Origin of the sequence: Colwellia sp. BRX10-3, assembly GCF_014077505.1 — a bacterium.
Lineage (GTDB): Bacteria > Pseudomonadota > Gammaproteobacteria > Enterobacterales > Alteromonadaceae > Cognaticolwellia.
In genome coordinates this window covers 1-57,671 of the sequence record NZ_JACGWA010000001.1, presented here as the reverse complement: position 1 = coordinate 57,671, position 57,671 = coordinate 1, and the positions used below count along the sequence as shown (strand labels likewise).

56 protein-coding genes and 5 tRNA genes (1 of these 61 running past the window's edge) are annotated in these 57,671 nt (G+C 38.2%); 25 read left to right on the top strand and 36 right to left on the bottom strand.

From position 1 onward, the window contains the following. Positions 1-2,074, top strand: partial view of an alpha-1,6-glucosidase domain-containing protein gene (locus H4J38_RS00300; protein ID WP_182130019.1) — the end only. Its footprint begins 2,201 nt before the window's first position; the window shows 2,074 of its 4,275 coding nt (coding positions 2,202-4,275); its start codon lies off the left edge, out of view; it ends in the stop codon at positions 2,072-2,074. 429 nt (positions 2,075-2,503) lie between these two features. Here the strand turns inward: H4J38_RS00300 and H4J38_RS00295 are convergent, their stop codons facing one another. The 4 genes from H4J38_RS00295 to H4J38_RS00280 all read right to left on the bottom strand — a co-directional run bounded on the left by H4J38_RS00295 (position 2,504) and on the right by H4J38_RS00280 (position 6,194). Further along, complete coding sequence (locus H4J38_RS00295; protein WP_182128385.1) at positions 2,504-4,333, bottom strand: SLC13 family permease; 1,830 nt, start codon at positions 4,331-4,333, stop codon at positions 2,504-2,506. 81 nt (positions 4,334-4,414) lie between these two features. Then, positions 4,415-4,675 carry a late competence development ComFB family protein gene (locus H4J38_RS00290; RefSeq protein ID WP_182128383.1) on the bottom strand — a complete coding sequence of 87 codons (261 nt, stop codon included), beginning with the start codon at positions 4,673-4,675 and terminating at the stop codon, positions 4,415-4,417. 121 nt (positions 4,676-4,796) lie between these two features. Beyond that, positions 4,797-5,399: a primosomal replication protein PriC gene (gene priC, locus H4J38_RS00285; protein ID WP_182128381.1), complete on the bottom strand. Its 603-nt coding sequence runs from the start codon at positions 5,397-5,399 to the stop codon at positions 4,797-4,799. A gap of 12 nt (positions 5,400-5,411) precedes the next feature. Beyond that, positions 5,412-6,194, bottom strand: coding sequence for a TSUP family transporter (locus tag H4J38_RS00280; protein WP_182128379.1), 783 nt, complete (start codon positions 6,192-6,194; stop codon positions 5,412-5,414). A 665-nt stretch (positions 6,195-6,859) separates the two neighbouring features. On the opposite strand from H4J38_RS00280, the gene H4J38_RS00275 reads away from it, so the two are divergent. The 3 genes from H4J38_RS00275 (at position 6,860) to H4J38_RS00265 (ending at position 11,885) form a co-directional block, all read left to right on the top strand. Beyond that, positions 6,860-9,688, top strand: coding sequence for a TonB-dependent receptor (locus H4J38_RS00275; RefSeq protein WP_182128377.1), 2,829 nt, complete (start codon positions 6,860-6,862; stop codon positions 9,686-9,688). A 210-nt stretch (positions 9,689-9,898) separates the two neighbouring features. Next, a complete protein-coding gene (locus H4J38_RS00270) occupies positions 9,899-10,177 on the top strand; it encodes a hypothetical protein (RefSeq protein ID WP_182128375.1) in 279 nt (92 codons plus the stop codon). A 427-nt stretch (positions 10,178-10,604) separates the two neighbouring features. Next, entirely contained in the window at positions 10,605-11,885 is a 1,281-nt protein-coding gene (locus H4J38_RS00265) for an aspartyl/asparaginyl beta-hydroxylase domain-containing protein (protein WP_182128373.1), read from the top strand. 70 nt (positions 11,886-11,955) lie between these two features. On the opposite strand, the gene H4J38_RS00260 is transcribed toward H4J38_RS00265, so the two are convergent. Beyond that, complete coding sequence (locus tag H4J38_RS00260) at positions 11,956-12,468, bottom strand: sel1 repeat family protein (RefSeq protein ID WP_182128371.1); 513 nt, start codon at positions 12,466-12,468, stop codon at positions 11,956-11,958. Positions 12,469-13,506: 1,038 nt separating this feature from the next. Here H4J38_RS00260 and H4J38_RS00255 point away from each other — a divergent pair. From H4J38_RS00255 to H4J38_RS00195, 14 genes are all read left to right on the top strand, one after another. After that, a complete protein-coding gene (locus H4J38_RS00255) occupies positions 13,507-14,286 on the top strand; it encodes a DUF3450 domain-containing protein (protein ID WP_182128369.1) in 780 nt (259 codons plus the stop codon). Continuing rightward, positions 14,286-15,629, top strand: a complete 1,344-nt coding sequence (locus H4J38_RS00250; protein WP_182128367.1) for a MotA/TolQ/ExbB proton channel family protein — start codon at positions 14,286-14,288, stop codon at positions 15,627-15,629. Before H4J38_RS00255 ends, H4J38_RS00250 begins: the two co-directional genes overlap by 1 nt. Continuing rightward, entirely contained in the window at positions 15,629-16,153 is a 525-nt protein-coding gene (locus tag H4J38_RS00245; protein WP_182128365.1) for a MotA/TolQ/ExbB proton channel family protein, read from the top strand. The genes H4J38_RS00250 and H4J38_RS00245 overlap by 1 nt, the downstream gene beginning before the upstream one ends. 12 nt (positions 16,154-16,165) lie before the next feature. Next, positions 16,166-16,567, top strand: a complete 402-nt coding sequence (locus H4J38_RS00240) for a biopolymer transporter ExbD (RefSeq protein WP_182128363.1) — start codon at positions 16,166-16,168, stop codon at positions 16,565-16,567. Between the two features lie 3 nt (positions 16,568-16,570). After that, positions 16,571-17,188, top strand: coding sequence for an energy transducer TonB (locus tag H4J38_RS00235; protein ID WP_182128361.1), 618 nt, complete (start codon positions 16,571-16,573; stop codon positions 17,186-17,188). A 2-nt stretch (positions 17,189-17,190) separates the two neighbouring features. Continuing rightward, positions 17,191-18,450, top strand: coding sequence for a lipopolysaccharide assembly protein LapB (locus H4J38_RS00230; RefSeq protein WP_182128359.1), 1,260 nt, complete (start codon positions 17,191-17,193; stop codon positions 18,448-18,450). Between the two features lie 259 nt (positions 18,451-18,709). Further along, the gene (locus tag H4J38_RS17080) at positions 18,710-18,832 is read left to right on the top strand and encodes a hypothetical protein (RefSeq protein WP_259365349.1); all 123 of its coding nucleotides are present in this window, start codon (positions 18,710-18,712) and stop codon (positions 18,830-18,832) included. Between the two features lie 21 nt (positions 18,833-18,853). Beyond that, a complete protein-coding gene (locus tag H4J38_RS00225; RefSeq protein ID WP_182128357.1) occupies positions 18,854-19,237 on the top strand; it encodes a response regulator in 384 nt (127 codons plus the stop codon). A 54-nt stretch (positions 19,238-19,291) separates the two neighbouring features. Beyond that, entirely contained in the window at positions 19,292-19,837 is a 546-nt protein-coding gene (gene apt / locus H4J38_RS00220) for an adenine phosphoribosyltransferase (RefSeq protein ID WP_182128355.1), read from the top strand. A gap of 9 nt (positions 19,838-19,846) precedes the next feature. Then, the gene (gene dnaX, locus H4J38_RS00215) at positions 19,847-22,132 is read left to right on the top strand and encodes a DNA polymerase III subunit gamma/tau (protein ID WP_182128353.1); all 2,286 of its coding nucleotides are present in this window, start codon (positions 19,847-19,849) and stop codon (positions 22,130-22,132) included. A gap of 64 nt (positions 22,133-22,196) precedes the next feature. Beyond that, a complete protein-coding gene (locus tag H4J38_RS00210; RefSeq protein ID WP_182130018.1) occupies positions 22,197-22,526 on the top strand; it encodes a YbaB/EbfC family nucleoid-associated protein in 330 nt (109 codons plus the stop codon). 210 nt (positions 22,527-22,736) lie between these two features. Continuing rightward, complete coding sequence (locus H4J38_RS00205) at positions 22,737-23,348, top strand: DsbA family protein (protein ID WP_182130016.1); 612 nt, start codon at positions 22,737-22,739, stop codon at positions 23,346-23,348. Between the two features lie 145 nt (positions 23,349-23,493). Continuing rightward, entirely contained in the window at positions 23,494-24,564 is a 1,071-nt protein-coding gene (locus H4J38_RS00200) for a ketoacyl-ACP synthase III (protein WP_182128352.1), read from the top strand. A 56-nt stretch (positions 24,565-24,620) separates the two neighbouring features. Continuing rightward, on the top strand, positions 24,621-25,010 hold the full coding sequence (locus H4J38_RS00195; RefSeq protein WP_182128350.1) for an acyl-CoA thioesterase: 390 nt from the start codon (positions 24,621-24,623) through the stop codon (positions 25,008-25,010). An 85-nt stretch (positions 25,011-25,095) separates the two neighbouring features. On the opposite strand, the gene H4J38_RS00190 is transcribed toward H4J38_RS00195, so the two are convergent. From H4J38_RS00190 to H4J38_RS00170, 5 genes are all read right to left on the bottom strand, one after another. After that, the gene (locus tag H4J38_RS00190; RefSeq protein WP_182128348.1) at positions 25,096-25,341 is read right to left on the bottom strand and encodes a hypothetical protein; all 246 of its coding nucleotides are present in this window, start codon (positions 25,339-25,341) and stop codon (positions 25,096-25,098) included. A 186-nt stretch (positions 25,342-25,527) separates the two neighbouring features. After that, on the bottom strand, positions 25,528-25,719 hold the full coding sequence (locus H4J38_RS00185) for a hypothetical protein (protein ID WP_259365347.1): 192 nt from the start codon (positions 25,717-25,719) through the stop codon (positions 25,528-25,530). Positions 25,720-25,816: 97 nt separating this feature from the next. After that, complete coding sequence (locus H4J38_RS00180) at positions 25,817-26,059, bottom strand: hypothetical protein (RefSeq protein WP_182128344.1); 243 nt, start codon at positions 26,057-26,059, stop codon at positions 25,817-25,819. 84 nt (positions 26,060-26,143) lie between these two features. After that, a complete protein-coding gene (locus tag H4J38_RS00175; RefSeq protein WP_182128342.1) occupies positions 26,144-27,121 on the bottom strand; it encodes a methylenetetrahydrofolate reductase in 978 nt (325 codons plus the stop codon). A gap of 148 nt (positions 27,122-27,269) precedes the next feature. Continuing rightward, on the bottom strand, positions 27,270-28,223 hold the full coding sequence (locus tag H4J38_RS00170; protein WP_182128340.1) for a tRNA-dihydrouridine synthase: 954 nt from the start codon (positions 28,221-28,223) through the stop codon (positions 27,270-27,272). A 152-nt stretch (positions 28,224-28,375) separates the two neighbouring features. On the opposite strand from H4J38_RS00170, the gene H4J38_RS00165 reads away from it, so the two are divergent. The 3 genes from H4J38_RS00165 (at position 28,376) to H4J38_RS00155 (ending at position 29,931) form a co-directional block, all read left to right on the top strand. Further along, positions 28,376-28,765: a hypothetical protein gene (locus H4J38_RS00165; RefSeq protein WP_182128338.1), complete on the top strand. Its 390-nt coding sequence runs from the start codon at positions 28,376-28,378 to the stop codon at positions 28,763-28,765. A 114-nt stretch (positions 28,766-28,879) separates the two neighbouring features. Then, on the top strand, positions 28,880-29,545 hold the full coding sequence (locus tag H4J38_RS00160) for an SDR family oxidoreductase (protein ID WP_182128336.1): 666 nt from the start codon (positions 28,880-28,882) through the stop codon (positions 29,543-29,545). Next, positions 29,539-29,931, top strand: a complete 393-nt coding sequence (locus H4J38_RS00155; RefSeq protein WP_220465383.1) for an MGMT family protein — start codon at positions 29,539-29,541, stop codon at positions 29,929-29,931. Before H4J38_RS00160 ends, H4J38_RS00155 begins: the two co-directional genes overlap by 7 nt. 63 nt (positions 29,932-29,994) lie before the next feature. Here the strand turns inward: H4J38_RS00155 and H4J38_RS00150 are convergent, their stop codons facing one another. The 9 genes from H4J38_RS00150 to H4J38_RS00110 form a co-directional block, all read right to left on the bottom strand. Further along, positions 29,995-30,933, bottom strand: a complete 939-nt coding sequence (locus H4J38_RS00150) for a tryptophan 2,3-dioxygenase (protein ID WP_182128334.1) — start codon at positions 30,931-30,933, stop codon at positions 29,995-29,997. Next, the gene (locus H4J38_RS00145; protein ID WP_182128332.1) at positions 30,933-32,333 is read right to left on the bottom strand and encodes an NAD(P)/FAD-dependent oxidoreductase; all 1,401 of its coding nucleotides are present in this window, start codon (positions 32,331-32,333) and stop codon (positions 30,933-30,935) included. Before H4J38_RS00145 ends, H4J38_RS00150 begins: the two co-directional genes overlap by 1 nt. Continuing rightward, a complete protein-coding gene (kynU, locus tag H4J38_RS00140; RefSeq protein ID WP_182128330.1) occupies positions 32,333-33,649 on the bottom strand; it encodes a kynureninase in 1,317 nt (438 codons plus the stop codon). Before kynU ends, H4J38_RS00145 begins: the two co-directional genes overlap by 1 nt. A gap of 92 nt (positions 33,650-33,741) precedes the next feature. Then, positions 33,742-34,587 carry a cyclase family protein gene (locus H4J38_RS00135; protein WP_182128328.1) on the bottom strand — a complete coding sequence of 282 codons (846 nt, stop codon included), beginning with the start codon at positions 34,585-34,587 and terminating at the stop codon, positions 33,742-33,744. 61 nt (positions 34,588-34,648) lie between these two features. Then, entirely contained in the window at positions 34,649-35,659 is a 1,011-nt protein-coding gene (locus H4J38_RS00130) for an amidohydrolase family protein (RefSeq protein WP_182128326.1), read from the bottom strand. A gap of 9 nt (positions 35,660-35,668) precedes the next feature. Then, positions 35,669-36,253, bottom strand: coding sequence for a cupin domain-containing protein (locus H4J38_RS00125; protein WP_182128324.1), 585 nt, complete (start codon positions 36,251-36,253; stop codon positions 35,669-35,671). 3 nt (positions 36,254-36,256) lie between these two features. Continuing rightward, positions 36,257-36,697: a RidA family protein gene (locus tag H4J38_RS00120; RefSeq protein ID WP_182128322.1), complete on the bottom strand. Its 441-nt coding sequence runs from the start codon at positions 36,695-36,697 to the stop codon at positions 36,257-36,259. Between the two features lie 234 nt (positions 36,698-36,931). After that, on the bottom strand, positions 36,932-38,374 hold the full coding sequence (locus H4J38_RS00115; protein ID WP_182128320.1) for an aldehyde dehydrogenase: 1,443 nt from the start codon (positions 38,372-38,374) through the stop codon (positions 36,932-36,934). Positions 38,375-38,384: 10 nt separating this feature from the next. Beyond that, positions 38,385-39,173 carry an SDR family oxidoreductase gene (locus H4J38_RS00110; RefSeq protein WP_182128318.1) on the bottom strand — a complete coding sequence of 263 codons (789 nt, stop codon included), beginning with the start codon at positions 39,171-39,173 and terminating at the stop codon, positions 38,385-38,387. Positions 39,174-39,728: 555 nt separating this feature from the next. Here H4J38_RS00110 and H4J38_RS00105 point away from each other — a divergent pair. Then, positions 39,729-41,066, top strand: a complete 1,338-nt coding sequence (locus tag H4J38_RS00105) for an amidohydrolase (protein WP_182128316.1) — start codon at positions 39,729-39,731, stop codon at positions 41,064-41,066. Positions 41,067-41,192: 126 nt separating this feature from the next. Here H4J38_RS00105 and H4J38_RS00100 read toward each other — a convergent pair whose 3' ends face one another. From H4J38_RS00100 to tpx, 3 genes are all read right to left on the bottom strand, one after another. After that, positions 41,193-41,969, bottom strand: a complete 777-nt coding sequence (locus H4J38_RS00100) for an ABC transporter substrate-binding protein (protein WP_182128313.1) — start codon at positions 41,967-41,969, stop codon at positions 41,193-41,195. Between the two features lie 243 nt (positions 41,970-42,212). Then, complete coding sequence (locus H4J38_RS00095; protein ID WP_182128311.1) at positions 42,213-42,680, bottom strand: Hsp20 family protein; 468 nt, start codon at positions 42,678-42,680, stop codon at positions 42,213-42,215. A gap of 343 nt (positions 42,681-43,023) precedes the next feature. Beyond that, complete coding sequence (tpx, locus tag H4J38_RS00090; RefSeq protein WP_182128309.1) at positions 43,024-43,668, bottom strand: thiol peroxidase; 645 nt, start codon at positions 43,666-43,668, stop codon at positions 43,024-43,026. A 221-nt stretch (positions 43,669-43,889) separates the two neighbouring features. On the opposite strand from tpx, the gene H4J38_RS00085 reads away from it, so the two are divergent. Continuing rightward, entirely contained in the window at positions 43,890-45,005 is a 1,116-nt protein-coding gene (locus H4J38_RS00085) for a response regulator (RefSeq protein ID WP_182128307.1), read from the top strand. A gap of 2 nt (positions 45,006-45,007) precedes the next feature. Beyond that, positions 45,008-45,967, top strand: coding sequence for a diguanylate cyclase (locus tag H4J38_RS00080; protein ID WP_182128305.1), 960 nt, complete (start codon positions 45,008-45,010; stop codon positions 45,965-45,967). Between the two features lie 137 nt (positions 45,968-46,104). Here H4J38_RS00080 and H4J38_RS00075 read toward each other — a convergent pair whose 3' ends face one another. The 8 genes from H4J38_RS00075 to miaB form a co-directional block, all read right to left on the bottom strand. Then, positions 46,105-46,467, bottom strand: coding sequence for a VanZ family protein (locus H4J38_RS00075; RefSeq protein WP_182128303.1), 363 nt, complete (start codon positions 46,465-46,467; stop codon positions 46,105-46,107). 5 nt (positions 46,468-46,472) lie between these two features. Then, positions 46,473-48,134: an amidohydrolase gene (locus tag H4J38_RS00070; RefSeq protein ID WP_182128301.1), complete on the bottom strand. Its 1,662-nt coding sequence runs from the start codon at positions 48,132-48,134 to the stop codon at positions 46,473-46,475. Positions 48,135-48,568: 434 nt separating this feature from the next. Beyond that, on the bottom strand, positions 48,569-48,712 hold the full coding sequence (locus tag H4J38_RS00065; RefSeq protein WP_182128299.1) for a hypothetical protein: 144 nt from the start codon (positions 48,710-48,712) through the stop codon (positions 48,569-48,571). A gap of 248 nt (positions 48,713-48,960) precedes the next feature. Further along, complete coding sequence (gene lnt / locus H4J38_RS00060) at positions 48,961-50,529, bottom strand: apolipoprotein N-acyltransferase (RefSeq protein WP_182128297.1); 1,569 nt, start codon at positions 50,527-50,529, stop codon at positions 48,961-48,963. Between the two features lie 5 nt (positions 50,530-50,534). Next, the gene (locus tag H4J38_RS00055; protein WP_182128295.1) at positions 50,535-51,413 is read right to left on the bottom strand and encodes an HlyC/CorC family transporter; all 879 of its coding nucleotides are present in this window, start codon (positions 51,411-51,413) and stop codon (positions 50,535-50,537) included. Positions 51,414-51,566: 153 nt separating this feature from the next. Beyond that, the gene (ybeY, locus tag H4J38_RS00050) at positions 51,567-52,049 is read right to left on the bottom strand and encodes an rRNA maturation RNase YbeY (RefSeq protein ID WP_182128287.1); all 483 of its coding nucleotides are present in this window, start codon (positions 52,047-52,049) and stop codon (positions 51,567-51,569) included. Next, positions 52,039-53,118, bottom strand: a complete 1,080-nt coding sequence (locus tag H4J38_RS00045; RefSeq protein WP_259365346.1) for a PhoH family protein — start codon at positions 53,116-53,118, stop codon at positions 52,039-52,041. Before H4J38_RS00045 ends, ybeY begins: the two co-directional genes overlap by 11 nt. A 96-nt stretch (positions 53,119-53,214) precedes the next feature. Continuing rightward, positions 53,215-54,657, bottom strand: a complete 1,443-nt coding sequence (gene miaB / locus H4J38_RS00040) for a tRNA (N6-isopentenyl adenosine(37)-C2)-methylthiotransferase MiaB (RefSeq protein ID WP_182128285.1) — start codon at positions 54,655-54,657, stop codon at positions 53,215-53,217. A gap of 283 nt (positions 54,658-54,940) precedes the next feature. Between miaB and H4J38_RS00035 the strand changes: the two genes are divergently transcribed. Further along, the gene (locus tag H4J38_RS00035) at positions 54,941-56,107 is read left to right on the top strand and encodes an FAD-dependent oxidoreductase (RefSeq protein ID WP_182128283.1); all 1,167 of its coding nucleotides are present in this window, start codon (positions 54,941-54,943) and stop codon (positions 56,105-56,107) included. A gap of 133 nt (positions 56,108-56,240) precedes the next feature. Here H4J38_RS00035 and H4J38_RS00030 read toward each other — a convergent pair. The 6 genes from H4J38_RS00030 to H4J38_RS00005 all read right to left on the bottom strand — a co-directional run bounded on the left by H4J38_RS00030 (position 56,241) and on the right by H4J38_RS00005 (position 57,419). Continuing rightward, positions 56,241-56,325: transfer RNA gene (locus H4J38_RS00030), tRNA-Leu, on the bottom strand. A gap of 77 nt (positions 56,326-56,402) precedes the next feature. Next, positions 56,403-56,477: transfer RNA gene (locus tag H4J38_RS00025), tRNA-Gln, on the bottom strand. A 71-nt stretch (positions 56,478-56,548) separates the two neighbouring features. Then, positions 56,549-56,623: transfer RNA gene (locus tag H4J38_RS00020), tRNA-Gln, on the bottom strand. 51 nt (positions 56,624-56,674) lie between these two features. Continuing rightward, positions 56,675-56,759 (bottom strand) — tRNA-Leu (locus tag H4J38_RS00015). Positions 56,760-56,787: 28 nt separating this feature from the next. After that, positions 56,788-56,864: transfer RNA gene (locus H4J38_RS00010), tRNA-Met, on the bottom strand. A gap of 201 nt (positions 56,865-57,065) precedes the next feature. Further along, positions 57,066-57,419 (bottom strand): DUF3718 domain-containing protein, encoded by a 354-nt coding sequence (locus H4J38_RS00005; protein WP_182128281.1) that lies wholly within the window; start codon positions 57,417-57,419, stop codon positions 57,066-57,068. Positions 57,420-57,671: the final 252 nt, after the last annotated feature.

Genomic DNA, 57,671 nt, shown 5'->3' with positions numbered 1-57,671 from the left:
CAACCATTTTTACGGTGAAGGCTGGTATAAAGAAAGTCGCGGCTTTGAACGTGCAGACCAAGAAAATATGGCCGGCACTGAAATGGGGACTTTTAATGATCGTATCCGTGACGGCATTAGAAACGCTGCCTTATTCAATAATGAAGACTCTGATGGCGCCTTTAGCCAACAAGACATTGTTAAACTCGGTATGGCTGGTACGTTAACTGACTATGTTTTGAAAAACTTTAATGGTACCGATGCAGCCGGTAGTGCTTTTGGTATGTACGCCAAAGACCCCGCTGATGTGATTAACTACATTTCAAAGCACGACAATGAAACCTTATGGGATCAACTGCAATTTAAACTAGATACTGGCATGAGCATGGCTGAACGTGTTCGTACACAAAACGTGTCTCAGTCTATTATATTGCTTTCTCAAGGCATTCCATTTTTACAAATGGGTGGTGACTTCCTGCGCTCTAAATCATTAGACAGAAATACCTACGATGCGGGTGATTGGTATAACTTAGTTGATTTCACTTTAACCGACAATAACTGGAACAAAGGTTTGCCTATCGACAAAGGCGGTCGTAGCAATGATGACTTAATACATCTTGCGACCACTCCTGAGGCCAAGGTTTATGGCAGCGAAATGATGTTCGCCTCATCAGTATTTAACGAGTTTTTAGCTATTCGCTCAACTAGCCCGTTATTTAGATTGACGACAGCAGACGATATTATCAACCGTGTTGGTTTCCATAATATTGGCAAAAATCAAACCCAAGGTTTGATTGTTATGAGTATCGACGACGGCACTGGTTTTGCTGACATAGATACGAATTACGATGCTGTTGTGGTAATCGTTAACGGAAGTAACAGTGAGAAAATTCATACAGTTGCTACTGCAGCTGGTTTCACTTTACATTCAAAGCTTGCCAATTCAATTGATAGCACAGTGGCTAGTGCTAGTTTCGCTGCAGGTGAAAATGAAGGTAGCTTTATCGTGCCGGCATTAACAACGGCTGTGTTTGTTAAATTACAAGGTGAAGCTCAAGGTGCCGGTTTATCTGCGTATGCAACCGCTGGCGCACCAGATGTTGTGCCTTACGCTGATAGCATTCCTTTAGTTCGTGGTGACATGAATGGTTGGGGTGAAACTGACAGCCTAGTTTATAAAGGTGACGGTATTTACCAAGCAACAATCACTTTAAATGCTGATAGTTACGGTTTTAAAATTGCCTCAAGCGATTGGTCAACGGTTAACTTAGGTGCGCCAGGTACAGGTGGCTTAGTTACTGAAGGTGAAACGTTCACCTTATTACCGGGAAGTAATGACAACCTCAGCATTAACATTGCAATAGATGGTACTTATATCTTTGAATTGGATGCTTCTAACCTTGATGCTCCGACATTAACTGTTACCAATGAAGAGCCATTTGTTGGTACTGCCGTCTTTGTACGCGGCGACATGAATGGCTGGAGTGAAGATAATCCTTTCACTTACATTGGTGGTGGTAAATATCAAACTACTATTAGTATTAGTGCTTCAACACCTAGTTTCAAAATAGCATCAGCTGACTGGTCAACAGTTAATATGGGGGCGCCTGCGGATGACATGGAAATAATTGAAGGTGAGCAACAATTATTGTTATCAGGCAGTAATGATAACTTCAGTATGGTCTTTACTGAAGATGGCGATTATACCTTTGTTTTTGACGCGTCAAATTTAGCCGAACCAACGCTAAGTATTTATGCCGCAGAAATGTATGCTGGCACGCCTGTATTTGTAAAAGGTAGTATGAATGGTTGGGGTGCTGTAGATGAATTGAGCTACCTTGGCAATAGCACTTATAGTGTTGAAATTGACCTTAACGCTGAGGCTTATGAGTTTAAAGTTGCCGATGCTGATTGGAGTAATATTAATATGGGCGCAGGCGAAAATAATATCGTTACTGTAGGCTCAGCAACTGAGTTACTGCAAGGCTCACAAACTAACCTTAGCTTAACCATTGCAGAAGCAGGTACGTACATTTTTACTGTTACGGGCCCTAATCCACAAACACCAACCATAACATTAACCAAGAAACCTTAGAAATCCTAGATTATTGACGTTAGTTATTTTAATGGTTTTTCTAAAGCACCCTATATCTAGGGTGCTTTTTATTACATAAATTATGTCAACGTATTGTTTTTTTAATTGCATCTATCTGTTTTTGCATTACTTATTCATGAGGGATTTGTCTGCGGATATCAAAAAATCAAAGCCTTTCACCAATAGATAGCATAACTGCTACAGTTGATACTGTAACTTGTCTCTAAAATTAATTTTCCAAAGAGATACTTCTATACTTTGCTAGACACCATTTACTAGACACCCAATGCTAGTGATAGGTAAAAGAGCTTGCAACTTGCTGAAGAAGTAGAGTTAGGGCGTGCATACGAAGCTTGTAAATTGAGACTATAAGGCAAAGTATCAATAAAATAGACACTTGCCTTTAAATATATCTACTATGCGACTAGCTTACAAATACATCCAATTTAGCAGTAAAGAAAGCGTTACCCACATCAGTAGAATCAATGGAATACCTATACGCATAAAGTCAGAAAACTTATATCCACCAGCATTCATTACTAATAAGTTGGTTTTATAAGCCATAGGTGTGGCGTAGCTTAAGTTAGCACCGAATAACACGGCTAAAATAAACGGCTCAGGTGAAAGGTTTAATTGGCTAGCAACGGAAATAGCAATTGGGGTACCAATAACAGCTGCCGCATTGTTAGAAACAATATTGGTTAATATTGCTAATAACAACATCAAAGCGGCTAAAACACCACCAGGTGGCAAACCAAACGATAATGCGACAAATACTTGGGCTATATATTCTGCGCCTCCTGTCATCATCATTGCAGAACCTAATGCTAGGGACGCGGCAACAATTAAAATAACCTGAGTACTCAGGGCTGATGAAGCTTCTTGCCAATCTAAGCATTTAGTCAGTAATAGTATAAGTACACCGCAAACTGAACTAATTTCAATAGGTAAAATACCAAACGCAGACGATACTACCACTGCCAACAATGTACAAAGTGCAATTGGTGCTTTACTTGTTTGTGGTAATGATTCCGCACCATCGATTATTAATAAGCCAGGTTTTGCTTTTAATAAGCCAATTTGCTCTATTTCACCTTGTACCAATAAAACATCACCGATCTGCAAACGGGTTTTCCCTATACCATTACGACCAATTTCCATTGCTTTACCTGCTCTGTGCAATGCAACTACAGTGATAGCATGTTTATGAATGAAATTTGCCTCTTGTAAAGTTCGTCCTTCAATTCCTGAGCCGGCGATGATAACGATTTCTGCCAAGGTTTGCTTTTCGGCATTTAAAGGATGTTCGTCATCAACTTTATGCAGTCCAGAAAATAAGGTTGCTCCTAAAACTGTTTCAAATTCTTTAAGGCGATCTGGGTAATCATGAACTTTTAACCTATCGCCAACACCAAGCACAGTATCAGGTAAGGGCACAATATTTCTATTGTCAGGTCCTCGCTGTATGCTCTCTATTTTTAATTGGCCATCGGTTAGCGCAATTATTTCGGTAATGGTTTTTGCGTTACCGGCACTTTCTTCATTTATATTAAGGTAAGCACTAAATATACGTGGTGAAGTGTCGGGCATTGAGGGCGATCTGCTGGGTAAAAGCTTTGGTGCCACTAGCCATAAGTAAAGTACAGCAACTACTGAGGCAATAAGTGCTGGCTGAGCAAAATCAAATAGCCCAAATTCAGCAGCCCCCATATTTTTTGCAATACTAACCACAAGTAAGTTTGTTGAGGTACCAATAGTGGTCGCCATTCCGCCAACTAAGGTGGCTAATCCCATGGGTAATAACATAGGTGATGAGTCAGTTTTAGTGCGTAATGAGACGCTAATCAAAATTGGTAATAATAAGACCACAACCGGGGTGTTGTTGATAAACGCACTTAATCCACCAGCAAGCACAAGTGTTATCAACAAGGACAAGGTCGGGCTAATCTTCCACAATTTTGCCAAATATCGCCCAATGGGCTCGAGTGCGCCCGTTCGCACAATGCCATGGCCAATAATCATCAATGAACAGACAGTAACTAAGGCCTCGTGACCAAAGCCAAAAAATAATGAACTTGGTTCGAAATGTTTGCCATCAACATAAAAAGGGAAAACCGCGAACATCACACATAATATTGCTATAACAGCAAGTGAGGAGGTTTCTAAAGGAGTGCCTTCTCGACGAAATAAATATAATGCCAGTACGGTTATCAATAAAACCGCTAAGGCATGATTATTAGGGATGTCTGGAATGTTCAAAGGCTATACCAAGTCAATTAGGTTATTTGTTTTTAATACTACGATATATAGCAGCATGGGTAATGCATAAACTATTTAGTATTAATTATGTTCTTTCATAAATTCTAAAGCTTTTGCTACCGCAACTTTGACACTATTTTCCATTTCAAAACGCTCAGATGCAGGCAGGAAAAAAGCCATATCCACTTCATGCCGAATATAACGTGTAGGCAGTTGGTTTAATACCACACAAACTAAATCGGCTATAAACTCGTCACTATAGTTATCTTCTAGTTTTAAAACAGTAAAGTGCTGAGAAACTAATTTTTCGTAGTAGTTATGAATATCATCAGAAATTTTCATGTATGCGACTCTTTTTTAAAATCATATTTGCAAGCGTAATGCTAGCGCAATAAAAACACCAACCTTTTTTATCAGTAAAGGTTAATTTTTATTAAAATAACAGGCTTGTTGGTAACTTAGACTAAAATTTTTCAGATTGCGCTATTTCGCGCTCTAATTTGGAAATGGCTTGGCGACATCGCCCAAGGCGCTGATGTAGAGCGAGAACTTCTTCAGTTAATTGTTTTGTCTGTTTGGCGCTAATATTGTGGTTTTGTCGCTCTCGTGCTTGGATCATTTCCACTAAGCGGCGTTCAAATTCAAATGTTTCATTGAGCTTTTTATGTAAATTATGACTCGATTGCATTACCGCTTGAGCCGCTTTTTTATAGCGCCTTGCCTTAATAGCAACCAGTCTTTGCGCGGGCTCTTTATGTAGTGCCCCATTGGAGTTCAAAGCGTTACGTAATGCCGATATTTGCTGTTCTATTAATAGTAAGCGGCTGTGTGCAAGAGTATTTTTGTTAGCAGTTAGTAATCGTGATAATTCATTTGTTTTACTTTTTACTTCAGCAACGTAAGGGTGGAATAGATCACTATGGGTGTTGAAAAGCGCTTCAGAGAAAATATCATTTTCTTGGATTATTTTATGTGTTTTAGAATGTTTATTTTGTTGATCAACTTGCATGGCTTGCTCGTCAAGTTGTTCGAGAATTGCATGAATTTTGTTAATTGCACTTAGCATAAATAACCTTTGTTAGCTTAACCAAGCTTGGTAAGCCAAGTTAACCGACATGATAATTACCACAGTAATAAAAACCGGACGGATAAACTTACCGCCAAACTTAATCGCCCAATGTGCGCCTACCCAGGCACCTAGCATGATAAATATTCCCATGGAAATACCTAATACAAAGTTAACATGGCCGAGATAAATGAAAGTTAATAAACTGAAAAAATTGCTGATAAAGTTGGTAGAACGCGCTAAACCAGAGCTTAAAAGAATATCAATTTTATATATTGCATTTGAAGAGCTTACCCAAAATGCTCCCGTACCTGGACCTGCGACACCATCATAAAATCCTAAAATTAAACCTTGAACAGCTTGCTTAAGTTTAATCGACATTGTTTTTAACGGTAAGCCATATACGTCGCTAGAAACTGACTTTGAAAGTAAGGTATATATTGCTGTTAAAACTATTAATACTGGGATGTATTTATCTAAAAACTCTACTGATAGAAAGTTTACAATTATGGTGCCTAAAATGGCGCCAATGCCAGTAGTAATAAGCGCTACTCGCCAATATTTAGGGCTGAAAAGGTTTTTTCGATAAAAGGTAAATGATGCCGTAAATGAACCAAAAGAGGCAGCGAGTTTATTTGTCCCTAACGCAACATGAGGTGGCAAACCCGAAGTTAGTAATGTTGGAACGGTTAGCATTCCACCACCACCAGCAATGGCATCTATTAGCCCTGCGACGAAGCCGACACTGCATAAAGTTATCCATAAACTCATGTCTAGGACGGGGTCAATAACCATAGTATATTTTGCATAGTAAATTTGCCAATGACTATACCACAGAGAACTCTTATTTTAATCGTGATTTATGCTCAATTTACTGAATGTGTAGTTATTGAGCAGAATTTAAAGATGGCGAATCTCGATATAAAGTCCACCCATTATTATTAAAATAGCGGCCCAGTTACAAAATAAATGTTAATTAATATGTAGATTTGTTTCATTATGTTTACGCTCGACATTAATTTTTTTAAGTTATTGTAATTATGGGTAATTATTTATGCTTGTATATTTGTCTTTATATTCTCTTTTTCTACATTACTTCAAGCTTTTGTGGTTTTACTTTAATCGATTTTTTAGGTAAGTAACTGTATATAAAAAGTTTAACTTATTTTTTATGTTTTCTGTTAAGTTTGGCTTTTGTCTTTATTATATAACTTTCTAATATTAAGGAGATTTTGTTATCTTGTTGTTTTTAGCTGTAATTGTATGAATTTGTTATCGTGATTGCATACTTACTGATACTAATGTAAATAAAAGGTAACTGTTTGTGTTGACCCGTTAACAAGATTAAGTTTAATATCTTAACCGACAGATTAGGTCTATGACCAAAATAATTCTACAACAAGGCAATATAGCCTTGAAATTTAAACACTAGTATCACGAAAGTGATCCAGGGAGTATATATGTATAGCAATAGCAAAATAGCTAAAGCAGTGCGCGTCGCCATGATGTTTGGTGCCGGTGCAGCAGCAGCAATCTCAGCACCTGCATTCTCAGCAGAAGCAGACGAAGCAGAAGTTGAAAAAGTAGAGCGTATCGAAGTTACAGGTTCACGTATTAGACGTGCTGATGTTGAGGGTGCAAACCCTGTTTCAGTTATGACTGCAATTGACATCGAAAAGTTTGGTATTACATCAATTGGTGATGTACTTCAGTCTATTCCATCTGCAGGTTCTGCAATTAACACTAACAGCAACAACGGTGGTAATGGTTCAACAACTCTTAACATTCGTGGTGTTGGTTCTAACCGTACATTGGTACTAATCAATGGTCGTCGCTTAGCAACTACTTTAGGTGGTTCTGTAGATTTAAATAACATCCCATCATCAATCATCGAGCGTATCGAAGTATTGAAAGATGGCGCTTCAGCTGTTTACGGTTCAGATGCTGTTGCTGGTGTTGTTAACATCATCACTCGTAAAGATTTTGAAGGTGTTCACGCTTCAGCTTATAAAGGTCAATATGACGAAGGCGATGGAGTTAAAGAGTCTTACGATCTAGGCTTTGGTGTTTCTGGTGATAAAGGTAACGTTTACTTTAATGTTAGTTATGTAAAAGAAGAAGCAACATTTGCGGGCGATCGTGATATTTCTGCAGTACCAGTATTTGGTACAGAAGAAGGCTACGGCGGTTCATCAGGTACACCGTTAGGTCGCTTCATGTTTTTTGATGAAGACGGCGGCTTTAACAACAATACTACAGATGGCAGCGGAAACTTAGCACCATGGGTAGAGCCTGGTAGTCGTTTTAACTTTGCACCATTTAACTACTTATCAACTCCTCAAGAGCGTGTGAATCTTTATACACAAGCTAACTATGAGTTATCAGATAACATTCGCGTTAACGCTGAAGTTATGTACGGTAACCGTAAGTCATCACAAGCTCTTGCTCCAACACCTTTATTCTTCGGTTCTGCATTTGGTGATACTGGTTTTACTATCTCTCAAAACAACCCATGGAACCCAACAGGTATCGAATTAACTACAGATAGCGCGATTGGCGAACCTGGTAACCTATACTTAGTAGGGCGTCGTATGTTTGAAGCTGGTTTCCGTCAATTTAATCAAGACGTTGATCATTTCCAATTTAATGGTGGCTTTGAAGGCGAATTTGAATTAGGCGATAGAGCGTTTTACTGGGATGCAAGTTATGTTTATTCTCGCACTCAACAAAACTCAATCACTGACGGTCTGCTAAATATGGATCGTGTCAAAAAATCAATTGGCGACCCAGCTGATTGTGCTGCACCATGTACTCCATTAAATTTATTTGGTGGTTCTACTGGTATCGGTGAAGGTACAATCACTCAAGAAATGCTTGATTACGTAACTTTTACTGCACAAGATGCTTTAGAGTCAGAGCTTAAAGGTTATAGCTTGAACCTTTCTGGTGATTTATTTGAATTGCCAGCTGGTATGTCTGGTTTTGCAACTGGTTGGGAAAAACGTTGGGTTTCTGGTGCTGACCAACCTGATGCATTGATTGCTGCTGGTATTACATCTGGTAATGCTCGTCAACCAACTGAAGGTAAATATAGCGTAGAAGAGCTATTCTTAGAATTAGCTATTCCACTAGTTGCAGACGCACCAATGATGCAAAGTGTTGATCTTGAATTAGCGGTTCGTTATTCAGATTACAGTAACTTTGGTGATACTACTAACTCTAAAATTGGTCTTAAATGGCGTGTAAACGACGAGTTATTATTCCGTGGTACTTGGTCTGAAGCATTCCGTGCTCCATCAATCTCTGAATTATTCTTAGGCAACAGTGATAGTTTCCCTAATTTGGATGATCCATGTAATGGTGGTGGTAATGGCGCTCCTGGTTGTGCTGGTGTTCCAGCAGGTTACCAACAAGCAAATGACCAAATCCGTATCACTGTTGGTGGTAACAAAAACTTAGCACCTGAAGAAGCTGAAACATTCACTTATGGTCTTGTTTATAGTCCAGAGTGGGCTGAAGGTTTATCTTTAACTTTCGATGTATTTGATATCGAAATTGCTAATGCTGTTTCATCTACTGGCGCACAAAAAATCTTAGACACTTGTGCTACTACTGGTACAACATTCTGTGGTCTAATTGAGCGTACTTCTGGTGGTAGTATTACAGATTTGTTCAACGGTTTAGTTAACTTAGGTGGTCAAACTACATCAGGTTTTGATACTGAAATTGATTATAACTTTGAAACTGAATTTGGTGATTTTAACATCGGTATGGATTTAACTTATGTTGATGAACGTACAATCATTGATGTTGATCCGGAAACAAATACTTCAGTTACAGAAAACTTAGCTGGTAGAGCATTTGACCGTGACGTTGTTCCACGCATTCGTTCAAACATTAACGTAAGCTGGAATAAAGATGATTGGTCAGCTAACTACTTAGTGCGTTATATCGGTAAAACTGTCGAAAATTGTGAATTTGGTGCTGATACAGATTCAGCTGACGTTTTCTACGAAGACAAGTTATGTAGCAACCCAGGCGTATCAGTATTTGATGTCGATGGTGACTTAGAGTCTAAAGAAAGTACTAATGAGCTGAAAGCTATGGCTTATCATGACGTTTCTGTAACTTACTTCATCTCAGACGATATTAAAGTAACTGCTGGTGTGAATAACTTATGGGATACTGACCCACGTACTTCTTTTTCAACATTCGCGAACAGCTTTGATCCATCTATGTATGAGATCCCAGGCCGTTTCCCTTATGTACGTATAAGCACTAAGTTCTAGAAAAAACTTATTAGTATGTAGTGATAAAAAGCCTCTTAATTGAGGCTTTTTTTTTAGCTGTTTTCAACTCAAATACCTCTGGTATTAGAAGTGTTAATAATATCTTACAAAATAGTATTAATGATTAATGAATGCTCCTTGTATTTTATGAGTATTTTTTGTAAATTTGATGTGTATATTTTGTTATTTTGTTATTAAAAAGGAATTAAAGTGAAGAATAAAACTAGTATCATTTTGTTAGCAGTAAGTTTATGCATCAGCGTTGGCTGTTCATCTACCCAAAGTGCAGGGAAGAAAGAAATTCGTGAAGATGTTCAAACTGCGATGGCAGAGAGTGGATATCGCTGTGAAAGAACAGTCACTGTGGGCAGTAACATCAAAAAGAAACGCTGTTCTACCAAAAAAATGAGAGATGCTCAGAGAGATGCTGCTGTAAAATCTATAGAACGCGGTCAAGGTGGTGGTGCAACTTCAGGCAGCGACTTATAGCTTCTGATTTAAGTTTAATGACATAGTAAAATAAGTCATCTAATGATATATGTTAGTATCCGTCTGATTAAATGGTATGCAGTACTATGTTAAAGAGCACCTAAACTATCTCACACTATGAATAGAATTGAATATGATCCAACTAGATGCTAACAATGATTACTGCGTTATTTAAGCATCAACACTATTATAGTTGACCTTTAAATCTATAGAGCATCAATAGAGATAATATTTCATTCAGTTCAAAGTAGTTATACCTTTAAAAACTAACGTCAGTTATTTCGACGTTAGTAGTTAGAACAGCATATAACGGTATGGTAGGGGACGCTGCAGTAATTCTGTGTTATAAAAATAAAAACATGCCGAGCTTGCTCGGCATTTTGCTTTTATATAGCCGCTAATATATTATATTTATATACTGAAGTTTATGTTAACTGAAGAAAAAGTGATTCAATTAGAACAACAACTTAAAAAACTAATGATGGAAAATAGTTTATCCGAAGCCAAGCATCTATCAGATACCATTCTTGAGAGCTCTCCTAACAATAAATTGGCACATCAATCTCTTATCCAATATTTTTTTCGCTACAAGTCGTTCGATAAATGTATTGAAAAATGCTCAACGCTTTTAGCGATTAATCCTAAAGATAAATTAGCTGCAAAGTATCTTATATTAAGCCTGGTTGAGAGCAAAGACTTAGTGTCGGCTAAAAATAAAGTTAAAAGCTATATAGCTGTGTGTGGTATAGACGAAGAGGTATTGCTATTAAAAGCAGAAGTTGCTGTTTGTATGCAAAACTTTGAAGAAGCGCTTATTGCCTATAAAGAACTACATAATTTCTCACCTGAATTCTTTTCCATTGAAACACTAAAAACAAGGAAAAATAACAAGCAACACTTTAATAATGTGACCAATTTACTAAAACGTAATGCTTACATGCAAATGCAGACTTGCATGGGAGTAAGTAGGCGGCTCGATAGTGCTATTAATTGTTTTTTTGGTCTTGAAAAGGCAGTGCAAAGTCACAAATTACAAAAGGGAAGTTTTTTTAATATTCCTAATTTAACCGCAAAACCCTATTATCAAGTTGATGAAATTTCAGGTCTAAAGAGCCTTGTCGAAAAAATACTGTTATGCATGCCCTTATTAAAATCTATTATTAAGGATACAGATAGAGAAAATTATATAGACGCCATAGGCGCTAAAAATATGCAAAAAGAGTGGTTGTTACTCGCAAAAAAATGGCAATCAATTCACCTTTTGAAAGCAGATAAACAATGTGAAATATCACCTGAAATTGAGCAAGTTAAAAAAGTTTTTCAAGATACTCTAGTTGCTGATTGTCCACCTCATGCTCCAGAGGCATTTATATCAATATTGCCAGCAGATACAATTATTCCACCTCACCATGGACTTTCTAATGTAAAACTGACAGTTCATGTGCCCATTTATGTTGATGAACTAAGTTCGTTAACCGTAGGTGGAGAACGTAAAACCTGGATTGATGAAGATATTATTATTTTTGATGATAGTTTTTTGCATTCTGCAGATAATCGTTCGTCTAATTCGAGAGCCGTACTTATTTTTGATATTTGGCATCCGGATCTTACATTACAAGAAAGAGGGGCGATTAAGACCTTTATGCAAACTCATGACACTTGGTCTCAAGAGTATGCTCAATTATCTAAAGCGGTTAAAGTGGTATAAAAAAGGGCTTTAATTGATATTAAAACCCTTTAAATAAGCGTGAAGCTTCTAACTTATAGCTAGATGGTGTCTAGTTAACCCATTTTTGCTCACATCGCTCTACTAGGCGATTAGAACCAACGACTTTGGTCGCTCTACAATTCAAACCTCTTGCGTCAACACCATATTTATTACGATATACTTCTACATCTTTTTCAAGTGCTTGTTGGACATCATTAGGAATAAGCTCACTTAGCTTTCTCTTCATTATTACCCAATCTGTATTACGTTGTTCTAAAGCTAAATTTAACCAAATCCATGCTTTAGGGATATCTTGGCTTGTGCCTTGACCTTGCAAGTACATAGTAGACAAATAGAACTGAGACTCTTTATGACCCCATCGAGCTGTATTGGATAGTTTTTCAAAAGCTTTTTCGTATTTATGGGCATTAAGTGCGAGCAGTGCAGCATCGATTTTTTGATTGTAGTGGCTTGCCAACCTTGGCATATCTTCTAATTCTACATTGGCTTTTGTACTAGCCTGTATAGATGTTGAAATCATTACTGAAGCCGCTAACCATATATATTTCGTATTTTTTAACATTATAATCTCCCTTTATATTTGCAGTAATATTAGTTTTTGTGTTTATGAATCACAAGGAAGATAATGTAAACAAGTATGTAAATAACAAATATTAAGTTGTGAATTAACATTAACGCTCGGTAATTTTTTAGCATTAATGTTGTTTTGATAATCAAAGATTTTATTGGTTTAATAAACACATTTTTTTGCCATGAAAAATGTTGACTAGATTACTGTATACCAAACAATTGTTAATTATATTTAACTTGTGATGTGAATAATTAATCGATGATTCATAGTATTAGGTAACTAATATATTGAATGACTACTATTTAAAAATTATTTTGTAATAAATATCAGAGTGCAATTAAATTCAAGCTAAATAGGAATTTATAACAATGGATAGGTACATAAACATAAAGGTGACTCGAATCATTACTTATACGAGTAAAGTAAAGCTGACATTTTAATTTAATCTTGCCTAGTACTTAAAATCAATTTACAGATTGGCATATTTATTTAACCTGAATTATTGAGTCTAATTGGTCTGATAAATTGCAAAACCAATTAACTTACTGGGTGTGTTATGAGCGTTAAATGTGTGTCAATGAGATATATTTTGGGTAAAATTTATTCAATAAATTGTTATAAAGCGAATTTATATTAATTAGCTGATATATTATAATTGCCTAATTAGTCATCAAAATCCTATGTTTTCCGTACTATTTTGTAATTATTATTGACTTACTACGAAAGAGTTAGTAAAACATAAGGAGCACATATTATTACAATTAAGAGGTCTTCTGTAACATGGGGTTAATCAATCATGTTCTGTATCAAATGAATGTATTGTTCAATTCACGTTACGAAAAAGTTTACTTCGCACTATAAAGCGAAATAAATGGTCTTTTTATTGTACTTAGTTGACAGTTAGGCTGTCGTCTGGGAATATTGTCGTGGTTTTATTTTAAAAAAATAAAAACTTAAAATGGCAGATTATTAAATTTGCGTTAACAATAAAGCTTGTTATCAAAATTCAATAGCAATTGGTTGGGAACTATGTCCAAATTAAGCAAGAAAAGCCTTATCGCAACGACGATAATTGGCGCACTAGCATTTTCAGCAAGCAACTTCGCGGCTGCAGATGCGTTAACAGATCTACAAAAAGCAGAAGCTCAAATCTTTAAGGCTTCTAGTCAATCACAAAACAAAATAGACAATATTTACGGTCAAACTCAAGAGTTATTAGCTGAGTATCGTAATACAGTCGATGAAGCTGACGTATTAAGTGGCTATAACGATCACGTTCAACTGATGGTTAATGATCAAACGGCTAATATTAAATCATTACAAAAGCAAATTGCTGGTATAGATAAAACCAAGCAAGGTGTTGTGCCATTGATGTACAAAATGATTGATACGTTAGAGACTTTTGTTGACCTTGATGTTCCTATGAACATTGATGCACGTAAAGAGCGTATTGCTGGTTTACGTGATGTCATGGGTGATTCAGATGTATCAGTATCTGAACAATTTCGTTTAGTGCTTGAAGCATATGAAATTGAAGCGGGCTACGGCAGTATATTTGGTGTCTATCAAGCTGAACTTGACTTAGGCGACCGTAAGATTACAGCTGATTTCGTTCACATGGGACGTATTTCATTTGTTGCTCAATCTCTTGACATGAAAAATGCATGGGTTTGGAACAATGAAAAACGTGGTTGGGATGCTTTAGGTGATCAATACTTAAAACCAGTTACCGACGCCATTCAAATGGCTCGTAAGCAATTACCACTTGATCTAGCCAAACTACCCGTCTTTGCAGCAGGAGCAAAATAATGAAAAAAGTTATTAATTTCGTATTATTTGCTGCTTCAATGACAGTAGCAGCTTCAGCTTCAGCCAATCAGTTAGATGACTTATTAAAACAAGTTAAAAATGACCGTATCTCTGAAGCTAAGATCGATAAAAAACGTGAAGCAGAATTTATGTCTGCACGTTCTGACAAGCAATCGTTATTAAACAAAGCTAAAACAGAACTAGCCAATCAACAAGCACGTAACAAACGTTTAACTAAAGAGTATGCCGCTAACGAAATTACTTTAGCGCAAAAAGCTGTAGAGTTAGATAATGCCCAAGGTACGTTAGGTGAGATGTTCGGTGTAAGTCGTGCAGCTGCAGCTAATGCTTATGGTACAATTGCAACGTCTATTGTTTCATCTGAATACCCAGGTCGTGGTGAAGTTTTAGACAAAATTGCGAATTCTAAAGCAATTCCAGAGTTGGAACAACTTGAAGAGTTATGGTTTGCTTTGCAAACTGAAATGACGCAATCAGGTGAAATATCTAGATTTACAACAGAAGTAACAAACTTAGATGGTTCAAAGTCTACTGAGTCTGTGATTCGTATCGGTACTTTCAATTTAGTATCTGAAAACGGCTACTTGACTTATAACGACGAAGTTGGACAAGTACAGCCATTAGCTAAGCAACCTGCTGGCCATATTGCTGGAACTGCGTCTTCTTTCTTTGGTGAAAATTCTGGTTACGCCCCTTTATATGTGGATCCATCTCGTGGTGCTATCTTAACGTTAGAAACACGTAAGAAAACATTAATGCAGTTCTATCATGAAGGTCAAGAAGTTGGCTATGCGATTACTGTATTGCTAATTATCGGCCTTCTTATTGCTTTAGAACGAATGATAGTTCTTGGCAGCATGAGTGCTAAAATTCGCACTCAAGAGAAGAATCTTGATCAACCAAACGATAACAATCCACTTGGTCGCTTGTTAAAAGTCTACTTTGAAAACAAAACGGTTGATGCAGAAACACTTGAACTTAAACTTGATGAAGCTATTTTACGCGAAACACCAAAAGTCGACCGCGGTATTAACTTAATCAAAATGTTCGCTGCAATTGCACCATTAATGGGTTTATTAGGTACAGTAATCGGTATGATTATGACCTTCCAAACGATTATGTTATTTGGTACAGGTGACCCGAAAATTATGGCGGGTAACATCTCTCTAGCACTTGTAACAACAGCTTTAGGTTTGATTTGTGCATTGCCACTAATCTTAATCCACAGCATTGTCGCTGGTAGAAGTAAATCTGTATTGCAAAAGTTAGACGAGCAAAGCGCTGGCATGATCGCTGCACTTGCCGAGAAGGAGTCTAAATAATGTTATTCCTGATAGAGCTTTGGGAATCTGTCAGGAGTTTTATTGCGACTGGTGGTAACGTACTATACGTTGTTGCCTTCGCACTCTTACTGATGTGGATTTTAATGATAGAACGCTATTGGTTTCTATCTAAAAATTACCCAAAAATGAAAGACGATATCGTTGGACGTTGGGATGCAAGAGTAGATACTACTTCTTGGTATGCACATCGAATTAGAGATACTTGGATCTCCGAAGCGACAGCACAATTAGAGCAAAACATGCTCACAATTAGAACCTTGGTGGCAATGTGTCCACTAATTGGATTACTCGGTACTGTAACCGGCATGATCGGTGTGTTTGAAGTTATGGCACAACAAGGTACTGGTAATCCGCGTCTGATGGCGTCTGGTATATCAATGGCAACAATTCCGACAATGGCGGGTATGGTTGCAGCGTTATCAGGGGTGTTTTTCAGTTCAAGGTTAGACGCTAAAGTTAAACTAGCAAAGGCTAAACTGGTTGACAGTTTACCTCATCACTAGAGAGATATTCGAATGGCACGTAAACGTATTCGTGAAGACGAAGAAGCAGTAATAGATATGACGCCGATGCTTGACATCGTATTCATCATGTTGATTTTCTTTATCGTAACTACTTCTTTTGTAAAAGAAGCTGGTATTGAAGTTAATAAACCTAAAGCGGCAAATCAGTCTAAACAGAAGTCAGCCAATATCTTTATTGCAGTTAAAGATAATGGTGAAATTTGGTTAGACAAACGTCGTGTAGATATTGAACGCGTTGCGGCTAATATTGAAAAATTATTGGCTGAGCAACCAACTGACGTTGTAATCATTCAAGCGGACAAAGACGCAAAACATGGCGTTGTTGTGAAAGTAATGGATGCAATTAAAGAAGCGGGCATAGACAGAATTTCTATCGCTGCAGCTAAGGGGTAGTTTATGGTTCGCTTTTTAGTATCTATACTACTAGGCGCTGCAGTAACATTTGCTTTGTTTGCTTTTATGTCCTTTCTTGTTTCTAGCGGTGATAGAAACAAAGAAGATGCATTAGAGAGCATTATAGTAGAAGTTAATACGACGCCACCTAAGTCAGCAGCAGAACGCCGTCAACGTGTTCCGCCGCCGCCACCACCGCCGCCTAAAACGCCGCCTAAGCCTCAAGCTCCTGAGCCTGAGACTAATAACGACACGGGTGGATTAACGTTTAATATGCCTGGTGTACAGTTAGCCGGAGCAAATGCGGGTATTTCTGCACCTGGTGCTGGTTTTGGCCGTGACGGAGATGCAACACCTATAGTTCGTATTGAGCCTAAGTACCCAATACAAGCTGCTCGTGATGGTAAAGAAGGTTGGGTTACGCTTTCATTTACTATCAACGAAATTGGTGGTGTTGAAGATGTTGATGTCATTGAAGCTGATCCTAAACGCGTTTTTGACAAAGAAGCTAAACGAGCTTTGCGAAAATGGAAGTACAAACCAAAAGTTGTTGATGGCAAAGCTATGAGACAAACAGGTTTGACTGTGCGACTTGACTTTAATATGGACGGAGGAAATTAATAATGAATAAGATCTTTTCATCTTTACTGTTAATTATTTCAGTTGTTCTAATTCAATTGCCAATTGCTGCAGAAGTATCTGCAGCTGGCGCTGAAGATTCTGAAAAGCCAAAGCGTAAAACACAGCTTGTAGGTCCAAGTGTTGGTAAAAAGGTAGCTAAAGCCTTTGAAGCTTATTCAGCTGATGATATTCCTGGCGCTTTAGTTATTCTTTTAGATATTGACGCTAGTAAAGAATATGACAAAGCTTATGTTGCTCGTTTTATTGCAGTTATGTATGCCTCTATGGGTAACGAAGAAGCGAAAGCCATTCAATACCTTAAGATAGCGATAGCACCTGATATACTTAATGAAGGCGATCAAGGTGAAGGACTTAAGCTGTTAGCTGATTTGCAAATGCAAGTTAAAGACTATGAAGATGCATTAGTCAACTATAAAGCTTGGATGGACTTTACCGGTAAATCAGACGGCGATACTTGGACTAAAATAGCCAATGCTCATTATGCGTTGAAGCAATTAGATAAAATGATTGTGCCAGCAGATAATGCGATTGCGGCTTACGGTGACAAGCAAAACAAAAATCCTTATATATTAAAAGTTACTTCGTATTACGAAAGTAAAAAATATAAAGATGCTGTTAAAACGCTTGAAACTGTACTTCAAATATTTCCAGAAGATAAAACGTGGTGGACCCAACTTGGTATGTTTTATTTGTTGGTCGAAGATTATCAGAAAGGTCTAGAAACACTTGATCTTGCTTATAAACAAGGTTTCCTTGTTAAAGAATCTGAAATTAAGACACTAGCAAGTTTGTACTCACAAAGTTTAGTACCATATAAAGCAGCTATGTTATTAGAGAAGCACATTGATTCAGGTTTAGTACCACGTGATGATAAAAATTTATCTTCACTAGCTAACGCTTGGCATGCTGCTCAACATATTGATAAAGCTGCTAGTTACTACGGTGAATTGGCTAAAATGACTAACCTTGCGAAACATTACAGCAAACAAGGTATGTTATTAAAGCAAGATGAGCAGTTTAAACCAGCGATTATAGCGTTAAATAAAGCTATAGAACTTGGTGTGAAAAATGAAGGAAGACTTCAGATGAGTATTGCTGAGTCTCACTTTTATTTAGAACAATATAAACAAGCTTATAAAGCGATTAGTTTAGCAATGAAAGATCCTAAGACTCGTAAGTCTGCTAAGGGTTGGGAAAGCTTTATTAAAGACACAGCTCAAAGAAAAAATGTCGCTATTTAAATATATCTGTTAAATAGAACGACACAAAAACCAGCCTATAGGCTGGTTTTTTTATGTTCATAACAAGCCGTATTTTATAGCCATATCGAAATGTAAGAGCGAAGACACAAAATTATTTGTTATAGCTAATAGTCGTTATACAGCAGATAATTAAATTTTGATAAGTAAATAAGCTAGTTTTACTAAATCAAATATAACTACCTTTAATCGTGTTTTTGGTCTACAATGCGCGCCGATTAATCTATCGAAAGGTATTATCATGTCAGAAGAAAATTTTAAAGATAGCACGTCAAAGCGACATATATTTGCAGCCGTACTTGCAATGTTCGCCGCCCCATTACTACCCATGTTAGCCGGTTGGTTTACATTATTATCAAATTAAATTACAACAGCTTTATTTAAAATGAAAATACTTGTTGTAGACGATAATAAGACCATTCTTGATAGTCTTAGTACTGTATTATTTAATCAGGGCTATTTTGTAAGCACAGCGCGCCATGGGCTAGGTGCATCTGAAAAGTTACAAAACGATTACTATGACTTAGTGATAGTCGATCACTTAATGCCGATCATGAATGGTATTCAGTTGACTAAACATATTCGGCAACATGATGTACTCGCCGATATACCGGTTATCTTCATGACAACCCAAGGACGTAAAGCAGTAGAGTTGGTTTGCAATACAGATATATTTTCGGCGATTATTGAAAAGCCGATAAATGAGAAAATCCTTCTTAAATTGTTAAATGATCTATTATCTCCAAATACTCTCTATCAGTTACTATAATTTTTCAGTGAATTGCTTTATTCTGTAGCTAAAATTTTTTTTGACTTTTAGAACATGACTGAATCACAAATCAATACACTTAAATCAGCAATTCACACTATCCCAGATTATCCTAAAGCCGGCATTATGTTCAGAGATGTAACCGGTATATTGGACGATGCTGAAGCATTCAAACTCACCATAGAAATCTTAGTGAATAAATTCAAAAATGGCGGTTATACAAAAATTGTCGGTACTGAAGCTCGTGGATTCCTCTTTGGTGCGCCTTTAGCGCTAGCAATGGGCTTAGGATTCGTTCCTGTTCGCAAGCCGGGTAAGTTACCAAGAGCTACTTTTATGCAAGATTATCAGCTAGAGTATGGTCAAGACACGTTAGAAATTCATCAAGATGCTTTAACTAAAGATGATAATGTTTTGATTATTGATGATTTACTTGCAACTGGCGGAACTATTGAGGCAACAACTAAATTGATAAGACGTTTAGGTGCTAAAGTAACTGATGCCGCATTTGTTATATCATTGCCTGACTTAGGTGGTGAAAAAAAACTCGAAGGCATGGATTTATCGGTCTTCTCTTTACTGCAATATTCTGGCGATTAAGGCTGAAGAATGAGCTATCAGGTTTTAGCAAGAAAATGGCGACCAAAATCCTTTAATGAGTTGATGGGTCAAGAGCATGTTGTTACTGTTTTGGTTAATGCACTGACCCAACAGCGATTACATCACGCCTATTTATTCACCGGTACTCGTGGCGTAGGTAAAACTACCATAGCGAGAATTTTTGCTAAAAGCCTAAATTGTGAAACAGGCGTCACAGCTACACCTTGTGGCACTTGTGATGCTTGTGTTGATATCGATCAAGGTAAATTTGTTGATTTACTTGAAATTGATGCAGCCTCTCGCACAAAAGTCGACGATACGCGTGAAATATTAGACAACGTACAATATGCACCTACAAGAGGTCGGTATAAGGTCTACTTGATAGATGAAGTTCATATGCTGTCAAAAAGTAGTTTTAATGCCTTATTAAAGACCCTTGAAGAGCCTCCAGAGCATGTTAAGTTTATTCTCGCGACTACCGACCCACAAAAGCTACCAGTCACTGTACTTTCTCGTTGTTTACAGTTTCATTTAAAAGCGCTTACGATCAAACAAATTAGCGATAAAATAATAGAAATACTGACCAAAGAAGCCGTATCTTTTGACGATGAAGCCATTGCGCTTTTAGCTAAAGCTGCTCGTGGCAGTATGCGCGATTGTTTAAGTTTGACAGATCAATGTATTGCACAGGGCAATGGCAATATAACCAGAGCTGATGTACAGCAAATGTTAGGTGGCGTTGATCGAGATTGGGTTTTTAAAATTATACTCGCCTTATTAAAACAAGATTCTGCTGCATTAATGCAACTTTCATTAGCTATTGCCTCTTATGCGCCAAGTTATAGCCGATTATCAGCCGAGTTAATTCAGTTGTTACATCAAATTGCTATGACACAAGTGGTTGAAGCTAACTTTAGCTTACCGGCAGAGCATCAACAAATGCTCACGCGATTTTGCCAACTGATGTCACCTGAAGATGTACAGCTTTACTATCAAATAGTATTAACTGCTAGAAAAGATCTTCCTTATGCCGATGATGAACAAGCTGCATTTGATATGATGTTACTAAGATTATTAGCTTTTAAACCGGTTGCTAATAGCCTTGATTTGCCCGAAGTAGGTAAAGAAATATCTCATGAGCTTTTACATCAAGATATTGACGAACTTTCGCTGAGTAAGTCAACGTCGTTAGCACATGCTAATGCGAGTGATGAAGAAAGCCTTGAAACAACAAAAATAATAACCTCATCAGAGCAAGAGTCGTTGAACTCAACCAAGGATAAAGTGTTAGCTGATTCTTTTCAGAACAAGGCCGACCTTAATGAAAATCCAAAAGATAGTGCTGAGAAAGACCAACATCATACAAACGAAAATGAACATGAAGATATACCAACTTCTGAAGACGTTATTGAAGCGGATCATGATTCTGATGCCAATGCCAATGGCATTCTAACAGAAGAAATGTTAACAATTGAACATCAAGATCATACGATTATAGAGCAAGAGCCTGAAGCTAAAACATTACAATCTGATCTTAGCAGTAACGATCAACATACTATAGACAATAGCAACACGACTCATGATGATAAATTAATTACCCCTGAAGATACCGTTAGTAATAATAGCTCAGAACAACTACAGGAAAAGAATCAATCTAAGCCATTTTCATCGCCAGTAGCCGCCGCCATCGCTACCAGAAATATGCTAAGAAGCCGTAAAAAGTCATTGGAGGATAGTGGAAAAAAGCCTAATGGCGCTGTTGTGCGTCCATCATTAGACAAAATAGAAGACACGAGTGTAGAAGCTGAAAATAATACTGTTGCAGTACCGCCTAATGTTCCTGATTTAGCAACATTACCTGAGCAGCCTTATAACGAAGATGTTATTGACCCTGCGACCATTAAGTTGGCAAACCAGGTTGATAAATGGGCCCATATGATTGACAGCATGTCATTAATTGCCCGTTTAAGGCAGTTAGCAATTCATGCTACGGTAGATGAAGCCTCGACCGACGATGTATTGATTTTACAGTTAGATCAATCGATAAAGCATTTAAATAGTGATGCAGCACATAAAGAATTAGAAGCACGAATATCTGAATACTTGCAACGTAAAGTCACTGTTGAACTAAATATTGTCGAAAAAACGGTGGCAGATCCTTACCAAATCCAATCAGATATTAATGCCAAGCGTTATGAATATGCAAAGCAAGTGTTAGCTGAAGATGAAATTGTTATTGCACTGCAACAACAATTTCAAGCTGAGCTTGATCAAGAAACCATCGTAGCGCGTTAATCGCTACTTGAATTTTAAGCCGTTAACTATTATCTTTGGCGGCATATTACATTTGGAGATAAAAATTATGATGAAAGGTGGCATGGGCAACTTAATGAAGCAAGCCCAAGAAATGCAAGCTAAAATGGCAAAAGCGCAAGAAGAGCTAGCCAAGATGGAAGTCACCGGCGAAGCAGGTGCCGGTATGGTTAAAGTTACCATGACAGGCAACCATAACGTTCGTCGCGTAGCTATCGATGACAGCTTAATGGCCGATGATAAAGATATGCTTGAAGACTTAGTCGCCGCAGCGATGAATGACGCTGTGCGTCGTGTAGAAGAGCAAAATAAAGATAAAATGGGCGCATTAACAGGTGGTATGCAAATGCCTCCTGGGATGAAAATGCCGTTTTAGTTCTGATCCGGTCATACTAAGCTATAAGCTTGTACGTTAACTTTATAAATTAACTTTGTACGGCAAGTTTATTGAATTAGAGCCCAGCAATGCTGGGCTTTTTGTTATCTAATCTCGGCTAGTTCAGGTTAATATTGGTATTCTTAAATTAGAGTGATGCAGGGCCGTAATGGCTATGATCGCGTTAAATACTGATGTTAGAGGCAATGAATATTGAAAGCGCAATTATATTATATTTACGATCCTATGTGCAGTTGGTGTTGGGGTTATGCACCCACTTGGCATAAATTGCAGAAGGAGCTTAAGCCCCATGTTGATATTATCTATGGTCTAGGTGGATTAGCAAAAGATTGTAATGTGATTATGCCAACTGAGATGCAAGATTTTTTACAGCAAACATGGCGCAAGATATCTCAGCAGCTAGGAACACAATTTAATTTTGATTTCTGGCAGCACTGTAAACCAAGGCGTTCTACTTATCCTGCTTGTCGAGCTGTAATTGTAGCAAGAGCCTTCGGTAAAGAACAAGCTATGCTAACGGCTATTCAACATGCTTATTATTTACTAGCAAAAAACCCATCCGATATCGATACCTTGCTTGAATTGGCAGTTGAAATTGGCTTGGACGGCGATGTGTTTTTACAACAAATTAACTGTCAGCAGGTGAACGACGCCCTTAAAAACGAAATTACAAAAATGAGGGATTTGCCAATCAATGGTTTTCCATCGCTAGTTCTAGTTAAAGACAATTCTTTTAATACAATCGCCATCGATTATAAAGATTGGCGTAAGAGCTATGAGTTAATATTATCAAAAATTTAGTTTTAACGACGTTTATGTTACATATAGGCTATAAATACGGTAAAAATCCGTTAAAGCACTGATATTTTGTAGTATGATATTATTATAAAAAATAGATTATTCTTTGCTTCTTAAAGTAAAAAATAACAGCAGAATAAGGTTTACTATGACATACGCAGCAATTACTGGTTGGGGAAAATGCTTACCTCCCGCTATTCTTAGCAATGATGATTTAGCGACGTTTTTAGAAACAGATGATGAATGGATCACATCTAGAACGGGTATGAAGGAGCGAAGGATTTCTCACGTTACAGTGAGTGAATTGGCACATGTTGCCTGCGCAAGAGCATTAGCGGCTGCGGGTAAAACAGCTAAAGATGTAGATTTAATTGTTTTTGGTAGTACAACCTTTGATCAGCTTTGTCCTAATGCCGCTTCCAATGTTCAGCGTTTACTCGGCGCTGAAAATGCAGCCTGTATGGATGTCAGTACGGCATGTACCGGTGGTATGTATAGCTTAAGTGTTGCCACCTCTATGATCAAAAGTGGCGTAGTTAAATCCGCACTGGTAATAGGTGCTGAAACTATTTCGCCTATTATGGATTGGAGTAATCGTGACGTTGCTGTGCTATTTGGTGATGGCGCTGCTGCACTTTATTTAGAAGAAAGTGATGAAGAAACTGGCGTTATTACTCAAGCTTTAGGTTGCTATGGCGAATCTCGAGATATTCTTTCTGTTGAAGGTTGGGGCATGAAATATGCCAACAAAGGACGCTTGCTTGGACAAACTAACTGGGCGTTTTTAGGACAAGAAATTTTTAAAAAGGCAGTTGCAGGCATGGCGCAAGCGTGTGATAAAGCACTGACTCAAGCGCAACTTAGTGCTGACCAAATAGCGAGTGTTGTACCTCATCAAGCAAATTTACGTATTATTGATACCTTAATAAAGCGCTTAAAAGTCGACAAAGATAAAGTATTTATCAATATTCATAAATACGGCAACATGTCGGCGGCAACCACCTTAGTCGCTTTTGTTGAAGCCATAGAAGAAGGTTTTATTGCTAAGCAATCTTATGTGTTACTCCCTGCCTTTGGTGGTGGTTTAACCTGGAGTGCGCATGTTGTAAAATGGGGTGATAGAACTCATGCTTTATCAACAACAGACGTCGACTTACCTGAATGTAAGCAATCCGGTTTAGCGTTAGTTCAAGAGATTATTGCTGCTAAATCGGTCTAAAAATTTATTAGCCAACACCATGTTGTGTTGGTTCCCTGTTATAAATAAGGATACCCATGCGCTTTCTCTCTCGTCGGCTAATTTTGCCTAATGATTTAAATTATGCCAATTCATTATTTGGTGGCAGGGCATTAGCTTGGATTGATGAAGAAGCTGCTATATATGCTATTTGTCAACTGGAAACAAACTGCTTGGTGACTAAGCACATTGGTGCTATTAATTTCGAATCACCTGCACAACAAGGTGATGTAGTTGAGTTTGGTTTAACAACGAAAGCTGTTGGAAAAACTTCAATTACTATTACCTGCATAATGCGCAATAAAGTAACTAAGAAAACTATATGTTTGGCTGATGATATTGTCTTTGTTCAAGTTGACCCGGATACTAAACAACCGATCCCACATGGTAAAACTTTAGCTTCTTTGACTGATCCTTTTGAAGATTAATGGCGAACCCCTCAAGTCAAAGCATTATAAATTATTAGCGCTTAATGTTTAAATACCTCATTAAACGATGATATTGGTTGTCTAGTTAATATTGAGAAGCAGAGTAAGATTCTGCCTTAGAAGGCGTGATTTTCAATAATTTCTTCTTAATACGAAACTTTACTTGTTTTGATAGGCCCAATGTAAACAGCACTGTTGAAAGCGTAAATACTAAACTCATTGTTTTGAAAAGCTTAATACTTGTCAGCATCATCAGTATTAACATCAGTACGGTATAAGCAAAACCTAATACAGCTAAGCATAGAAATAACCCTTGAAGCTCTTTGTTCATATGTTTACTCCTTATTGTCTCACCTTAACAAACCTTGCTGTAATGAACGAGTAGAATAACGAGCTAAGTGTTACTAAACTTGTCAATGTAACCATATTGGATTGATGTTGGGTCGCCACGAATTTAATCACGTGAAAAATAATTTTATTGCTAGTTATTTATCTAATTTTTGGCAGGCAGTAGTACTTAACTTACTTCATCGACAAGGAACTGCTGATAACCGCTAACCGCGAAATATCGAATTGATTTTTTTAGCGTATTTCTTTTCGCAATAAGATGCTCAAACCGGTATATTTTTATAATCTGCTTTTCACCATTAACATCACTTTTAACGTCATGAAGTGGGTTATTTCGCAAATTATCAAATTCAGATCTCATGATCAATTTCATATTAACTTCATCATAATACTTAAATTAATATATATTTTACACGCCAGTGTTATCGCTAAGCGCATGATTAAAATTATATTTTTAGCTATAATTTATGAATTTCTTTTTGTATATCATAGCCTTCATCAGTAACAATTTTTTCTAATACTTGCATACGTTCTTCAAGTGTTTGAACTTGTTTCATCATTGCTATGGCTTGTTCATTACTTTGGCTATTGTGGTTTAAAGTTTTTTCTTTGAATTCTAAGTGCTTTTTGTACATGTCGAACATGACACCAAATCCAACTGAAATAAATACAATTGCCACAACCATTGCTGTACCTGACATTTTTAACTTCCTCTAGCGGATAATCGAAATAAACAATATTAAACTTAGCATAGCATAGCGTGTAGCTTTGATAAAAATGCTTAATTAATTAGTAAAAAGCCTACTCAGCTCTTGTTTAGCTAGATAATTATCCATGGTTGAGCGCAACAATTTATAGAGTAATATTGAACCGTCAATTTCTTCTTTGCGGTTGGTCAAACTTTCAATATTGAGCCCGAGTGGCAAGTTGTAGGGTAATACGGCATCAAGAATTTGCAATAAGGTGTTACTACAAATTCTAATTGATTCATATAACGGTCTCTCAGCATTCAAAATGCGTAAACTTGTAGCTTCAGGAACACTCACACCAAGCCATTCAATAAATTCTAGCGTTTTTTTACTACCACAAGGAGAGAAAGTTAAAATGATGCGTTGTGGTTTAATACCTTGTTGCTGACATTCAATTGCATAGCGCGTCAACATATCAATGGTCGCTTGAGCGTTGTAAATAGCTTGAGATATAAAAAAATTACAGCCTTGTTGGTGCTTTTCAATTAACTTAGCATGCTCATTACCTTTATTTGCATGGCGCTCAGCAATGGTAATACCGCCAATAAAAAAATCGTTTTCGCTGGTTACTAAAGTGTTATATGCATCACTCAAAGGCAGACTAATATTATTTTTCTGCGAAGGGCTACCCACGAGCACAATGTCGCGAATACCATACTCATGCCAAGCTTCATTAGCCCATTGATTAAAATCATCACTGTTTGATTGCACGACACTTTTGTAGGTGATAACAGGCCGATTTGACTTTTTCTGTAAAAGTGACGAATAAAGTCGGGGATCATGAGTTGATTTAAAAGGAAAAGGTCGTGGTTTTGAGGTTCGTGAATCCTCATTTTGAATGTCATAAACAATTAAACCGTCAAAGTCGATGTCGCTAACACGTTCAAGAAGTTTATCGGCAATTATCGATACTTGCTCGATTGGGGTATCACTTTTAGGTGGTGTTGTGCCAATAAAGTATACGCCGCGATTTACGTCGTTATATCGTGCTCTTAACTCTGAACCGTTCTTCACTATTGTTACTTCTCATTTAAGGTAAATTAACTGGCTTTAATAATAATTATCTTACCTTGTTGCATAAAGAAAAGCTGCGTTAGTCTAATATTAATTTTCTCAAAATTATTACAAGTCTTTATAAGGATGTTAGGTTCTTTTTATACTCTTAGGCTAATGCTGCGATATCTATTTGATGAAGAATTTCATCTTTATTTTTTAACAGTTTTATAGCATTAAATAGGCTGTCGGCTTGAGGGTATTGTAACTTCAAATAACGCAACCATTGTTTTAAACGGCTTGAAAAATAAAAGCTTTTATCGCCTTGCAATTCTAATTCACTGTAACGTTTTAATAAAGTGCTTAGCTCAGACCAGGGCATAGGGTCTTCATCAAACTTAATCACATTGGCTAAGTTGGGCAAAGCTAATGCGCCACGCCCGAGCATTAAGTTAGGTGTTTGGCTTTGGTTTATACAGTTTATAGCATCATTTTTATTCCAAATTTCACCATTAGCAAATATTTCAATATCATATTTTTTTCTAACTTCGGCAATAAAATGCCAATAGGCAGGGGGGCGGTAGCCATCTTGTTTAGTGCGGGCGTGAATGGTGAGTTGATTTACGTTGGCTGATTCTATGGCACTGACAATTTCATCTAACTTCGATGCATCGGTGAAACCAAGCCTTATTTTTGCAGACAATGTGGCGTCAATACCAATAGCAGTTCTCATTTTAGCCATTATTTGATAAATTTTCTCAGGCTCGTTCAGTAATACAGCACCGCCTTTACTTTTGTTAACCGCTTTTGCTGGGCAGCCAAAATTAACATCAATACCATGCGACCCCATGGCCAATGCTCTGACCGCATTTTCAGCCATCCAATCGGGTTCTTGGCCAAGTAGTTGCATTCTTAAAAGTGTACCGCTTTGAGTAATACAGCCTAGGTCTAATTCAGGGCAAATTTTTCTAAAAACATGTTTAGGTACTAACGAATCGACAACGCGAACAAATTCCGTTACACAAAAATCATAGCTATTTAGTGATGTGAGCATCTGACGCATTAACTCATCAGCAACACCTTCCATAGGCGCCAGAATTATTTTTTTAACTTGTGGTTTCATGTAGATAAAGCTAGTCTCAATTGTGTTGTAGATAACAAAGTTTATTTAAAAAAATTTACAGCGCTTGAAATTTATTTACACCCTTTATGGTCTTTGTAAATAGCTATACATATAGATGTAGTGTCAAATTGATAAATTAAAAGGAAAATAGCATGAAATTAATCAAAAAATCTTCAATGGCGGCTTTATTAGGCTTATTTGCATTAACTGTTGCGGCAACAATGCCAGTAAAAGCAGAAACTAACCCATTTGCTGTGCAAAACGTAATGACTATTGTATCTGCTGACGGTCACGAAAATGGTAAATGCGGCGAAGGAAAAATGAAAGACAAAGCCAAAGGTAAGTGTGGCGAAGGCAAATGCGGCGAAGGCAAAATGAAAGACAAAGCCGAAGGTAAATGTGGAGAAGGTAAATGCGGCGAAGGTAAAATGAAAGACAAAGCCAAAGGCAAATGTGGCGAAAGTAAAATGAAGCACAAAGCTAAAGGCAAATGTGGTGAAGGCAAAGCTGAAAAAGTTAAAGAAGGTAAGTGTGGCGAATAAGCCTAACACTTAGTAAATAGCTTCATAGCATATTAAAAACCACTTCACTTGAAGTGGTTTTTTAGTTTTAATAATTAAAGCAAAATTAAACCAATTGAAAATAGGGATAGAACCATGAGCAAAAATGTTGTTATTACTGGCGCTAATCGTGGCATAGGTCTAGCCATGTGTATGCACTTTAAAGCTCAAGGAAATAATGTTTTTGCCCTGTGCCGGCAGTCGTCTTCCGAACTAGAAGCTCTAGCGGTTAATATTATTGAAGATATTGATGTCGCAAGTGATCTTGGTATAGCTAGTATGGTGTCAGCATTAAGCTCTGTTGACATTGATGTTCTGATTTGTAACGCAGGTATTTTACGTGATGAGAGTCTAACCAAACTTAACCTAAATACTATACGCGAACAATTTGAAGTGAATGCCTTGGCTCCGCTGAGAGTTGTTGCTAGTTTGCAAGGACAATTGAACAAAGGAGCAAAAGTAGCGCTTATTACCTCCAGAATGGGCTCTATAACTGATAATGGTTCAGGAGGACGTTATGGCTACAGAATGTCAAAGGCAGCGTTAAATGCGGCCGCTATGTCGTTGAGTCATGATCTTGCCAGTAATAATATTGCGGTTGGCATTTATCATCCTGGTTATGTGCAAACCGATATGGTTAATTATGGTGGTGATATAAGCGCCAGTGACTCAGCTAAAAAGTTGGTGGGATTAATCAATAAACTCACCATGGCAGAAAGTGGAGTCTTTAAACATTCTAACGGCAGTGTTTTACCTTGGTAATAAAAGCCAAAGCTGTATCAAATTCAGCAAAGTCTTTAAATGCTAATCATATAAAAATATGGCAAGCCGTTCAGGCGATCCCTTTGGGGAAAGTGGCTTGCTATGGTCAAATTGCTGATTTAGCCGGTTTGCCAGGGCGTGCGCGCTTAGTTGGAAAAGCTTTAGGTGCAGTGCCTAAAAACGGTTGGCGTGGACAAGAAGTGCCCTGGTTTCGGGTGGTTAATTCCCAAGGGAAAATTTCATTTGCCCCCGGCAGTGACCATTTTGATCGACAACGGGATTTACTTCAAGACGAGCAAGTAGTAGTTATTGGTGCGCGTATAAAATTACAAATCTTTCAATGGCAGCCTGATTTAGCTGAATTGTTATTTGTTTTGGAAGGTTAAGTTTTTATTACGGAAAAAGCGCCAAACTAAACCCAATGGCAGTTCGGCGATCGTTTCATGATTTTATAAATGTGTTCTTACTTCAAACAACTCAGGGAAAAAGCTTACATCAAGTGCCTTTTTCAAAAAACCAACGCCTGATGACCCCCCCGTGCCTTTTTTATAGCCAATTATACGCTGCACAGTATACATATGTTTGAAACGCCATTGTTGAAAGGCATCTTCAATATCGACCAATTTTTCTGCTAATTCATAAAGTTCAAAGTAGGTTTCTGGTTGTTGATAAACATTAAGCCATGCCGCTAATACGCTGTCGTTACGTTGGTAGGGTTGAGTAATATCTCGTTGACTCATGGTATTATCAATATCAAATCCGGCTTTTGCTAAAGCAATAATCACTTCATCATACAGGCTATTTTGGTTGAGCAGTTTTTCTAGCTCTTGATATGCCGTGCTGCCCTCTTGATGAATTTTCAGCATATCGGCGCTTTTATTACCCAGTAAAAATTCTAATTTACGGTATCCACAAGATTGAATACCCGATGAGCGACCTAAGTCATCACGAAACTTTAAATAATCGCTTGGTGTTAAGGTAGATAAAATATTCCAAGATTGTGTCAGTTGCAGAAATATTTGCTTTACCCTGGCAATAACTTTAAATGCGGGGCCAAAGTTTTCAGCTTTTATATAGTCAATCGCACTTTGCAGTTCATGACCAGCAAGCTTTAACCATAACTCGCTGGTTTGATGAATAATGATAAATAGCATTTCGTCATGTTCACCGCTTAATGGTTTTTGCGCTGAAAGCACGCTTTCTAGTTGTAAGTAATCACCGTATGACATTTCCTTATCAAGGCCTTGATGAATACCGTCTTCTAGCGGACGAGCATTGTCGCTAGCTTGGTGATGAAAGGGACAACCGCCTGACTTGCTATCGCTGGTGGATTTTTTCTTGGTGTCAGTATGCTTTGAGTTTGTTGTGTTTGAGCTAGCTTTAGTCATTACGTTGCCCCTCCCAAGTTTGTCTTATTTGTTAAATTTTTATCGGAGCCAAATGCCGCTTGCGCTAATTGCTGCAATTTTTCATAAACAAAGGTTTCTTGCCAGCAGTTTTTAATATCGGGAATTTGCATGATATTCTGCATAATTTCTTGCTGAATATCGCCAATAGCTAAGGCCTGAGAATAAGGTAATAAAGGCGAAAAGGTCACCATAGAGTATAGTGGCGTCCAAAGTGTTGGATGTCGCTGGTGAAACTCTGCTTCAATTTTCTTTTGTAATAAAAAACTTGGCTTGCCAGAGAGTTCACTCATTTCAACAAAGTTACGTTGGGCTAATTCAGTTATGGCATCAGCATTGATCTTTCTCGCTGTTTGATAGGCTGGAAATATTTTTGACCAGTCTTGCTGATGTATCGTAATTAATTCATCTAAAACGCGACAATCTTCAAAGCCGCAGTTCATGCCTTGACCATAAAAAGGCACCATTGCATGCGCCGCATCACCAATTAAGGCTACTTTCTCGTTAATCACCCAAGGGTCAACTTTAAGGAGAAATAATGGATTGGCGGTTTTATTAAGAAACTCATCTACTGGGTTTTCCAGTAAAGTCATGGCATCTGCAAAGTTTTCTTCAAAAAATTGAGTTACGTCAGCACGTGTCGTTAATGACGAAAAGGAAACCTCACCTTGATAGTCTAAAAATAAAGTACAAGTGAAGGAGCCGTCAGGGTTCGGTAAAGCAATGAGCATAAATGTTTTACGTGGCCAAATATGTAAGGCATCTTGGGCCATTTTAAATGAGCCGTCTTTGTTGGCTGGAATGTGCAATTCAATATAACTTTGCGGCATATATGACTGGCTATAGCTAAAGCGTGGTGTTTCCTGTGCTAATCGTCGCACCTTTGAGTACGCGCCATCTGCGCCAAATAAAATATCTGCCGATACTTTTTTTATCTTATGTTCATGGCTAAAACTGGCGCTGGCATTGCTAAAGTCTACGTCAATTAAGCGTTGTTCAAATTTAATATCAATTAAAGGTTCTTGTTCCGCCAATTCGAGTAGTTGTTCATTAATACCTGAGCGCGAAACTGACCAAATAGCTTGTCCCTCTTTACCATAAGCTTGTTCGGTTATCGTGCCGTCAATAGCGTGCATTACGCGCTTTTGCATGGCAATAGCATGCTGTTTAACTTCTGCTTCGATTCCAACCGATTTTAACGCTAGCCATCCCCTATCCGAAAGAGCAATGTTGATCGACTTTCCTTGATAAATATTATGGCTGCGAGAGTCAGGTCGCGACTCAAGCAGTTTAACGGGGTGACCTTGACGAGCTAACATCACAGCAAGCAATGTACCAACGGGGCCAGCACCGGCAATGGTTATTTTTTCGCTTGTTGACATTAAATACACTCCTTTAATATTCTGACAAAGTGATAAACATCTTGAAAGCTATTGTATAAAGGCACGGGCGCTACACGAATAACATTAGGTTCACGCCAATCGGTAGTTACACCCTTATTCTCTAAGGCAGTAAACATAGCTTTACCATCAAGGCCTGCAACATTAATCATTAGCGATAACTGACAACCGCGTTCTGTTGGGTCTTGTGGCGTAATAATACGAATTTTTTCGCCCAGCTCTATGTTTATCAAAGTGATCATATAGTGGGTCAATAATAAAGACTTCTTTCGCAGGGCAGGCATACCACCGGCAAGTTTGATGGTATCGAAAGAACCACGCACAGCAGCAAGCGACAGTACCGGCGGGTTTGATAATTGCCAGCCCTCGGCAGTAGGAATAGCTTTAAAAGTATTTTCCATTTTAAAGCGGCTAGATTTGTCATGCCCCCACCAACCGGCAAGGCGGTTAAGTTCGGTATTCTCCACGTGCCTTTGATGCACAAAACAACCGGCAACTGAGCCGGCGCCGCTGTTAAGATATTTATAACTACACCAACAAGCAAAGTCGACTTGCCACTGGTGTAAAGATAATTCAATGTTACCAGCAGCATGTGCAAGGTCGAAGCCGACTTTAATGCCTCTGGCATGGGCGACTTCGGTTATGCGCTGCATGTCTAATACTTGGCCGGTATAATATTGTACGCCAGGTAATAAAATTAACGCTATTTCATCCCCATGTTGTTCGATTATTTGCCAAAGGTCTTGATAATTTAATAAATCTTCACCTGCTCTTGGCGTCCATAAAAGTAAGTTGTCATCGACATTTTTACCATGATGCTTAAGCTGTGACTCAACCGCATAATGATCAGATGGAAAGGCATGATCTTCGATTAAGATCTTCGAACGCTGCTCGGTAGGTTGATAAAAGCTCGCCATCATAAAATGTAAATTGGCAGTAAGTGAGTTCATCATCACCACTTCTTTTGGCAATGCACCGACAATTTCTGCTACTTGTTCGGTTAAGAATTCATGATAGGGCAGCCAAGGAAATTCACCTTCGAAATGGCCTTTAACGCCCCGTGCTTGCCACGAATCAAGTAACTCTATAACAGCGGCGCGAGCTAATTTAGGCTGAAGCCCGAGTGAATTGCCTGTGAAGTAATATTCGTCAGTACCGTCAGCCTGTTTAGGAATGGAGAATTGCTCACGCATTGCCGCGAGGGGATCGTTACGATCTAAGTTTTGTGCGTAAGCTAAAGAATTTATATCAGCTTCAGTCGTTGATTCGTTATTACTCTCATTGCTATTGTTGCTCATGATGTACTCGTTTTTAATTATTATTGAACAGCTCTATTTTATAAACTCTGTTGTGCTCATTTTTTTTGCTATTTCAGTTATGTTAGCTCTGCTTAGCAACCTATTAGCTCTGCTTGATATAACATTGGACGACTTGGCGCCGCATCGTTAATAAAAGCTGGCGTTTGCAAATTCAGAAAATAGAAACCATCGGATATTGCGTTGTCGATATAAGCCATTTCAGTAATGGTTTTATTGATTAAACTATTTGGACTCGGCTGATGCGCACCCTCCATAACTTGCCAAAATAAATGGTGACAAGTCAGTAGACCATCATCGTTGAGCCGGTCAAGTGATGGAAGATCCAGAATAAGGTGTTCAACACCACGCTCTTTCAGATAAAGCACAGCATCTCGGCTGAAAAAGGCCGGTTGGTTGTTTTCATTATAGTTTGCCTGACATTTATCATCGCTATTGGGCAGTGTTCTTACAGCTAAACACTGTAGTTGTTGATCATGATAGGGCGTGAGTAGCTGCTCGAGTTGCGCACGCGTAATCACCCGATCATTTACTTCAAAACTCGGCGTATAGTCGTCGTTAGTATCGCTTGCGTTTATCGGGGCAATTGAAATTAAAGGGCATGGCATTAAGGCTGGTAACTCTAGTGCTGAAATACTAAGCGCTAAGGCATTTTGTGCATCGCAAATATGGCGAATGGTTTCGGTATGGGTGCCATTACAATGAGGATTAAAGCTTAATTCGTTAACATTGCAACTACCGCCTTGTTCAGTATCACCCATAAAACCACTAACTTGCATAGGCTTTGCAATTGCGGGCGTTGCGCCAAAGTGATTGGGTTGATTGTCACTTTGTTGAAAATCTAAGGCGATAGCTAAAGAATGGCCAAAATCAGTATTAACATTATAGTGTTTGTCTCCCAGTGTTATGGCTACTTTCATTGTTCACTCCTAACAATGTTTAAGGTACTTGGCAAATGTGAGATTTGTGTATTCAGGAGTCTCATAAAAATTGTTCCTTAGTTAAACCTAGCCAATTAAGCGCACTGCCATGTAATAATTTAGCTTTAATGTCATCGGTAAAGTGACCCTCTTCAATCAACTTACCGGGGCTAAGTTCGCCTAAAGGAAAGGGGTAGTCTGTGCCTAGGGCAATATTGTCTGGGCCCATTAAATCAACAAGGTATTTTAAGGCTAATGGGTCATGCACTAATGAATCTAAATAAATTTGTTTTAGGAAATCCCGCGGATTTACTGGACAATCAACCGCACAAAGATCAGGGCGGACATTAAAGCCGTGTTCAATGCGGCCAATAGTCGCGGGAAACGAACCACCACCATGAGCAAAGGCAATTTTGAGTTTAGGTAAGCGTTGCAGTACACCACCGAAGATCATCGAACAAATGGCTAAGCTAGACTCTGCTGGCATTCCAACTAACCAAGGTAGCCAGTATTTAGGCATTTTTTCTTTTGCCATCATGTCCCAAGGATGAACAAATACCGCCGCACCTAAATCTTGTGCGGCTTCAAAAATAGGGAATAGCTGTTCATGATCTAAGTTCCAATCATTAATATGCGAGCCTATTTGAACGCCGGCTAAGCCGATGTCATTTACACAACGTTCTAACTCTTTTATCGCTAAGTCAGGGGCTTGCATTGGTAAAGTGCCTAGACCAATAAAACGTTTGGGATGATCGTTAACAATACCCGCGATATGATCATTTAAGTATTTCGATAAATCTAAAGTGTCACGAGGTTTTGCCCAGTAATTAAACATTACCGGAACCGTAGACAACACTTGTACATCAACCTTGTGCTGCTCGCAGTCTTTCAAACGAACTTTGGGATCCCAGCAGTTATGATCTATTTCGCGAAAAAACTTTTCGTCAACCATCATACGAGCACAGCCACATTTATGATGATCTAGGCTGACAAAACCACCATAGCCATACTTTTCGCGTAAGTTAGGCCATGTTTTTGGCAGAATATGGGTATGAATATCTATTTTTAACATCTCGCCTCCTTATGACTTTATAGCGGTATGACCGCACTTCTTACATTGGCAGTTTTGGCTATTATCATAAAAATTACTGAACACTTTGGGTAAATCGGTTTCTATATTATCCAAGGTAAACTGTTCATTGTATAAAGGGGCTTTACAACGTTCGCAAAACCAAAACAATGCGTCTTGCTGGCCTTGTGCTCTTTTTTGCTCAACCACTAGGCCAACGCTATGTTCAAAACGTTGTGGTGAATGTAATACCTTAGGCGGCAGTAAAAATATTTCACCCGCTTTAATTGAAATATCAGTAAATTCAAATGCCTTGTTTGGCGATTTTTCAATTTCTTCACTTAGCTGTGCATAGCTCTTCTGAATATTATCAGCATCTTCATTAATAACACGCAGTACCATTTCGCCCTCAAGCTGATAAAAAAGCTCAGGAGTTTCGTTATAATGAAAATCGCTACGATTATTTGGTCCACCAACCACCATGACAATATAGTCGTCTTGCTCGAATACTTGCTTGTTGCACACCGGAGGCTTGAGCTGCTCTCGGTGTTGTTCAATCCAATGTTGCAAGTTAAAAGGCATGGAAAATTTAGCCATAATTTATGCTCCTTTAGTGCTTGAAGGATTTGGTAGTGCTGCAATGCATTTTAATTCGATGGCAATTGGCGTGGGTAATTTGTTGATTTCGACCGTAGTTCGACACGGTAGGTTTTCTGAAAAATAGTCGGCGTAAATACGATTGTAGATAGCAAAATCATCCTTCATATTCGTGAGGAAAACGGTAACATCCACTAAGTCCATCCAATCAGCACCCGCTGAGGCTAATATTGTACTGACATTTTGGAAAACACTATGACATTGGGCTTCAATATCGTAACTGATAATTTCACCATGCTGATCGAGAACCACTCCGGGAATATCTGAGCTTCCAGCTTGGCGAGGCCCAACACCAGATAAAAATAATAAATTACCTACTTGGCGGGCATGCGGATATAAACCTACAGGTTTTGGTGCTTGTGCGGAATTGAATATTGTTGACATTGTTTGTCCATTTACTGATTTTATGAGTTACTTTTAACGGTTTAGGCTATTTTCTCTGACAATACAGAAAACTTATGGCCAAAAGAATTTTTGCTGATATATACCCGACTATTGTAAGAATAGCCGAGTTTAAAAATAGGGTAGGGTTGGGATCAGATCAAGGTCCATTTGCAGCCTAACACGCTAGCAAATATCGCTCCTGATGATTTAAACTTGCAACATGTTTGGCTCATATTAATACTTCACGCAGACATTTTTGCTTTCGGTAAAAAAGCGCATGGCATCATCGCCACCTTCTCGGCCAAGGCCAGAATGATTCATGCCTCCAAATGGTGTGCGTAAATCTCTTAGTAGCCAGCAGTTTATCCAAACAATGCCGGTATTTATATTTTCGGCTAGAAAATGCGCTCGGCCTAAATTATTAGTCCAAATAGTAGCCGCTAAACCATAATCACTATCATTTGCTAATGCTAAGGCTTCTTGGTCAGTGTCAAAAGGTTGAATGGTGATCACAGGACCAAAAATTTCTTCCTGATTACAACGAGCATTATTTGCTAAACCTTCAATAATCGTCGCTTGTAAAAAATAGCCCTCTTGGCAACGTCCGCTAAGCTTAATTTGCTCACCACCGATTAGAATTTTACCGCCTTGAGTTTTCGCATCATCAATATAGCTCAGTACTTTCTGTAAATGTGAACTAGAGACAATAGCGCCCATTTCACTTGCATCAAGCAGTGGGTCATTAGGCTGTAACGCTTGCGCTTTAGCAATTAAGGCTTGTTTAAATTTTTCGTAAATAGGGCGTTCAATATAAAGCCGAGATGCGCATAAACAAATTTGCCCTTGATTGGCAAAACTTGCGCGAAAGACTTGTTCGATAGTACTATCAAAATCACAGTCAGCAAAAATTAATGCTGGATTTTTACCACCCAGTTCGAGAGACAATTTTTTAAACTTGGGTGCTAAAAGTTTTGCGATAGCAGCGCCAGTAGTAGTGCCGCCAGTAAATGAAATAGCCTTTACTTCTTCATGTTGACAAATGGCCTGCCCGACATTTGCACCCGTGCCATGCAAAATATTTAACACACCGCGAGGTAAACCAACTTTTTGGCAAATTTCACCGAGCATAGCGGCGGTTTTTGGGGTTATTTCTGAAGGTTTGGCAATAACGCAATTACCCGCAGCTAATGCAGGCGCTATTTTCCAAGTAAATAAATAGAGCGGTAAATTCCACGGTGAAATACAGCCAACCACGCCGACCGGTTGTCGTAAGGTATAGTTAATTGCACTGCCAGCCATAGCGTGAGATTCACTAGCAAACTGCGAACAAGCGTGAGCGAAAAATTTAAAATTACTTGCAGCGCGAGGAATATCGACACTACGCGCTAAGCTAACGGGTTTACCGTTGTCAATTGCTTCAGCGAGAGCAAGCTCTTCTATACGTTGCTCAATTTCCTGTGCAATGGCGGTTAAATAGTCGGCACGTATTTCCAGAGGTAAGGCTCGCCACGCAGGCAAGGCTTTTTTCGCAGCCGCTACGGCTAATTCAACATCTTCATCACCACTATCAGGAATTTGTCCATAAACCTTACCCGTTGCTGGCTCTATATTATCTAAATATTGCTGTTGATGCGGCACTTGGTATTGGCCATCAATAAAGTTTGCAATAATATCCATTGATTACTCCCTATAGACAGCTAGTTCGACCGCCATCAACAGGTAAATTAATGCCAGTAATATAGCCCGCAGCAGGCGAAGCTAAGAATGCTGCCGCCGCGGCAAACTCTTCAGGCGCTGCGAAACGACGCATAGGTATTTGTGCTTTTTCGTTGGTAGTGGCCAGTTCAACAGAGATATTCTGTTTTTGTGCTTTACCGGCAATAATTGCGTCTAAGCGGGCTGTTGCAGTAGCACCCGGTAAAACATTGTTAACGGTGATACCAAAAGGGCCAAGTTCATTGGCTAATGTTTTAGACCAACTAGCAACAGCACCTCGAATAGTGTTTGAAACACCCAAGCCAGGAATAGGCTGTTTTACCGAGGTAGAAATAACATTGATGATACGGCCATATTGTTTTTCTTTCATGGCGGGTATTAGCGCTTGCACTAAGTGATGATTAGTGACGAGATGCAGGTTGAAGGCGTCAATAAAAGCGCTAGCATCAGTTGTACTTGCTGGTCCGGGGGCTGGGCCACCGGTATTATTAATCAGAATATCAAAACCGCCATTGGCAGCCACATCTGCGAGAATAACTTTATTTACTTGTTCGGGCTGGGAAAAGTCGGCAATAAGCACTTGATGTTTTTGCCCTTGCGAGCAACTTAGCTCATTTTTAACCGCTTCAAGCCTTTCTGGATTACGTGAAAATAGGGTGACGCTGGCACCTAAGTTGGCAAGTTCTATTGCGCAAGCTCGCCCAATGCCTTGGCTACTGCCACAAACTAAAGCTTTTTTTGATGCTAAGTTAATATCCATTACTGACCTTAATATTGTATTTTTTATTATAAAATGTATCGAGAAAACGTTAAAAATATAACGTGGAAATTTCAACTACCATTTTTTTATAAGCACTTTTTTAGCACAATAAAAAATTTAATGTCAGTAAAACTTTGACAAAAACTGTGCAGATTTTTTGCGCTTGTGTCAGGTTAAATTTCCGCGAGTTAATTAAACGATATTTGTTATTAAAAAAATCTTATTCTCTAGGTTCATAATTCAAGAAGTAAACAAATGCGTTGCGAAGTCGTATATTCATTAAGCGAAAAGGGCGTTAAACACACGACATGAGTGACCTGTGCACTATAAATAATAGCTTTAATTACAAATAATTATAAGGCGAAAATTAGGCTTGATTTGAAGCCGTAAGTCGTCGAATAAATACTAGTTGATGAAAACAACAAGACATTGATAATTAGCCTAGGTAAAGTAAGTGAATAGACTATCCGTTTCTCACAACGACGAATTGAACAAAAATTCAACGCTCGTTGTTATAAATAACTGACGATATTTGGACTACCTATGGAGCCGAAAATGAACCGTAAAGCACTATCTATCCTAATTGCAACTGTACTAACCGTCTCGTCGTTTACTACGAGTAATGTTTTAGCATTTGAACAAAATGCTGCTGACTCTATTGCTAAAGACTATAAGCAGCACTTAGCACCATTATGGGATCATTTTCACCGAAACCCTGAATTGTCATTAATGGAAACCAAAACCGCAAAACGTTTATCTCAAGAATTAAAAGCCGTTGGTTTTGAGGTTACTCAAGGTGTTGGTGGTACTGGAATCGTTGGTATCATGAAAAATGGTGCTGGCCCTATGGTGATGGTGCGAGCTGACATGGACGGCTTACCGGTTGTTGAGCAATCAGGCCTAGCTAATGCCTCAAAAGTTAAAATGAAGGATTGGAATGGCGATACCGTTGGCGTTATGCACGCTTGTGGTCACGATGTTCATATTACCAGCTTAGTGGGAACTGCCCGCTATATGGCCGAGAATAAAGATAAGTGGTCAGGCACTTTAATGCTGATAGGCCAACCCGCAGAAGAGAAAGGGCCAGGAGCTTCTGCGATGATGGCAGATAATTTATGGCAGCGTTTTGGTCAACCGGATTATGCTTTTGCTTTTCATGTTGATGCTGATTCCGAAGCCGGTAAGATTACTGTTGATGAAGGTTCGCCATATGCAGGAGCCGATACCGTAGATATAACAGTACACGGCATTGGTGCCCATGGTGCGTACCCACATCAGGGTAAAGATCCTATTATGATCGGTGCGCAAATAGTCAATAACCTGCAAACCATTATTAGCCGTGAGCTAGCACCACGCTATGCCGGTGTAATTACTGTTGGGGCGTTTCATGCAGGCACCAAGCACAATATTATTTCGGACCAGGCCAAGTTACAGTTAACAGTACGCAGCCTAACACCAGAAGTACGTGAGCAACTGCTAACGGCAATTAAGCGTATCGCTATTGGTACAGCGCGTACCGCAGGTATGCCAGAAGACAAGTTGCCTGAGGTTGTGGTTAATGAGTTCTCTTTTCCTCCAACCTTTAACGATCAAAAACTTGCGCAACGCTTAAAAGGTGTATTAAGAGAAAAAATGGGTAAGGATACTTTGTTAGCACCAGCAGAAACTGGAATGGGCGCAGAAGATTTTGGTTTTTTTACTACTGAACCTTATATTCCGAGCGTTTATTTTAATGTCGGTGGCACCCCAAAAGCTGATTTTGAACGCGCAGCTGCCGGTGGAGCACCCGTACCAAGTCATCATAGCCCACAATTTAAAATAACACCTGAACCGGCTATTAAAGCAGGTGTTGAGGCAACGGTTCACGCGCTACTTGATGTAATGTCGAAATAATATCAAGAGCATTGAACAAGCATTGCTCACCAGGGTTCTGCTTGTTCTTATTGTTTGAATAATCTAGTTTGATGTATATTACGATTAAATAATGGTTGCAGCAGGCAATAATATTTAGATTATTGCTTAGATTATATTACCCATTTTGTGATACCACTTCCTTTTTATTTTTTCAAAAACACCTTCTTTGTCTAATTTCTCCATTGCTTTGCTAAGCGATTGAATAATTGCTTTCTCTGTTTTCAAACTACAGGCAAAATAAAACTCAAATTTGAAATTCTCAAAGGTATGCACATTTTTATATTTAGATGATTCAATGGCATTATTTACTCGGTTAGTGAGCAAATCATCATTAATCACGACTAAGTCAATTTGACGATTAGGGACTTCTAGTAACTTGAGTAACGCCTCATTATTATCCATAACATAGATATTTTTGTTTTCAATAAAGCCTTTTGAAAGCAGGTAATGATGGGCAACATCATCTTTTATAACTGCAACTTTATAGTTTTTCGCCTGTTCTAAAGTGCTAATTTTAATAGGATTATCTTTTAAAGAGTAGAATGAAGTTGAGCTGGTTGCAATATGGCCAACCCATTGAAAAAGTGTATCTCGCTCAGGGATACGTACTATTGAGTATATACAGGTGTTTTTTTCTTTTAACGCACGATTATAGGATAGGGACCAAGGGTGAGCATCTATATTATAAGCAATGTTTGCTTCTTTTAATGTCGCTTCGATGATTTGAGTTGATAATCCGGTGATAGAGTCCTCTTTAACTATTTGAAACGGTGCTAGATGCTCGGTAACGATATTGATTTTTGCCGAAATAGCGCTGTAAGAGAAAAAGATCACAAATAGCATGAGCACTTTAGTTAGCTTATTTTTAATCGTGATACTCAAGATTACATCCCTTTTGTATTATTTTCTGTAATGATTGTATATCAAATTATATAAATATGGTTTATCTCAAAATGAAATAGCAACTTGCTGTTGGCTTGACTCGGGTTTCTTGCATACTTAAATTTGCTTTGAGGAGCTAATTTTTAGTTGCTAGCTATTTTTATGAGCATGTTATTTTTTAATAAAAAAAGCCCAGTCATAGACTGGGCAAAACAATAGGGAGAAACGGGTGTAAATAAGGGCTTAACTTTTATCAATTACCTTATTTTGTTGTAATAAGCTTTTTCCATTAATGGCAATTTTTCTCGGCTTTAACGCTTCAGGTATTTCTCGTTCTAAATCTATAGACAGTAAACCATGTTCTATAAACGCACCGATGACTTTGACATGTTCACCCAATTGGAACTTACGTTCAAAGTTTCGATCAGCAATGCCTTGATGCAAAAATCTACGCTCTTTATGATTGTCGTTACCGGCTTTTGTACCTGTAACAATTAGCGTGTCTTGTTTGGATTCAATGTCGAGTTCTTGTTCTGCAAACCCGGCTATTGCCATGGTTATACGGTATTGATCTTCTGCGAGTAACTCTACGTTATACGGAGGGTAAGAAGATTGTTTATCTGCTCTTGATGCTTTATCGATTAATCCGGCTAAGTGGTCGAATCCGATAAATGAGCGGTAAAGTGGGCTGAAATCTGTAGTTGTACGCATAATTCATATCCTATCTAAGTTTAGCAATATGTTGTCTCTGTAAATATCTTTCGGATGCTAAAACCAGCCAATGCTGCGAATTACTACACCTGAAATTTAATCTTTTCAGAGTTTAATTGTGCCTTTCAATATTGAACAGGCGGTTTGTGTAGACCCTATCGGCGACTACACTATTAGAGATGGGATTGATGAATTTTATTTCAAGAGGAATATTGAAAGTTTTTTGATGGATAATTGTATTCTATTGATTTATAGAGTTTTATTTTTCAATTCTAGGGGTTTTATAATAGTAAGAGCTAACGATTTACCATTGGCTCTTACTATTATAATCGTTTAATAAGCGTTAGCCTGATTGCTCACTAGTCGTCGTTGCAACCGGTTTAACGGTTTGGCTCATCGATTTTAATTTTGTTAACGCTGTTTCGTAATCTGGGTGTTGAGAAATATTAGCCACTAACTCTTTGTAAGCTATTTTTCCGTCGGCATCAATAATGAAAATGGCACGTGTTAATAGGCCCATATCTTTGATCAGTAGACCATAATTGTGGCCAAAATCGCGCCAAACTGCGTCAGATAAAACTTTTATGCTATCTACTTTTTCTGTTTCACAAAAACGTTTTTGAGCAAAAGGTAAATCATTACTAATAGTTAACATAACGACGTCTTCAGGTAAATTTGCTACTTCGTCATTAAAGCGTTTGGTTTGAATAGAGCACACACCAGTATCTAAGCTCGGTACCACTGAAATCAGCACTGATTTATGCTTAAATTCAGACAATGTTACAGGTGAAAATGACTCAGTTACCACTTTAAAATCAGGCGCTACATCGCCTAAATTTACTTGATTGCCAAGTAGGGTGACGTACTTATTACCCGCCATGACTAAATTGGTAGTTTCTGTTAGCGCCGATACCGAAGTTTCGGCTGTTGCTGAAAATATAAATACTGAGCTAAGTAGTACAATTGCTGGTAATTTTAAAATATTCATAATTTGGATATTTACATAGGGTAAAATAGAGTTCAAGCTTACCTTTGTGATAGAAAAAATGCGAATTAATCGTGTTTTATTTTTAAAATCGAACTATGGTTTAACATAGACGTGTGAGTTTATATTGCGTATTTGGTCGTGAAATATTTAATGCTGAATATATCTTGTAAAGAGTTTGATTAAGCTGTGTTTTGTCATAGCAACCTAGGGTTTTTTCGTTTATGCCAACACCTTTACTTATTTGTGACGACTCTAATATGGCGCGAAAACAAGTCGCGCGTTCGCTTCCTGATGGCTGGGATGTTGATATAACATTTGCTACCAATGGTATTGAAGCAATAGCGGCAATTAAGGCGGGCAAAGGCGACATATTATTACTTGACTTAAATATGCCAAAAATGGACGGTTATCAAGTACTAGAAACAATATTAAAACAAGATTTACCAACACTAGCTATTGTTATTTCAGGTGATATTCAACCTGAAGCACATCAAAGAGTTAAGAGCTTAGGTGCCTTAGATTTCATAAAAAAACCTATTGATAAAAACAAGCTTACTGAGGTTTTACATGCTTATGGGGTTTTTAGTAAGGATGAACTTGTTATTAACGAGACTGACTCACCAGCAACTGCAGCGATCAATCAAGCAATAGACCCAATAAAAAATATAACCGTTAGTGAAGTGGAAAAAACGGCTATTGTAGTACCTACTGCACCATCAAAATTAGAGCAACCGCCACTCGACATTAATAGTGAAATGCTCGATTGTTATCAGGAAATTGCCAACGTGGCGATGGGGCAGGCAGGGGGATTATTAGCCCGTTTATTAGATGTTTTTGTGGTTTTACCTATTCCCAATGTTAACTTTATTGAGGTAAGCGAACTCACCATGGCGCTTTATGACGTTGAAAGCAAAGATACAACCTCGGGCATCTGCCAAGGCTTTATCGGTGCAGGTGTTTCAGGTGAAGCATTGTTAATTCTCAATGACTCTAGTTTTAAAGATATTGCTTCATTAATGAAATATGATCATAGTTTAGATAGTAATATCGAATTAGAATTGTTGATGGACATGGCTAACATTCTTATTGGTGCGTGCTTAAATGGTATTTCGGCGCAACTAGATATGTCATTCAGTCAGGGGCACCCTGTGGTATTAGGTCAGCACAGGAAAATTTCAGAATTAATTGCGACCAACACCAAGAAATGGAAGAAAACCCTCGCAATAGAAATCAGTTACAGTATTGAAAACTACTCAATTAGATGCGACTTACTTTTGCTCTTTACCGAAGAGTCAGTAGCAACACTTAATAATAAAATTGCTTATTTGTTGGATTAACCATGTCAGTGCAAACCGAAGAGTTGAATGAGTTACATTGGATGATGGAGATGCTGCATACCATTGATGTTGGCTTAGTGGTGCTTGATCGTGATTACAATATTCAAATTTGGAATGGTTTTATGGAAAACCATAGTGGCTTATTGCCACGAGAAGTAAAAGGTAAGTTACTCTTTGAACTTTTTGATGAAATACCAGAAGACTGGTTTCGTCGCAAAGCTGAATCGGTTATTTTGTTGAAAAATAAAGCCTTTACTATTTGGGAGCAACGCTCTTATGTTTTTAAGTTCAACAATTATAGGCCGATTACCGGTACCGCTGATTTTATGTACCAGAACACGACGTTTATTCCTTTAATGTCAACTACAGGTCAAGTGTCTCATGTATGTTTGCTGGTTTACGATGTCACTGATAACGCCACTCATAAAAAAGAGTTGGAAAAAGCCAACGTTGATTTAGCTATTTTGAGCCAAACCGATGGTTTAACTCAATTGTTCAATCGCAATCATTGGCAGCAATGTATAGAAACTGAATTTAAACGTTATATTCGTAGCCAACATATTAGTAGCTTAGTTATGTTGGATATAGATCATTTTAAAAATGTTAATGATAATTATGGTCATTTAGTTGGCGATGATGTGATTCGTCATTTAGCAAAAGTTATCCGAGAACAAGTACGAGAAACTGATATCTCAGGACGTTATGGTGGGGAAGAGTTTGTTATTTTATTGGCGGATACTCATGCTGAAGATGGTTTAGTATTCGCTGAACGGTTGCGTGAAATTGTTGAAGAATCAGTCGTTATTTATAATGATATTGAAATTAAATACACGGTTAGCATTGGAATAGCTGAGGTTGAACCCACTTACACTTCGGTATCACAATGGCTCGAACATGCTGATAATGCTTTATATCAATCGAAAGATAATGGCCGTAATAAAGTGACGATTTATCAAAAATAAGGTTATTAATATAAAATGTCACAATAAAAAAAGCCCTAAGGGCTTTTTTTATACGTAGTAAATTATCTTAGACTTAGCTAATTAATCATTGAGTTAAGAATAAATGCCCAAATAGTAATTTAGTGAATACAAGGTCGTTATTTACGCCATATCAAGGTTAACCCGTAATAAATTTGCGTAATAATTACCGCCAATAGCACACCACCAGCATTAGCTGCTAAGTCTAACCATTCACCATAGCGATTAACGTGTGGCTGAATCAATTCAATCAAACCACTCCATATAATGAATAACAAGGCGTACGCTAACCAATATTTAGGCCGACGTAATGCAACCGGTAGCATTAAAGCGCAATAGGCAACAAAATGATGCGTTTTGTCGCTACCTGGCACCTTAGGTAAATACTCTACAGGATACAGTGAAGTAACCGTTATTAGAATTAGAATCACCAAGGTTATGCCTTGCCAGAACTGTTTAATAAAGTTTGTTATAAGGTTCATCCTTGCTATTTCTTATACACTAACTTGCCATTTACCCAAGTTTTATCGACAGAAACTTGCCAGATTTTTTGCTCAGGCATGGTAAATAAATTATGGTTGAGTAAAACAAAATCCGCTTTTTTACCTTTGGCTAAGCTGCCAATAATATTTTCTTGGTGACCAGAATAGGCGGCATCTAGGGTAAAACTTCTAAAAGCTTCTAACGGCGTCATTTTCTGATCAGCAAACCAACCACCTTGTGGGCTATTTTTATGATCTTGACGAGTAATTGAGGCATGCAAACCAAAAAATGGATTTGGCGATTCAACCGGAAAATCGGAGCCAGCAGCAATTATCGTATTAGCATCGAGTAGCTTTCTCCAGGCGTATGCGCCTAATATTCTCGTTGGCCCAAGTCTGTCTTGCGCCATGTTTTTATCGCTAGTTGCGTGGGTTGCTTGCATGGCAGCAATAAGATCTAACTCTGCAAATCTTGGTATATCTTCAAGGCGTAATACTTGTGCATGCTCAACACGGTGGCGTAAATCTTGGGTTTTAGTCGCTTTGATATATGTTTCGTAAGTATCTAGCACAAGCTTATTAGCATTATCACCAATAGCGTGGCTATTCACTTGAAAGCCTTGGCGCATTGACGTATTGACTAAATTTTCAAACTCTTTTGGCGTATTTAGCAGTAAACCTTTGTGACCGGCATGGTCAGAATAATCTTCAATTAATGCTGCACCGCGACTACCTAAAGCGCCATCTGTTTGAATTTTTACACTATTAAAAGTGAGCATATCGTCTTCACTGCGATACTTGCCACCGGCTAAAGTTTGTTGCCATTTAGCCGACGGTAAATACAACATAGCATTGACGCGAATACTCATGGCATTCTCTTGGCTTAATTCTTTAAAAGCATTTAAGTTATCAGTATCAATACCGGCGTCATGTACGCTCGTAAGGCCATAACTGGCAAGCGAGCCCATAGCTTTCACTAATACTTGTTTTTGCTCTTTAATGGTTAAAGGCGCAATACTGTTATCAATTAATGCCATGGCATTATCAATAAAAACACCGGTAGGTATCCCGTTTTTATCTTTAATTATCTCCCCGCCTTCAGGCGAAACTGTGTCTTTGGTGATCCCCGCCATTGCCATCGCTTTTGAATTTGCCCAACCCGCGTGGCCATCAATACGTTTAAGCCAGACGGGTTGTTTTGGAAATTGTTTATCTAAACTTTCTGCACTAGGGAAGGCATTACTTGGCCATTGCGTTTGATTCCATCCGCGGCCTTGTATCCATGTTAATTCCGTGTTGTTTTTAGCGTATGCCAAAGTTTTATTAATAGCATCTTGTTCTGAAGCACTATTAACTAAGTCTGCACGTAAAAGGCTTAGTCCGTAGCTTAAAATATGTCCATGGGAGTCAATCAAACCTGGGATTAAGGTTTTTCCTTCACCATCAATAATCGTTAAGTTTTTTGAAGTAGGCAGTTTGTCTGTTGCCGAGTATATTTTATCAATTTTGTCATCAGTAAATGCAATAGCTGCGAAACTCTCAAGGCTATTGCCCGTTATGGTGTAGCCTTGAATATTGGTAATTAATGTCGTTTTTGCAAAAACTAGCGTAGGGCTTATTATTGCTATGAATAAAGCTGTTTTGACCGTGTTTGATAGACTGTTCATTAAACTTCCTTGATTTACTTTTTTTATCGCTAAATACTAGCATGAAAAATTTATTTTTTTAACAGTTTAACAATAGTGTTCTAACAACAAAGTTAAGGGCCATAAGGCCCTTAATTTTCAAATGATAATTTTGAGTTTGTCTGTGCTAATATCAAGTGAAATTTTCTATATTGACGGCAACTTTAATTTTTATCCGTTTAAGATAATCATTTCACCTAAAATGCTCTAGTGGCTATTGCCGGCCTATCATAGAGACTTTTTATTAAAGGATAAAGCACAGCCAATTGCCTAACAAGAAATAACGCTACAACGCCAAAGCGACTAACTAAAAACTAATCACAATGCGTCCTAATACAGAAATGTCACGAATAAAATCGCCTTGCGTAATCGTTGCTAGCCTTTCACGGTCTAACGAAATAGTTTGTTCTGCTTTACTACAGCGAGAGGCAGAAGGTGCCACTTGCCAGATAATATAAGCCAGAACAATGGTCGTTAAGTTGATGGTTATCCAACGTGTTTTTTGGTGATGTTGTTTTTATTATTTGAATATCTTGTTCACTGGTGTCTTTAATAGACATGACTTATAACCCGACAGTCAAATCAGTGCTTAATCTAAAGCAAGGCCATTTGCTAAAGTGCACTGACTACCAAGTAAGTAGCAGCGAGAATGAAAAAGGTTTAACTGTAAGAGTATTTATTTTTTATGGGCTGGCTTAGCAATAATTGAAAATAGACAGGACATAGCTTGTTAGTACTGCTTTATAGGCAAGTTTTTTTCTTATACTATTGAGAAAAGTACGATTAGTAAAAGCTAAAAGATAAGTACCTATGTAACGTTTTGGCTTTCTTTGTATTGTAACCGGCGAATGATTGCAAACAATAAGAGTAATAAAGGAATGGCAAAGTCGATAATACGTGTATAGCGCGCGTAAGGCGTTAGCCCAGTTACTAAAGGTACTTGAGTGCTAAGTACCGCTTGTTCAAACTGCGGGATTTGTTTGAGAATATCGCCGTGATGGTCAATAACGGCTGTGATGCCATTGTTGGTTGCTCGCAAGAAAGGTCGACCAAACTCTAGCGCGCGCATTCTTACAATTTCTAAATGTTGGTGCGGACCGTGTGAGTCACCAAACCAAGCATCGTTACTCACGGTGAGTAGTAAGTCAGTTTGATTAGAAAAGTTAGCGCTAAGTTGCTCTGCAAAAGCTACCTCAAAACATATTAGTGGCAGTAAATGATAGCCGTTGGCACTTAAGTTGTTTTGGACATATTCACCGCGACTAAACGATGACATAGGTAAATTAAAAAATGGTGCTAGAGGTCTTAACCAGTCAGCAAAAGGGACAAATTCACCTATGGGCAATAAGTGATGCTTAGCGTAACGATTTTCATTGTTATATTGATAACTTCCTAGTTCGTCATCAGGAGACTTTTTGCCGAGTACAATTAAATTGTTGTAATAATTTTTGCTATTGAAGTTGTAATCAATAATACCGGCAATAATAGCACTGTTATTCAGTAAGGCTGAGCTTTGGGTTATTTGTAAAAAATCTTGCGCTTGCGTACTAGACTCTACCGCTGTAATGGCGGATTCTGGCCAAATGACAATGTCAGCAGGATAATGTTGTCTGGTGAGATCTAAGTATTTCAACATGGTTGGCCAAGTTTGTTCTGGCGCCCATTTCATTGCTTGCTGGATATTGCCTTGTACCATCACGGTTTTGACAGACTTACCCGTTGGTGAAACCCAAGCTGTATTTTGTAATGCTAAACTAGCCGCGCTTATGGCAAAGAGCAAGGTAATATGTAGATAGCGCTTTTGCTGTTTAAGGATATAAACTATCGCGATGCTGACGGTAATAATCAGCGCGCTAATGCCTTTTTCGCCAATCATAGGAGCAAAGGCAGCTAAAGGACCATCGATTTGACTATAACCTAGTGTTAGCCAAGGAAAGCCGGTTAATAGAACACCACGTAAAAATTCGGCCAGTAGCCAAAAGGGCAATAAAAGCCAGAGATTAAGTTTTTTTTGATAGGAAAAGCGGGCGGCTAAATAACAGGCTAGGGCGAGAAATAGCGCTAAATATAAACACAGTAAAACCATCAATAATATCGACACAGCCAGTGGCAAACCGCCAAACTGGTCAATACTGACATGTACCCAACTTATACCAGCCGAAAACCAACCAAAGGCAAAGATAAAACCTTGCTTTGTTGCTGCTTTGGCTGACTTTCCTTGTAGCGTGTATAACCACGCCGGCAAGAGTATTGCCATCAGCCAATAATAAGAAAATGGTGCATAGCAAAATACTAAGGCAAGCCCCAGAAAAAAGCTGAGTACATTGTCTCTATCAATGAAGTTTGTGTTAATTCGTTGAAAGAATTTAGTTAGCATAAAGTTTAATCAGTAACTTTACCTGCAACAATATGTTCTTTTGGTACGGTAATTTGCAAGGTTTGAATACGTCGATTATCGGCCGCAGTGACTTTAAATATGACTTTATTAATGGTGATTTTTTCACCTTTTTTCGGCATATGACCAAAGTGTTGTATCACAATACCACCGATGGTGTCTGCGTCACTTTCATTAAATTGAAAATTAAAATAATTATTAAAGTCAGTCAGGTCGGTAAGCGCTTTTACTTGATAAACTTGGCCGGCAAGGTATTTAATGTCTTCTTCCATTGCATCGTCGGTTTCGTCTTCGATTTCACCTACGATCAACTCTAGAATATCTTCAATAGTTACGACACCTGAAACTCCACCGTATTCATCAACTACAATCGCCATATGATAACGTTGTTGGCGAAACTCTTTTAACAGCGGATCAACTTTTTTACTCTCAGGAACAATAATTGCTGGGCGAATAACTTGTGCTATGGTGAATGCTTCTTCGACTTGGTTAAAGCCGTAAGCTAATAAATCCTTCGCTAATAAGATGCCTTCAACGTCGTCAATATCCTCATTGATCACAGGAAATCTTGAATGTCCTGAATCAACTATAATCGCGAGTGACTTATCTAAAGGGTCATTAATATCCAAGGTGACCATCTGCGAGCGAGGGATCATAATATCGCGTACTTTCATATCAGATACTTCGAGTACGCCTTCGATCATTTGCTTGATTTCAGGGTTGATAAATTCACGGTCTTCAGCATCATTTAATGCATTGACTAGCTGGTCTTTACTTTTCGGTTCTCCGGTAAATACTTGCATAATTTTATCCAAGATTGACTTATTTGAAGAACCGTTACTAGAGTGGGGTTGGTCGTCGCTCATAGAGCCTTTTTAATTCCTTGTAGGATTAATTTAATCAATGTAAAACAGTTAGGTTAGTTTGTAACCGATTTCTGTTAATTTCAAGTACTAAATGGTAGTTTATTGTCTTCAGTAACAATTTTACTGAAGTAGATCAAATAATGGTTTGATAATCTATGTTTTCTGCTCATTTATTTCATATGGAGCAGCAAAACCTAAGCCGGTAATTATTTTCGTTTCAAGTGCTTCCATTTCATCTGCTTCTTCATCTTCAATATGATCAAAACCCAGTAAATGCAAACAGCCGTGCACTGTCATATGCGCCCAATGTGCGTTGGAGCTTTTGTGTTGTTCAGTCGCTTCGTGTTCGACAACATCAACGCAAATAACAAGGTCACCTAACAAATCAAGCTCAATACCATCAGGAACTTCAAATGGAAATGATAAAACATTCGTTGCTTTGTCTTTACCTCGATACTGATGGTTAAGCTGACGACTTTCATCAATATTGACCAACCTAATGGTCAGTTCAAAGGTTTTTTTATATGGCGCAAGCGCGGCTTCAGCCCAGCGTTGAAAATCATTTTTTTCAGGTACGGCTTTATCATCACAAGCTAATTGTAAATCGACGATAATATTAGCCGTGTTATTCACCATGTTTGCTATCGCTTACACGGGCTAAGGCTTCTGCTTTTTGTTGTTGTTCGCGAGCTTTCTGTTTTTCTTCTTTTAAGCGATTCTCTTTTTGTTCGTAAGCTTCATAAGCTTCTACAATATGACCAACAACAGGGTGGCGTACGACATCTTTTGCTTGGAAAAAGTTAAAACTAACCCCTGGAATATCAACCAATACTTCAATAGCATGACGTAAACCAGACTTTTGCCCACGGGGTAAATCGACTTGAGTTATGTCACCTGTGATCACAGCACGTGAATTAAAGCCAATACGCGTTAAGAACATTTTCATTTGTTCTACTGTGGTATTTTGACTTTCATCAAGAATAATAAAGGCATCGTTTAATGTTCTACCGCGCATGTAAGCTAATGGTGCTACTTCGATCACATTACGTTCGATAAGTTTTTCAACTTTTTCAAAACCGAGCATTTCAAAGAGTGCATCGTATAGCGGACGTAGGTAAGGGTCGACTTTTTGTGATAAATCACCGGGTAAAAAACCCAATTTTTCGCCTGCTTCTACCGCTGGGCGGGTCAGTAATATACGTCTGATCTCCTGACGTTCTAACGCATCAACTGCACAGGCAACGGCTAGGTAAGTTTTACCTGTACCGGCAACACCAACACCAAAGCTAATATCATTGGTAATAACGTTCTGCACATAACTTTGTTGATTTTCGTTACGCGGTTTGACCATGCCACGCTTGGTTTTTATGGTCACCATATCGTCATATTTAGCATCAAGTTTACTGGGTGCAGCTTCTAACGCTCCAGCATCTATGATAGCTAAATGGAGCATTTTAGCGGTAATGGTTGTTGATTTGCCTTTAACTATTTCTGTTTCTAGATAAAGATCGATCAAAAGTTTTTTAACAGCGTCAGTATTTAAGCTTTTACCGGTAACTTTAAATTCATGACTTCTGTAACTTATTTCAACACCCATTCGACGTTCTAAGGTCTTTAGGTTGTCATCCATAGGGCCACATAAGTTTGCCAGGCGATTATTATCGGCGGGAGATAATTCAAAGTTGATACTGGTGTTTTTACTCAATTGATATTCCTGAATGCTTGAAAATTAAGCTAAAATGGCAAATACACGGTATTTGCCATTAATACGAGTTAATGTACGATGAGTTTAAGATGAAATTTACGGCGTAAAAGTAGCTACACCTAGTTCATTTACTAAATTTTCACTAGCTTGATGATGGCTATTCGCTAAAATATCAGCCGGTGAATTCGCGATACGTAAGCCCATTTCACTTTCTTGGCGAACTAATTCACCCCGTAATGAGTTGGCATAAACATCGGTAATTTTTACATCAACAAATTGACCAATAACTGTATGCGGCGCAACAAAGTTTACGATGCGGTTGTTTTCAGTGCGACCACGTAATTCCATCGGATTTTTCTTTGATGGCCCTTCAACGAGAATGCGTTGTTCTGTATCAAGCATATGACGCGCAATATGCAAGGCTTGCTGGCTGATACGGTCTTGCAATATCTGTAATCGTTGCTTTTTAATATCATCACTAATGTCATCAGCCATATCGGCTGCAGGTGTCCCTGGACGTGCACTGTAAATAAAACTGAAACTTAAATCAAAATCTACCGCTTTAATTAAGTTCATTGTCGCTTCAAAATCAGCATCGGTTTCACCTGGAAAACCAATGATAAAGTCAGATGACATACAAATATCAGGTCGCACTTTTTTCAATTTACGGATTTGAGACTTGTATTCTAAGGCCGTATGGCCACGTTTCATTTGCGTTAGAATTCGGTCTGAGCCACTTTGTACCGGCAAATGTAAATGACTGACAAGCTCAGGCACATCAGCGTAAACATCAATAATATCATCAGTAAATTCGATCGGGTGCGATGTGGTATAACGAATACGGTCAATACCGTCAATCGTAGCCACTAGGCGTAATAATTCAGAAAAACGACAAATACTACCGTCATGCGAATCACCACGATAACCATTAACGTTTTGGCCAAGTAAATTTACTTCGCGCACACCTTGCTCGGCAAGTTGGGCTATTTCATATAAAACGTCATCTAATGGGCGACTAACTTCTTCACCACGGGTATAAGGCACTACACAGAAGGTACAATATTTACTACAACCTTCCATAATGGAGACAAAGGCTGTTGCACCATCGGCTTTCGGCTCAGGCAAACGGTCAAATTTCTCAATTTCTGGAAAACTAACATCAACAACATGACCTTTATTTCCGGTAACTTGTTGGATCATTTCAGGTAAACGGTGCAAGGTTTGTGGACCAAAAACCATATCTACATAAGGCGCACGTTGGCGAATAGCATCGCCTTCTTGTGAAGCAACACAACCACCAACACCAATAATAAGCTCTGGATTTTTTACTTTCAGGTTTTTCCAGCGACCTAATTGATGAAATACTTTTTCTTGTGCTTTCTCGCGAATAGAGCAGGTGTTAAGTAAGATAACATCAGCATCTTCTGCTTCTTCGGCTAGTTCAAAGCCATGGGTTGAGTCTAAAAGTTCTGCCATCTTCTGCGAGTCATACTCGTTCATCTGACAGCCCCAAGTTTTGATGTATAGCTTTTTACTCATTATTCGCGCCTAATCTTTCTATGAATTGATTCTAGTTTTTGCTAGAGAATTTAAGGAGGCATATTTTACTCTTTCTTTGCCTATGATGCTAGCTTAGAAATATACTAGTGATAAATTGATTATGGCTATGCCATTTATTCACTTTGAAACTGTTTTTCCTTCTTGTTCAATAAACAATTATTTAGTCCGGTTGTTATTACGAAAAAATCCTGCACATAAACATCGAATTACTATATCAGGTTGGGTAGAATAACCTAACGTCGGTAAAGTTGTAAAAATCATTATGAATCAATTTGATTGTGTAGTTGTTGGTGGTGGCATGGTTGGCGCAGCAAGTGCTTTATCACTTGCTAAGTTAGGACTAAACGTTGCCATCATTGAAAAAAATGCGCCTGAGATGTTTTCTCCAGATCAAGCTTTTGATTTGAGGGTTTCAGCAATATCATTGGCCTCAGAACAGCTGTTAAAACAATTGGATGCTTGGCAGCAGTTGCAACTATGGCGAATGTGCCCTTATAAACGTCTTGGTGTATGGGAGTTTGAGCAAAGTTATACTGAATTTAATGCCCAAGATATTAGCCAAACACATTTAGGGCATATTGTTGAAAATAGATTAATACAACTTTCCCTATGGCAGCAGTTGCAACAGCACAGTAATATTACTTTATTGTGTCCCGATACCTTAATTAAACTTGATCAAAGTCCAACAGACGTTGAATTGACGTTATCGTCTGGAACAATAAACGCTAAAGTTGTTATTGGTGCTGATGGTGCCAACTCTTATGTGCGTAAACTTACCAATATTGGCACCACGGGCTGGGATTACGCGCAATCAGCAATGTTGATTAATGTTCAGACAGGAAAACCACAACAAGATATTACTTGGCAACAGTTTCTTCCAACCGGGCCGCTTGCCATGCTGCCTATGCCAGGTAACTGTGCGTCTTTGGTTTGGTATGATAATAAAGATGAGATAAAGCGCTTATCGGCATTATCGGATAGTAATTTAGCGCAAGAAATTATGCAAAACTTCCCCAAGTGTATAGGCAAAGTATCAGTCATCAATAAAGCGGCATTTCCATTAACACGACGTCATGCTAATCAATACCATAAAGGCCGAGTACTGCTAATTGGCGACGCAGCACACACTATTAACCCTATGGCAGGGCAAGGGGTTAACTTAGGCTTTAAAGATGTAAAAGCATTGCAGCATGTTATTGCTAAAGCTATTGGTGATGGGGAAACTTGGCATGATCCGCAAGTACTGTCTCGTTATCAACAAAAGCGAAGAACAGATAACCTGTTAATGATGACAACAATGGATGCGTTGTATTTGTCATTTAGTCACGTATCACCTTTGGTTAAACTCGCCCGAAACGCTGGTTTAATGATGGTAAATAAAGTGCCGAGCCTGAAAAATAAAGCACTAGCTTATGCTTGCGGTATTTAAGTAATATTTTTAAGGTTTAATATACTAAATGTCGTATTAAGTTTTGAAGGTACATATTTTAAAATCAGAAAAATGAAAACGAAGAGGTATGGATTTTTGTAAAGAAGAGAATAGATAGAAGTTATTCAAAGAATGGTGCGGAAGGAGAGACTCGAACTCTCACATCTTGCGATACTGGAACCTAAATCCAGCGCGTCTACCAATTCCGCCACTCCCGCATATTCAGGTAGTAATTTTGATTAATCAAAATTATAAAACTAACTATATTTAACTATAGAACATAAATAAAAGAAAGTGGCTGGGGTATGAGGATTTGAACCTCAGAATGACGGGATCAAAACCCGCTGCCTTACCGCTTGGCTATACCCCAACAGAATACTTCTATTTAATTAAGTTTGTAACATTGATGGACTTTCGAATAATACAGAGAGTAAAAGAAAGTGGCTGGGGTATGAGGATTTGAACCTCAGAATGACGGGATCAAAACCCGCTGCCTTACCGCTTGGCTATACCCCAACAATGTTACTTACTTCCTAACAAATATCATGATGATGATTGTTAGTAGAATGGTACGGGTCAAGAGACTTGAACTCTCACATCTTTCGATACTGGAACCTAAATCCAGCGCGTCTACCAATTCCGCCAAACCCGCATTTCTTCTATTATTACTAAGAGTAAAGTGGTGGCTACACCGGGATTTGAACCTGGGACCCCATCATTATGAGTGATGTGCTCTAACCAGCTGAGCTATGTAGCCTTTCCATCTCGCCTCTCAGCAAGTGGCGCGTATTATGCAAATCTGATTGCGCTACGTCAACCGTTTTTTATCAAAAAATAAGACTTTTTGCTTGTTTGGCTAATCGGTGTGCAATTTGTCGGATATCTGCGCAAAAACAGACCCAAAAGAAAAACTTATTAGTAAATAAGGCTAATAAGTTTTTTATAAAAAATGCTAACTTTATTTAATTCGCTCGTTTGCTACTTTTGCGAGGTGAGCTGAATTTGCTTTTACGACGGCTAAATTTTCTGTCACTGTTTTTACAGGTAATTTACCAATTAAGTATTCACCAACATCTAAGGCATTCGATGTTGCGGCGAATTCGAGTAAATTTGCACCATTACATTGAATGTTGTCAAAAATGCTTCTAATTTTCATATTGTTTGATTTTAAATATTTACGTAAGCGTTTTTTGTCATTGATAGAGACATATTCACATATACGTAATGACATGCTGTCATCAAAAGCTAAACTTTGTGGAGTGTAAGAGATTGCTGTTGCAAGTACTAATGAAGCTAAAATAGTTATTTTCATGTTAGTCCTATAATATTTATTTTATTGTCTTAGAAAGTTTATCGTGAAAGTTAAACTTTGCCAGTTTACTTGGTGAATGATTAAAATTGAGATGGCGCTATTATAATAGTTTTGTTCAGCAGCTAGCCATATTATTTGCACTTTTAACGCTGATTAATTATCGCTATTTGTAAAAATAAAAGAGAGCCTAAGCTCTCTTTTATTTACGTTAATTAAACATTAAACATTAAACATTAAACATTAAACATTAAA

Coding starts and splice junctions, on each gene's coding strand:
- H4J38_RS00290 (WP_182128383.1), bottom strand. CDS start 4,675: ATGAAAATTTCTGATGATATTCATAACTACTACGAAAAATTAGTTTCT.
- priC (WP_182128381.1), bottom strand. CDS start 5,399: ATGCTAAGTGCAATTAACAAAATTCATGCAATTCTCGAACAACTTGAC.
- H4J38_RS00280 (WP_182128379.1), bottom strand. CDS start 6,194: ATGGTTATTGACCCCGTCCTAGACATGAGTTTATGGATAACTTTATGC.
- H4J38_RS00275 (WP_182128377.1), top strand. CDS start 6,860: ATGTATAGCAATAGCAAAATAGCTAAAGCAGTGCGCGTCGCCATGATG.
- H4J38_RS00265 (WP_182128373.1), top strand. CDS start 10,605: ATGTTAACTGAAGAAAAAGTGATTCAATTAGAACAACAACTTAAAAAA.
- H4J38_RS00260 (WP_182128371.1), bottom strand. CDS start 12,468: ATGTTAAAAAATACGAAATATATATGGTTAGCGGCTTCAGTAATGATT.
- H4J38_RS00255 (WP_182128369.1), top strand. CDS start 13,507: ATGTCCAAATTAAGCAAGAAAAGCCTTATCGCAACGACGATAATTGGC.
- H4J38_RS00250 (WP_182128367.1), top strand. CDS start 14,286: ATGAAAAAAGTTATTAATTTCGTATTATTTGCTGCTTCAATGACAGTA.
- H4J38_RS00245 (WP_182128365.1), top strand. CDS start 15,629: ATGTTATTCCTGATAGAGCTTTGGGAATCTGTCAGGAGTTTTATTGCG.
- H4J38_RS00240 (WP_182128363.1), top strand. CDS start 16,166: ATGGCACGTAAACGTATTCGTGAAGACGAAGAAGCAGTAATAGATATG.
- H4J38_RS00235 (WP_182128361.1), top strand. CDS start 16,571: ATGGTTCGCTTTTTAGTATCTATACTACTAGGCGCTGCAGTAACATTT.
- H4J38_RS00230 (WP_182128359.1), top strand. CDS start 17,191: ATGAATAAGATCTTTTCATCTTTACTGTTAATTATTTCAGTTGTTCTA.
- H4J38_RS17080 (WP_259365349.1), top strand. CDS start 18,710: ATGTCAGAAGAAAATTTTAAAGATAGCACGTCAAAGCGACATATATTT.
- H4J38_RS00225 (WP_182128357.1), top strand. CDS start 18,854: ATGAAAATACTTGTTGTAGACGATAATAAGACCATTCTTGATAGTCTT.
- apt (WP_182128355.1), top strand. CDS start 19,292: ATGACTGAATCACAAATCAATACACTTAAATCAGCAATTCACACTATC.
- dnaX (WP_182128353.1), top strand. CDS start 19,847: ATGAGCTATCAGGTTTTAGCAAGAAAATGGCGACCAAAATCCTTTAAT.
- H4J38_RS00200 (WP_182128352.1), top strand. CDS start 23,494: ATGACATACGCAGCAATTACTGGTTGGGGAAAATGCTTACCTCCCGCT.
- H4J38_RS00195 (WP_182128350.1), top strand. CDS start 24,621: ATGCGCTTTCTCTCTCGTCGGCTAATTTTGCCTAATGATTTAAATTAT.
- H4J38_RS00190 (WP_182128348.1), bottom strand. CDS start 25,341: ATGAACAAAGAGCTTCAAGGGTTATTTCTATGCTTAGCTGTATTAGGT.
- H4J38_RS00185 (WP_259365347.1), bottom strand. CDS start 25,719: ATGAGATCTGAATTTGATAATTTGCGAAATAACCCACTTCATGACGTT.
- H4J38_RS00180 (WP_182128344.1), bottom strand. CDS start 26,059: ATGTCAGGTACAGCAATGGTTGTGGCAATTGTATTTATTTCAGTTGGA.
- H4J38_RS00170 (WP_182128340.1), bottom strand. CDS start 28,223: ATGAAACCACAAGTTAAAAAAATAATTCTGGCGCCTATGGAAGGTGTT.
- H4J38_RS00165 (WP_182128338.1), top strand. CDS start 28,376: ATGAAATTAATCAAAAAATCTTCAATGGCGGCTTTATTAGGCTTATTT.
- H4J38_RS00160 (WP_182128336.1), top strand. CDS start 28,880: ATGAGCAAAAATGTTGTTATTACTGGCGCTAATCGTGGCATAGGTCTA.
- H4J38_RS00150 (WP_182128334.1), bottom strand. CDS start 30,933: ATGACTAAAGCTAGCTCAAACACAACAAACTCAAAGCATACTGACACC.
- H4J38_RS00145 (WP_182128332.1), bottom strand. CDS start 32,333: ATGTCAACAAGCGAAAAAATAACCATTGCCGGTGCTGGCCCCGTTGGT.
- kynU (WP_182128330.1), bottom strand. CDS start 33,649: ATGAGCAACAATAGCAATGAGAGTAATAACGAATCAACGACTGAAGCT.
- H4J38_RS00135 (WP_182128328.1), bottom strand. CDS start 34,587: ATGAAAGTAGCCATAACACTGGGAGACAAACACTATAATGTTAATACT.
- H4J38_RS00130 (WP_182128326.1), bottom strand. CDS start 35,659: ATGTTAAAAATAGATATTCATACCCATATTCTGCCAAAAACATGGCCT.
- H4J38_RS00125 (WP_182128324.1), bottom strand. CDS start 36,253: ATGGCTAAATTTTCCATGCCTTTTAACTTGCAACATTGGATTGAACAA.
- H4J38_RS00120 (WP_182128322.1), bottom strand. CDS start 36,697: ATGTCAACAATATTCAATTCCGCACAAGCACCAAAACCTGTAGGTTTA.
- H4J38_RS00115 (WP_182128320.1), bottom strand. CDS start 38,374: ATGGATATTATTGCAAACTTTATTGATGGCCAATACCAAGTGCCGCAT.
- H4J38_RS00110 (WP_182128318.1), bottom strand. CDS start 39,173: ATGGATATTAACTTAGCATCAAAAAAAGCTTTAGTTTGTGGCAGTAGC.
- H4J38_RS00105 (WP_182128316.1), top strand. CDS start 39,729: ATGAACCGTAAAGCACTATCTATCCTAATTGCAACTGTACTAACCGTC.
- H4J38_RS00095 (WP_182128311.1), bottom strand. CDS start 42,680: ATGCGTACAACTACAGATTTCAGCCCACTTTACCGCTCATTTATCGGA.
- tpx (WP_182128309.1), bottom strand. CDS start 43,668: ATGAATATTTTAAAATTACCAGCAATTGTACTACTTAGCTCAGTATTT.
- H4J38_RS00085 (WP_182128307.1), top strand. CDS start 43,890: ATGCCAACACCTTTACTTATTTGTGACGACTCTAATATGGCGCGAAAA.
- H4J38_RS00080 (WP_182128305.1), top strand. CDS start 45,008: ATGTCAGTGCAAACCGAAGAGTTGAATGAGTTACATTGGATGATGGAG.
- H4J38_RS00075 (WP_182128303.1), bottom strand. CDS start 46,467: ATGAACCTTATAACAAACTTTATTAAACAGTTCTGGCAAGGCATAACC.
- H4J38_RS00070 (WP_182128301.1), bottom strand. CDS start 48,134: ATGAACAGTCTATCAAACACGGTCAAAACAGCTTTATTCATAGCAATA.
- H4J38_RS00065 (WP_182128299.1), bottom strand. CDS start 48,712: ATGTCTATTAAAGACACCAGTGAACAAGATATTCAAATAATAAAAACA.
- lnt (WP_182128297.1), bottom strand. CDS start 50,529: ATGCTAACTAAATTCTTTCAACGAATTAACACAAACTTCATTGATAGA.
- H4J38_RS00055 (WP_182128295.1), bottom strand. CDS start 51,413: ATGAGCGACGACCAACCCCACTCTAGTAACGGTTCTTCAAATAAGTCA.
- ybeY (WP_182128287.1), bottom strand. CDS start 52,049: ATGGTGAATAACACGGCTAATATTATCGTCGATTTACAATTAGCTTGT.
- miaB (WP_182128285.1), bottom strand. CDS start 54,657: ATGAGTAAAAAGCTATACATCAAAACTTGGGGCTGTCAGATGAACGAG.
- H4J38_RS00035 (WP_182128283.1), top strand. CDS start 54,941: ATGAATCAATTTGATTGTGTAGTTGTTGGTGGTGGCATGGTTGGCGCA.
- H4J38_RS00005 (WP_182128281.1), bottom strand. CDS start 57,419: ATGAAAATAACTATTTTAGCTTCATTAGTACTTGCAACAGCAATCTCT.